Below are 57,671 nucleotides of genomic sequence, written 5' to 3'. Positions count from 1 at the left end.
TGGCTGCTGCCGGCCTACTTCGAGCTGCGCAACAAGTACCCGATGGTCGTGGCCTTCGATGCCGACGGCACGCCGCGCTGGCTGAGCCGCATCGGCCGCTCGACGACCGCGCTGCAGCCGGCACTGCTGCCGGTGTCGCGCACCGAGCTGCGCGCGCTGATGCGCGACATCGGCCCGTCGCACCGCGTGCAGCAGGCGGTGAGCCACGACGCCGGGCGACACTGGGAAGACCTGCCGCCGCTCGACATCCCGAACCGCGACGACTCGGTCGCCGCGCTGCGGCTGGCCAACGGCGGCTACGTGATGCTGCACAACGACATGCTGCCCGGCGGTTCGCCACGCCAGTGGCTGCGGCTGTCGACCTCGGCCGACGCGCTGGCCTGGACGCCGGCGCTCGACGTGCAGCGCGGCCAGGCCGGCGACGAGTTCTCGTACCCGAGCGTGCAGCAGCTCGGCCGGCAGCTGCACGTCACCTACACCGCGCAGCGGCAGGCGATCGGCCACCAGGTCTATGACATCGACGATGCGGAGGGCGTGAAGTGACGTTGCCCGAACTTGGCGACCAGATCGTGTGGGCGCGGCTGGCCTGGGGCGTGGTCGCCGCGGCATTGATGCTGTCGCTGCTGCCGCTGCGCGGGATGAAGCGGCGCGCCGCGGTTGCGCTGCTGGCCTTCGCCGCGATGTGGCTGCCCGGCCCCGCGTCGCCCGCGTGGTGGCTCGGCCTCGCATTCCAGCAACCGAGCGGATTGTTCGCTGCGCTGTGCGGCGTCTCGGTCTGGAAGCGCTTCGCCGCGCGCCCCGACCAGCAGACGCTGCCGGTGGCGCTGGCCGCGGCGCTGGTGGCTGGCGGCCTGGTGCTGTATGCCGATGCGGTCGGCGCACTGTCGCTCGGCCTGTACCCCTGGGGCTTCGACGCGGTCCAGGCTCCGGTGGCCGGCGTCGTGCTGTCGGTGCTCGCGCTCGCGGCGAGCGTGCGCGGCCGGCAGCCGGCTGCTGCGTGGGCCGTGCTGCTCGCGCTGACCTTCCATGCCGTGACGCACCTGCCGACCGGCAACCTCTTCGATGCGCTGCTCGACCCGCTGCTGTGGCTGTGGGCGCTGGCGCGCTGCGTGGCGTCCGCCGTCGCGTCGGCACGGCCGCGTGGCCGCGCCGCCGACGCGCCCATTCCCTGATCGAGTCCCGCCATGTCCTTGTTGCGCCCGCATCTTCGCCTCGCCCTCGCGATGGCCGCCGTGCTCGTCGTCGTCGGCAGCGTGAGCCGCGCCGCCTTCGGTCTCTGGTTCGTGCCGCCCGACGCGGCGCTGGCTATGGGCGACTGGGCCGCCGCGCTGTGGCTGGGCGCGCGCTTCGACCTGCGCGTCGCGCTCGACAGCGTGCTGCTCGCGTGGCTGCTGGCCACGCTGCCGTGGGTCGGCCGCTGGCTGCGCCCGCCGCGCGCCCGGGCCTTCTGGTGGACGTACTGGATGCTCGTGGCGCTGGTCTGGGCGCTCGGCGTGGTGCTCGATGCAGGGCACTTCGCGTACCTCGCACAGCGGCTGACGGCCGTCGTGATCTCGCTGGCACGCGATGTCGGCGAAGCGACCGGCATGGTCATGCAGACCTACCCGGTCGGTCGCATCGCGCTCGCCGTCGTCGCGTGGCTGCTGCTGTGCCACGTCATCTTCGGCTGGCTGTGGCGGCGCATTGCGGTTCCTGTTCAGCAAGCGCCGCGCAAACGCTGGCAGGTGGGCATCGCCGAGACCGCCGTCGTGCTGCTCGCGGTGTTCGGCATCCACGGCAAGTTCTCGCAGTACCCGCTGCGCTGGAGCGATTCGATCGAGCTGCAGAACGCGTTCGCGCAGCAGCTGTCGCTGAACCCGCTGCACAACCTGTACGACACCTGGACCTTCCGGGCGCAGAGCCTGGGCGACGCCGAGATGCGCCCCGATGCCGATGCGATCCGCGCGTTCGTCGGGCTGCCGGCATTGAAGCCGGGCGAGCCGATCTCGTTCCTGCGCACGGTGCCGCCCAAGCCCGAGCGGGCCGGCCAGCCGCCGATGAACGTGGTGCTGGTGCTGCTGGAGAGCTTCGCGGCGCACAAGGTCGGCGCGATCGGCAGCCCGCTGGGCGCGACGCCGAACTACGACGCGCTCGCGAAAGACGGCCTGCTGTTCACCCGCATGATGAGCGCGCACGGCCACACCGCGCGCGGCGTGTTCACCACCGTCACCGGCATGCCCGACGTGTCGGTCGAATCGACCGCGTCGCGCAACCCGGCGGCCAGCAACCAGCAGTCGATCATCAACGAGTTCGCCGGCTACAAGAAGTTCTACTTCATCGGCGGCAGCACCTCGTGGGCCAACGTGCGCGGCGTGCTGACGGCCAGCATCGACGACGTCGACATCGTCGAGCAGACGCGGCTGAAGTCGCCGGTGGTCGACGTGTGGGGCGTCTCCGACAAGAACCTCTTCCTGGAGGCGAACGAGATGTTCCGCGCCCAGCAGAAGCCGTTCTTCGCGATGATCCAGACCAGCGGCAACCACCGGCCGTACACGATCCCCGACGAAGACAAGGCCGCGTTCCAGCCGCCGACGCCGACCGATGCGCAGCTGGAGGACAACGGCTTCATCTCGGTCGACGAGTACCGCGCGTTCGCCTACCTCGACTGGTGCATCGGCCGCTTCATGGAACAGGCGAAGAAGGAGGCGTACTTCAAGAACACCCTCTTCGCGTTCATCGGCGACCACGGCATCATCGGCGTGACCGGCCCGCACCTGCCGAAGTCATGGCACGACCTCGCGATCACGCAGGGCCACACGCCGTTCCTCGTCTACTCGCCGGGCCATGTGGCACCGCGCCGCATCGACCACTGGGCGCAGCAGGTCGACGTGCTGCCGACGCTCGCGTCGCTGGCCGGCATCGGCTACCGCAACACCACGCTCGGCCGCGACCTGCTCGATCCGCAGTTCGATGCGAGCCGCGTCGCGTTCGAATTCCAGTTCACCGGGCCGCGCCAGCAGGGCGTGCTGGTCGGCACGCACCTGCTGGTCGACCGGCAACCGCCGGCGCTGTTCGACATCCTGTCGGACAAGCCGTCGACCAACCTGCTGCAGCAGCAGCCGGTGGCGCCGGAGATCGCGGCGCTGCAGCAGCAGTGGGGGCACTTCCCGGCGGCGTATGGGAATGCGGCTCTGTATTTGCAGACCCACAACCACAAGCTGCCGAAGCCTCAGTGACGTCTCGCTTCTCCGGCCGCTTCGGCGCGGCCGGTGTCGGCCGGCTTCGCCTGGTGCTCGTCGAGGCCGCCCGGCGCGGTATCGAGCGGCAGCGGCGACGAGTCGAACGGCGCCAGGTCGCTGTCGCCGTTGTCGGGAATCGCGGCATCGAGCTCGGGCAGCAGGATGTCGATGTCGGCGGCCAGTCGCGCCGCGCGCTCGGCGCGGCTCGCAGCCAGCGCGGCCCGTGCGGCTTTCACACGGCGCAGCGCATGGCGCGATTCGCGTTCGGCCAGGTCGATCTCGCGCTTCGGGCCGCACAGGAAGCCGCCGCCCTTGAACCAGACGTAGACCTCGGTGCCGGCCAGCATCGGCTGCTGGTTCGGCGCGACCAGCATCTCGATGACGCCAAAGGGAAGGGTGATGCGAACGGCCTGCTTGTCGCCCACCACCGCGACATGGCGGGTGCGCGCGACTTGCTCGAGGTGCTGCGCGAGGATCGGCAGCACAGGCCATGAGAGCACTCGATTCATGGGTTTGATCTCCCTGTCGTTGTGCGCAAACGATAGCGAAGGACCCGCAAATCCGGACGATGGGGTTACCCGGCGTTACCCCTCTTTCGTCGAATCGTCTCGAAGCACCAACCAATGGTTGTCCAGTTGCAGACCAGTGGGCAGACCAACCTGTGACCGATTGTCGATTGATGCGTCAGATATCTGCGCTTGCGATCGCTGCGCGTCCGGCCGGCCACCGGCCCACAGTGCGTGCGATGCCTCAGTTGCAACAGCACATGCCTCTTTCAATGGCGCGAACTGCTGCCAGCGGCCGTCGGCATGCCAGCGTGCAAGGCCGTGCGCGCGCGGGCAACCGACCGCGAAGCCTTGTGCATCGGCGGCGATGTCGCCGCCATAGCCGGCCAGCGACGCCGGCGATGCCGCCGTGTGCAGCGCGTGGCCGTCGAAGCGCGCCAGCACCGGCGCGGCGGCGCGCAGCGTGGCATCGCCGTGCTCGGCCTGCATCGCGATGCCGAGCACCGCGTCGCTGCCGTGCCCATGCCACGCGAGGTGGCGCAGGCTCAGGCGCGCATCGTCGAGCTGCCAGCGGCCCTGCAGTTCGCCGTGGGCTGCATCGAGTCGCACCAGCGACGAATCCATGCGGTCGAGATCGAGCTTCATGCGGCCGGTCTCGGGCCGGATCTCGATGCCGCCGTTCGCGACCACCAGCCGCGTGAACGGCGCGGCGTGCGCGTCCCACAGCAGCATGTGCGGGTCGCGGCCCTGCGTCGGCCATTCGGCGCGCTTGTCGAGCGTGCGCGCATCGCGCACGCCGACCAGGCCGGCGCCGCTGTCGAGGTCGGTCTCGCTGGTGTACAGCGTGTCGCCCGACGCATCGGCGATCACGTGGCCGTTGTACGCGCGGTTCGGTTCGATCCACGCGAGCGCGATCACGCGGCCGTCGCGATCCCAGCGCATCAGCCAGTCGCCGGGCCGGCGTGCCACCGCGAGCAGCGTGCCGCCGGGTTCCTGCAGCAGCCCGTGCGCACGCGTCGGCACGGCGATCGACCGGTGCACGCGCAGCTGCCGGCCTTGCTGGCGCAGCACGCCGACCCAGGCGCCGTCGCGGCCTTGCCATGCTGCGGCCAGCGCGGTGGCAGGGCGGGAGGAGAGCGCTGCAGTCGCAGCGCCGGCAGCGCCCGCGAGCGCCGCGGCACCCGACGCTTGCAGCCAGCGCCGCCGCGTCCAGCGCTCGTCGCCGTTCACAGCGATTCCACGAAGCGCACCAGCGCTGCGCGCTCGGCCGCCGTCATCTTCAGCACCTGCCGGCGGCTGGTGTCGGCTTCGCCGCCGTGCCACAGCACCGCTTCGAGCACGCCGCGCGCGCGGCCGTCGTGCAGCAGCTGCTGGTGGTCGTTGACGTCGCGGATCAGCCCGACGCCCCACAGCGGCGGTGTGCGCCAGTGGCGGCCGCTGGCCCCGAAATCGGGTCGCCCGTCGGCCAGGCCGTCGCCCATGTCGTGCAGCAGCAGGTCGGTGTACGGCCAGATCGTCTGGCCCTTCAGCGCCGGGCTCGCGAAGGCCGGCAGCGGGCTGTCGCCGGTCACGTAGCTCGGCCGGTGGCAGGCCGCGCACTGCGCCTGCTCGAACAGCGCACGGCCGCGCAGCACCTGCGCATCGCCCGGCTGGCGGCGCGCCGGCGGCGCGAGGCTCGCCTGGTAGAACACCACGTCGCCGAGCGTGCGGTCGTCGATCTCGGGCGCCTCGCCCTTCGCGCCGCGCGGCGCGGCGCGGCAGTCGTCCTGCGTGAAGGTGCAGGACTCGTCCGGGAAGCGGCTCGACGTGATGCCGATGTCGCCGACGAAGGCCGCGGCGGTCTGGTGCGCCAGCGTCGCGACGTTCGCCTTCCAGCCGAAGCGGCCGAGCATCATGCGCTGCTCGAACGCGTCCCACACCCGGTTCGGCTGGCCCTTCACCGGACCGGGCGCGGCGGCCTGCCGCGCCGCGTTGCCGAGGATCTCCTGCTCGGGAATCGCTTCGAGCAGCCCCATGCCGATCAACTGCGATGCGAGCCGCGGGCTGACCTGCAGGTCGTTCGAGGCCGGACCGTAGGCCAGCCCGGCGATGCCGAAGCGGGGCTGGCGCAGCGTGTAGCGCGTGCCGTCGGCGAAGGTCCCGCGCAGCGTGCGCACCTGCAGCGCGATGCGGCCTTCGACGCGCACGCCCGGCACCGCCAGCGTGCGCAGCTGGTCGCCGTAGATCGGGTCGGGCCGCGGGCCGCCGTGCGGACCCTCGCCGGGGATCGACAGGCGCAGCAGCAGCGCGACCGGCGGCTCGCCGCGCGCATCGAGCGGCTTCGCGTAGTCGGGCGGCGCGCCGCGTCCGCTCTGCACATGGCAGCCGCCGCACGAGCGCGCGATGAAGTGCGGCCCGAGCCCGTCGCGCGCCGCGGTCGACGACGGCGCCTCGACCCAGTTGCGACGGAAGAACGAGTTGCCGACCGCGAAGCGGGTGCGCTCGTCGTCGTTCAGGTTCGCGGCGGCGAACGAGAACGCATTGCGGCCGGTCGCGGCCACGGTGGTCGCGCCGCCGGTCTGCTCGTCGGGCGCCAGCGCGTCGTCGGCGGATGCGGCCTGCAGCAGCGCGGCATTCGCACCGACGAGCAGCGCGAGCAGGCCGTGTCGCAGTCGCTTCACGGCTTCACCATGTTCAAGCGCGTGATGCCGATCGCATTCGCGGCGGCGCCGAGCTCGCGCGACTGGGCGAGCACGCTGTCGATGGTCGCGCGCACGCGCATCGGCCCCGGCGCGCTGCGGCTGCCGCGGATCTCGTGGTCGAACGGCGGCTGGATCGCCTGCGCGGCAGCGATCGACGTCGCGATCTGCCGCGTGGTGCGCTCGGCCTGCGCCGCGTCCTGGGCCGCCACCAGCTCGCGCAGCGACGGGCCTTGCAGCAGGCTGCCGTCGCGCCGCTTGAAGCGGCCCAGCCAGACGTTCTCGATGCCGAGCGCGTTGTTGACGATGTCGCGGTGGGTGTTGTCGGAGAAGCAGGACTGCTCGTCCTCCTGGTCCTGGGTGTTCAGCGCGACCTCCATGCGCTCGCCGGCCAGCTCGGCCCGCGACAGCGCGCCGATGCCGATCACGATGCGGCGCACCGATTCGACGCCGCCGCGCTCGAACTTCGCGCGGTAGTTCGCCTTCGCGGCAGGGGCCCACGCGGCGATCAGGTAACGCAGGTCGTCGAGCAGCAGCTCGGTGACGGCCGCGAGGTACTGGCGGCGGCGGTCGGCGTGCGGGCCGCGGCCGTCGACGTAGTCCTCGAACGGCCGCTCGCCGGGGCCGGTCTCGCTGAGGTCCTGGCCCCACAGCAGGAACTCGATCGCATGCCAGCCGGTCGAGACGTTCTCGAGCCCGCCGCGGATGTTGGCCGCGGCCAGCGCTACCTTCGTCAGCACGGCTTTCGGGTTGTTGACGAGGCCGCTGTCGGGGCGGTCGCGCACGTAGTCGATGTACGACTCGTCGACCGGCCAGGTGTTCATGCGCTGCTCCGGTCCCTTGCCGTCGTCGACCGGGCCGGCGTAGAAGCGGAAGGCCTCGGTCTGGGCGTACCACTCGCGGGCGTCGAGCCACGCGGTGCGCGCGGCCTTCAGGCGGTCGGCCGAGGGCTGCACCAGAAAGGTGGTGATGGCCTGCTGCATCGCGAGCGCGGCGGCCAGGCTGTCGCTGTAGCAGGCGTGGACGAGCACCGCGTAGTGCCGCACCACCGCATCGATCGCGGCCGCCTCCGGTGCGGCGGCACGGGCCCGCGCGGCGCACAGCAGCGATCCCAGGCCCGCGGCCATCGCGTGCAGCATCTCGCGCTTGTTCATCGGTCGGCTCTCGGGGACCTGGGCGTTGCAATATAGATCAAGCCACCGGCGCTGCACACGCTTCATGTCGGGGGATGTCGCCGTGTGAAAGACCCTGCGCGAGCGCATGTTCGGCAAGCGCTGTCTGATGGTGGCCTTCGGTGCCTTGCTGCATCGGTTCCCTCTTCCGATTCCATGAACAAGACTTCCCACCGGCCTGTCAGGGCAGCGCCGGCCGCCGCGCATCCGGTCGATGCCGACGCCGCGCTGGCGCAGGGCCGCGCCCTGCACGCCCAGGGGCGGCTGACCGAGGCCTTCTCGCTGTACCAGGCCGCGCTGTCCGCCCAGCCCGAGAACCCCGAGGCCTTGCACCTGCTCGGCGTGGCCTACCTCGGGCTGCGGCAGCCGGCGCTCGGCATCGCCTTCGTGCGGCGTGCGATCGCACGCCGGCCCGAGGCGCCCGACTACCGGCTCAACCTGGCGACCGCGTTGCTGCAGCTCGGCCAGGCGCCCGAAGCGCTGGCCGAGATGCAGGTCGCCTGCGAGCTGCGGCCGGACGATGCGCCAAGCCTCGCGATGCTCGGCGGGTTGTGCGTGCAGCTGCAGCGCTTCGACGAGGCCGAGCGCCGCTATGCCGCGGCGCTGGCCCTGCAGCCCGACCAGGCCCACTGGCACGAGGCGCTCGCCCGGCTGCGCTACCTGCGCTGGGCGATGCCGGAGGCCGTGCCGCATGCGCAGCAGGCGCTGGCGCTGGCGCCGCGGCTGGCCGACCGGCTGAACATGGGCTTCGCGCGCGCCACGTCGCCGTCGCCGCAGGCCTCGCCGGCGCTGCTGCTGAATGCGTCGGCCACCCTCGACGCGGCCGCGCTGGAGCGGGCCTGCACCGAGCGCGACCTGCTCGCCGTCGACGACTTCCTGCCCGATCCGCAGGCCTTTCGCGCCGAGGCGCTGCGGCTGTGCGCGACGCAGGCGCAGCGCTCGCCGAACGGCAACTTCCCCGGCGTGCAGACGCCGCCGCTGCCGGCCGGCGCGACGATGCAGCGCATCGCCGACATGCTGGGCCGCTCGATCAAGTGGGATTCGCCGGACAACGGCGCGCTGCGCGTCAGCCTGGCCGCCGACGATGCGCGGGCCGACGTGCACGTCGACAACCCGACGCTGCCGCACATCTTCGGCGGCGTGCTGTACCTGAGCCGGCCGGAAGACTGCCGCGGCGGCACGCGCTTCTACCGCCACCGCGCCACCGGCTGGGACCGCCGGCCGGACGATGCCGCGCTGGCCGGCATGGGGCATGCGTCGTTCCTCGATTTCCAGAAGCGCCACCTGCCGATCAACCGGCGGCTGCCGTTCGCCGAATGGCAGCAGCAGCGCGATGCGACCTGGGAGTTCCTGTTCGAGGTGCCGATGCGCTTCAACCGGCTGATCGTCTTCCGCAGCGATTTCTTCCATGCGATCACCGAGCTGTTCGGCGACCGCCCGGAGTCGGGCCGGCTGGTGCAGCTGTTCCACTTCGAATCGGAACGCTGAGGGCAGAGCGCAGGGCCACGGTTCGCCCTGCGCTTGCCCTTCGACAAGCTCGGGACGATCGGAATACACACCGTTCGGGCTGAGCCTGTCGAAGCCCTGTCGGCAGTACGCCGTCAGTCCAGGCGCAGCCCGTCCAGCGACACCCCGCACAAGCCGGCCAGCGCCTCGACCGCCATCGCGTGATCCTCGCGCTGCGGCAGGCCCGAGACCGTCACCGCGCCGATGCAGCCGCTGCCTTCCACGGCGATCGGGAAGCTGCCGCCGTGGTCCGCGTAGTCGCGCATCGGCAGGCCCATCTTCGACTCCAGCGTGCCGCCATTGAGCGCGTGGTCGAGGCCCACGCGGTACGAACTGTGGTGCAGCAACTCGACCGTGTTGCGCTTGCGGCGCGCCCAGTCGGCATTCGACGGCGAGGTGCCCTGCATCGCGAAAAAGAACACCGTTTCCTTCGCCAGCCGCACCTCGATCGTGATCGCGACACCGCGCGCTTCGGCCATTTCCTTCAGTCGCACGCCCAAGACCCACGCGGTGTCGGCATTGAAGTGTTTCAGTCGAAAACAATCTTCTTGCCGGGCAATCGTTTTCAGATCTTTTTCGAGGTCCATGGGGGGTGAAAGCCAGGGTTGATGCGGAGGCGGAGCGGCGGATTTGGGCCTGACTGTATCGGCAAGCCCTCAAAAGTATGCATTCACCGCATGCGTCAGCATAGGTGAATAGGGCGGTGGAACACACTGCAGGTATTCGACGCGGCCGGCCTTTGACACCCGGGGGCTTTCTGGTCCGACGTCTTCGATCTCTCCGATCCGTTCCGACGAACCCCTTTTCTTGCAAAGGATGGGCGCATGCCGTCCCCCACCGACACCTCATTCGTTTCCGATACCGTGCCCGACGCCGTCGCAGGCACCTTCACGATCCCCGAGACCTGGACCAGCGCCCCCGTGCTGCTGGCGCTCGGGGCGATCGCCCTGCTCGTGGGGGCGTCGTTCGCGCTCGGCGTGCTGAGCCGAATGCCGCGCGCGACGCGCCGCCGACGCATCGGGTTCGTGCTGGCGCTGATGGCGCTGGCGGCGGCCCACGGGCTCGGCTGGCTCGCACTCGACGCGGTGCGGCACCGGGCTGCCGAAGCCCGGCTGCAAGCCGCCAACGATGCGATGGTGGCCGACGCGCTGGCCTACCTGGCGCGCCGCTGCGACAGCGACCGCCGGCTGACGGCCGCCAGCGACGCGGACCGCGTGCTCCCCAATCAGGGCGTGCTGCTCGACATCGATCCGCTGCGCCGGCCGTCGGCCGACGACCTGCCGCCGGTCGAGTGGTTCGATGCGCCGGCGGCGCCCCAGGTGCTCGCGTCGTCGCAATTCGATTTCGTCGAGCAGGACCGGCGCATGACCTCGCGCGGCGCGATCACGGTGACGGCGCACCGGCTGTGGTGGGAATCCGCCGGGCGCACGTTGCTGCAGCCGGCGAAAGCCGAGGAGTTCCTCGCGCGCCTGGCGCACTACGACCTGCTGCAGTGGGTCGAAGGGCCGGTGCGCGAGAGCACCGCGCGCTACCTGCTGACGGTGCAGGATGCCTCGACGCCGGAAGACCGCAGCCACTGGGTCGCGCGGGTCCATCTGCGGCTGTTCGACCGGCGCGGCGGCTCGCTGGTGGCCGAGTACCTCGGCTTCGGTGCGAACCTGCTGCCGGCCTATCCGCCGCGCCACGGTGTCGCGTGGCGATCGGTGCGGCTGTGCGAGGGACCGGAGCAGGAGTTCTCGAAGGGCGGCACCGGCTTCGACGTGACCGGCTTCTTCCTGCGGCGCGCGGTGCGCGTCGCGAAGGAGCGGCCGAGGTTGACGACGTGACGTTGGCACGCCGTCCGCATCATGAGAAGGTCTTGAATTCGAGTTGGAATCTATCGCTGTTTCGAATCATCAAGAAAAGGGCTTTACACGCCGTTGGCCGACGGTAGACTGCGACGAAGCCTGTTCTGCAAGGACGGGCACCGGATTCAACAAAGAAGCGCGCACGAGCGCGGCTCATCGATCGGCACGAGGCCGCCCACATCTGCGTACCGCGCAGGCTGCGGGTGGGCCACCGGACTGTCCGGTGGCAGGGAGGCGACGTCGCGAGACCTGCGTCCAGACCTTGGCGTGTCCGGGTGAGACGAGCACCCGCAGGCTTCGCAGGACGCGACATGATCACTGTGACGACACCTCGGGCAGGGCGGGGCCCTCTTCGCCGGCTTTTCGCACTGCTTGCGAGTTTGATTCTGCTGCCGGCGGCTGTCGACAGCCGCGCACAGGCTCTCTCCGTCTCCGATGGCGGCGCGCCGGTCTACAGCATGCCGATTGCCGTTCCTCCAGGTATCGCGGGCATGAGTCCGAACCTGTCGCTGACGTATTCGGGTGCAGGGCTCAACGGACCGGTCGGCAATGGCTGGTCGCTGCAGGGCGTGTCGATCATCACGCGCTGCCCGACCACTCGTTCGGTGGACGGTGTGGTGCGCAACGTGAATTACACCGCGGCCGACAAGCTGTGCCTCGATGGCCAGCGCCTCGTCCAGACTGATGCCGGTGGCGCGGTGTCGGCCTTCCCGCAAGGCAGCGACAGCCTCGGGCTGGCCTCCGGCAGCGTGCGCGAATACCGCACCGAGAAAGACACCTTCGTGCGCGTGCGCGCCTATGGTTCCGCAGGGGGCGTTGCCGACAACGGTCCAGCCTTCTTCAAGGTGTGGACGAAGGCGGGCCAGATCTACGAGTACGGCAACAACGCGAACGCTGCGGCGAACGCGGCGATCGCCGTGCAGGGCAAGCCGGTGGTGGCCGCGTGGACGGTGAGCCGCATCAGCGACACGCTCGGCAACTATGTCGACTTCTTCTACGGCCAGCGCGACGTGGCATGGGGCTCGACACCGTTCAACGGCACGGCGCCCGGGCATGAATGGAACCTGGTGGAAGTGCAATACACCGGGCGGCTCGCGCAACCGCCGGTCAACAAGGTCGTGCTCGAATACGAGGATCGTTCAAGTCCGGTCAACGGGGCTCAGGACGCTTCGGAGACCTACCATCTCGGCAGCAAAAATGTCGGCATCCAGCGCCTGAAGGCGATTCGCACTTACGTGGGGACGCTGAAAGTGCGCACGACGCAGCTGACTTATGACAACGGCCCGGTGACGAACCGCAGCCGGCTCGTGCAGATCGTCGAATGCGCAGGTACTGCCGAGGCCCAGTGCCTGCCACCGGTGCGCTTCGGCTATTCGGCAGGCGGCGGATTCGCTTTCCAGCCGAGTGCCAACTTTCCGGCCGGGCTCGCGACGGCGGCGCTGATCGATCTGGTGGACGGCACGCGCGGCGTGATCACCGGCGACTTCTTCGGGCAAGGACGCCAGGACATCCTGCGCTGGGCCGACAACCCTGCCGAGAACCAGCTCTGGCGCAACACCGGCGATGGCGGCTTCTCGCTGGTTCCGGCGGGCAGCGGTCCTGGCGCATTCAATCTTGCCGACCGCAACCTCTTCAAGAGCGACAACTGCTTCTTCTCGGTGGTGGCCGATCTGAACGGCGACGGCCTCACCGACTTGTTTCGCTACAGCGCCGCCGCCGGACTCGGCGGCGCGACCTGCAACTTCGGCAGCGGACAGCCGGACGCCGGCCAGGCGGTGCTGTACTTCAGCAACGGCGACGGCAGTTTCACCCGCGTACCGTACAACGGTCCGGCATTGACCCGCTCGAAGGGCGTCACGCTGACGCCGACCGCGGCCCAGATCAAGGAAGGCGGTCACACCGGCTGGACCAGCGCGCGCAACTTCCTGTTGTTCGACGTCGATGGCGACGGCCGGCTGGACGTCGTCACGACACTGCGACCCGGCTACAACGTGATGGCCGACGCGGTCGACGCCTGCGGCACGCAGGTCTGTACCCAGGTCTGGTTGGGCGACGGAAACGGCAATTTCACGAACGCGGTGTCGAACCTTGCCAACCACTCGCTGTACACCGAGCCGACCGTCGGGTCCGGCGTCGGCCAACCGAGGAACGTGGCAGACGCCAACGGCGATGGCCTGGCCGACGTGGTGCGAATCAATGACCCGTTCCACGGTCCGAGCGTGTTCCTGTCCAACGGCGACGGAAATTTCACGCCGAGCAGCGGTGGTTCATGCGACTACCCGCTCGATTTCAACGGCGATGGTCGCGCCGATTGCCTGGGGCCGTCATATGACGGAACGGCGGCCAACAATGGCCTTGCAGTCTCGACGGGCGCCGGCTACGCGGGTGTCGCCGGGTTCAACTTGAAGAACGCGTCGGAGGAGCTCTCCAGCGCCTTCGGCCAACCCGTCACGGTCGGGATCAGCATCGCCGACTTCAACGGCGACGGCCGCAGCGACATCCTGCGCTGGAAGGACTCGTATGTCGACAACGCCATTTACCTGAGCAACGGCGACGGCACCTTCAAGCGGAGCAGTCTCGTCATCGGCAGCGAGGTCTACGCGCCACTGAAGAAGGCCGACGGCACGGCAGACTACCAGCTGGGCGACTTCACCGGCCACGGTGCCACCGAGATTCTGTCGATGGTGAGCAACCCGTCGGGCGGTGCGATCAACCGCCTGCTGGTCCGCGCCGATGCATTGCCGCCCGACCAGCTGCTGACGGTCACTTCGCCGACCGGGCTCGTGACACGCGTGACCTATGTGCCGCTGGCCAATCCGACCAGCGGGACCGGTGGCGTCAATTACCCGTTCCCTCGCTACGCGAGCGCTCGCGTCCCCGGCGGTGCTTCGACCTATCCCAAGATGGACGTCGCGCCGCCGATGCAGCTGGTGGCGACGCTGGAGAGCGATACCGGCGTTACCGTGGGCGGCGTGGCGAGCACCGTCAAGACCGAATACGCCTACCAGGGCTTGCGTGTCGACCTGCAAGGTCGCGGCCTGCTCGGCTTCACGCAGATGAGCCAGCAGCAGCCGGCACCGAACGGCGAGCCGTTGACGGTCGTCACCTCGTACCTGCAGGACCATCCTTACACCGGATTGGCAAGCACCACCGCGACCTACCGCGGCGCGCTGGGGCAGGCGGGTACGCTGCTGAGCCGCACCAGCAACGCCTATTGCGACAAGACGTCGTCGGTGACTTCGCCGGCCGGCATCGTGACGCCGGGCGCGCCGCCTGCCCCGTGCGCGACCAGCGCCAAGTTGCAGAAGCCCTACCTGCTGGAGTCCTTCGAAGAGGGCTGGGATGTGGGCCAGGGTATGACGCTACCGACGGTGCGCACCGGCAACACGTACGATTCGTCCGGCAACACGCTGACCGTGCTCACGAGAACCGATGGCACGGTTGCCGGCAGCCTCCAGCAGACCGTCACCAAGCTGGTCACCAACAGCTACTTCCCCGACGACACCGCCGGTGACCGCTGGATCCTCGGCCGGCTGCAATCGGCCACGGTGCGCAATCAGGTCCCCAACAGCCTTGCGCAGGTTACGGTATCGGCCGGGTCGGCACCGAACGCGCAAAGCACGACCCTGCCGGTGACCCGGCTGTCGGCCAACCCCGCGTCGGTGTCGGTCGCGAGCACCGCGCCGGCAGCGGCCAGCGCGTCGGTCGCCATCACCAACGGCAGCGGCGCCGCGCAGACCGTGAGCTTGTCCCTGACCGGCGGCGGCGGCCTTTCGGTCGCGAGCCTCGCTTGTCCGGCCAGCGGTGCCTGCGGCAGCGTGGTGATCACCTCGCCCACCGCCGTGGGAAATTACAGCGGCGACCTGGTCGTCACGCCAGCCGGTAGCACGCCGCTGCTGGTGCCAGTGTCGTTGACAGTGCGAACTGCTACCAACGTCGTCGCCCTTCCGACCGCGCTGTCGGCGAGCACCATCACCCCGACACCGGCGAGCGGCACGGTGCTGCTGCGCAACACCGGCCAGACGCCGACGACGCTGAACTTGTCCGTCAGCGGCGGCGCCAGCGTGTCGCCAGCCTCGCTGACTGCCCTGCCAACGACGACTGCGGCACCGTGCAGATTACGACCCCCACGGCCGCAGGCGTCTACAACGGCAGCCTGATCCTCGCATCGTCGGCCGGCGGCTCAGCGGCTTCCGTGCCGCTCGCATTGACGGTGCTGACGGCGCCGAGCATCAGCGCAGCGCCCGGCGCGGTCACCACCTCGTCGACGGCACCGCTGGCCGCAACCGGCACCGTCAGCTTCAGCAACAGCGGGCAGACCCCGACCACGCTGGCTCTCACGGCGAGCGGCGGCAGCAGCCTGTCCGTCACCACGCTGTCATGCCCGGCCAACGGGTCATGCGGCAGCGTCGCCATCAGCAGCCCGACGGCGGCAGGCACGTACAACGGCAGCCTGACAGCAACCTCCTCCTACAACGGCAGCACCACGTCGGTCCCGCTGAACCTGTCGGTGCTGACGCCGGTCGGCCTGTTCGCGACGCCGTCGCCGAACCCGCTGACCGTGACGACCACGACGCCGGCGGTCGCAAGCGGCACGGTGACGTTCGGCAATGCAGGGCAGACACCAACCACGCTGACGCTGTCGGTCACCGGGGGCGCGAGCCTTTCGACCACGAGCCTGAGCTGCCCGGGCGCCGGCACCTGCGGCGCCGTCACCGTGTCGTCGCCGAGCGCTGCCGGCAACTACAGCGGCACCCTGACGGCCAGCTCGTCGGCCGGTGGATCGCCGGTGGCAGTGCCGGTGGCGCTGGTCGTGCTCACCCAGCCGAGCATCGCGGCGAGCACGGCACCCAGCCCGTTGTCGGTGACCACCACCGCGCCGACCGCCGCTGCCGGAACGGTCACGCTGACCAACAGCGGGCAGACGCCGACGACACTCAGCCTCGCGCTGACTGGCGGAGGCAGCTTGTCGACCAGCAGCCTGAGTTGTCCGGCGGGTGGATCGTGCGGCACGGTCAGCATCACGTCACCGGTCGCTGCCGGCAATTACTCGGGCACGCTGACGATGGTGTCGTCCGCAGGCGGCAGCGTCACCTCTGTTCCGGTGTCGCTGGTGGTGCTGACGGCGCCGAGCATCGGCGCGGTGAGTTCGCCGAGCCCGTTGTCGCTGACGGTGTCGCAGCCGGCGGTCGCCAGTGGTTCGGTCAGCTTCACGAACAGTGGCCAGACACCGACGACCTTGTCGCTCAGCGTGACCGGCGGCTTGAGCCTGTCGAGCACCAGCCTGAATTGCCCGGCCTCCGGCAGTTGCGGATCGGTCATCGTCAGTTCGGGTTCGGCCGCCGGTGCTTATTCGGGAACGCTCGGGATGAGCTCGTCGGCAGGCGGATCTGTGACCTCGGTGCCCGTCAATTTCACGGTGCTGACTCCACCCAACGTGAATCCGTCGACGAGCCAGCTGTCGTTTGCAAGCACCTCGCCGACACCGGCCTCGGGCTCAGTGTCGTTCAGCAACAGCGGCCAGACGCCGACCACGCTGAGCCTGTCGGTGAGCGGCGGCAACAGCCTGTCGGCATCCTCGCTCAATTGCCCGGCGAGCGGCTCTTGCGGCAGTGTCACGGTGACCTCGCCCACGGCGCCGGGCACCTACAACGGAACGCTGTCCGTCGCGTCGTCCGCGGGGGGCTCGGTGGGCAGTGTCGGCATCGCCTTCAGCGTGGCGCAGCCGCCATCGATCAGCATCGCGTCGACCTCGCAGGCCTTCGGGCTGGTCTATGACTCCCAGACCTCGGTGCGGACGCTGACGGTCACGAACAGCGGTGGCGCGGGAACGATGTCGGTCGTCTTCTCGACAGGCAACCCCAGTCAGTACAGCGTGCAGTCCGGAGGGACCTGCACGCCGGGCGGGCAGATGGCGGCCAATTCGAGCTGCACGCTGATGGTCGTGCAGACCGGCATCCTGATCTGCGGCAGTGCGGTCGGCTCGGTGCCGCTGTCAACCACGCTCAGGGTGACGGTTGGAACCTCCAGCGCGACTTCTGCCTTGTCCGGAAGCAACAACCGTGGCAAGACCGGCATGGGTGTGTGCGGCTGAGTCCAGCACTGCTGAGCGAAAGACAACGATGAAAACTCAGACCTTCCTGGCGCTGGCCATCGCGATGGCGCCGCTGTGCACGCAGGCCCAGGGCACGCCCGTTGCGAACCCGTACGACCAGACGCGCACGACGGCGTTCACCTATCGCAGCGACGGCCTGCTGGAGACCGAGCGGATCGAGCCGGACAACGCGCAACTGTGCGTGGTGACGACGCACAGCTACGACGACGCCGGCAACAAGCAGGGCGTGACCACCGCCAATTGCGCAGGTGCGACAGGACGCGCGATCTTCGATTCGCGCAGCAGCACCACGACCTATGCGGCGCAGACGCTGACCGTGGCCGGCGTCACGCTGACCACGCCGGCCGGCACGTTCGCGACGAGCGCCGCCAACGCGCTCGGCCATGGCGAGCAACGGATCCATGACCCGAGGTTCGGCACCGCGGTGAGCATCACCGGACCCAACAACCTGACCACGCGCTGGACACTGGACGACTTCGGACGGCCGGTGCGGGAACTGCGGGCAGACGGCACCAGCACCGTCACGTTCTACTGCACCTTGCAGGGCAGGGGCCTGGATTCCTACCTGTCGGCCAACAGTGCAGCGTGTGCCACGCTGGCCTTTGCCAACGGTGAGGTGCCCGCGGATGCGGTGACCCTGGTTCACAGCGAGACGCACGGCAGCACGGATGCCAGGAACGGGCCGTTCTCGCGTGTGTACACCGACCGCGCGGGGCGCAAGCTGCGCAGCGTGAGCGAAGCCTTCGACGGCGCGAACCAGCCTGGCGGGGCTGCACGGCTGGTCGTGCAGGACGTCGACTACAACGCGTTCGGTACGCAGGTGCTGAGCACGCAGCCGTACTTCCTCGACAGCGGATCGTCGACCGCGGCGGGCACGGCGGGCTATGGCATGAGTGCGACCGAGGTCGACGTGCTCGGTCGCGTGACGGCCAGCTTCACGGTCGACGTGCAAGGCACGGGCAACCAGGGGGGGAGCACCACCCATGCGTTCGCCGGCCGCGGGACCTGGCAGTCGGCGCGCACCGTCATCGAGTACGCCGGGCTGACCACGACGACGACGAACGACAAGGGCGAGTCGCGGAAGGAGGAGAAGGACATCGAAGGCAAGCCGCTGCGGGTGACCGATGCGCTGGGTGCGCAATCCGCCTACCAGCACGATGCCTTCGGCAACCTGATCGCCACGAAGGATGCGCTGCAGAACACGGTGCTCGTGCAGTTCGATGCGCGTGGCCGCAAGGTGGCGCTGAGCGATCCGGACACCGGCCTGTGGACCTACGACTACGACGCGCTGGGCCAACTGGTGTGGCAGCAGAGCCCGAACCAGCGGGCGACCACGCAGGCGGATGCGCGGCAGACCACGATGGTCTACGACAAGCTCGGGCGCATGACGAAGCGTGTCGAGCCGGACCTCGAGAGCACCTGGGTGTTCGACACGTATGGCACGGGCGGCGCCACCTGCGTTTCGGGCCTGGGCAAGCTGTGCGAGAGCTCGACCACGACGGGCATCCACAAGCAGTATTTCTATGACGGCCTGGGCCGTCCGACCGGCACCCGCACCGACACGCCGGCGGGGCCGAGCTTTGCATCGGCGGTCGCGTACGACGCGACCAATGGCCGGCTGAGCAAGCAGACCTACCCGACCGGCTTGACCGTCAGCTATGCCTACACGGCCAAAGGCTATGTCGAGGCGCTGAACCTGGACACGGCGGCGACGGTGAATCCGCTGCCCGGCACGGTGGGCGGAACCCCCGCCGCCGGCAAGACGCTGCCAGTGGGCAGCACGCTGTGGCGAGCGCTGGCCTACAACGCGTGGGGCAAGGCCGAGCAGCAGCGCTACGGCAACGACGTGGTCAACCGGGCGATCTTCGACGGGCAGACAGGGCGGCTGGCTGCACTGAGCGCGGGGCCAGGCACGGCCAGCGACGTGGTGGACCAAGCCTACACCTGGGACAGTGCCGGCCGCCTGATCCAGCGCAACGATGCACGGGGCGATGGCAACACCGGTGCGGTGACGGAAGGCTTTGGCTACGACGGCCTCGGCCGCCTGCAGAACTACACGGTGGCGGCGCCGGCGATTCCGGGGCTCGCACGAACCGTTTCGCTGCAATACAACGCGTTGGGCCTGCTGCTCTACAAGAGCGATGTCGGCGTGTACAGCTATGCGGCGCAAGGCGCGGGCGCAGTGCGTCCGCATGCGCTGCAGAGCGTGACGGGGGGCGAGGCCACCAGCTACGGATACGACGCCAACGGCAACCTGATCAGCGCGAGCGCCGGCAAGTACCGCGGCATCGCGTACACCAGCTTCAACCTGCCGGACAGCCAGACCGGCATCCAGGGGCCGGGCGGCACGACGGGCTACAAGTGGGTCTACGACGAGAACCACGCCCGCATGCAGGAGGTGCGCACGATCGTCGGCGGCACGGCCGCCGGATCGCGTACGACGTGGAACCTGCATCCGGACAACGCCGGCGGGCTCGGCTTCGAGAGCGAACTCGACGAGCCGACCAGCGCGAGTACCGCGAATCCCGCAGGGAGGAGTCATCGGCACTACCTGAGCGTGGGCGGGGTGAGCATCGGCGTGCTGGTGTCGACCGGGGCATTGCCTGTGCTGGGCAGTGCACAAGCCGCGCCGCCGTTGCCCAGCATCGTGCTGGTGAAGGTGGAGTACTGGCACAAGGACCAGTTGGGCAGCCTGGTCGCAACGACCGACCACAACGCGGCGGTGACGGGGCGCTACGCCTACGACGCGTTCGGCAAGCGGCGCTACACGAACGGCAGCTACGATAGCCTGGGCAACCTGGTGGTGGACTGGAGCAGCGCGACCAGCGGCGGCACCGACCGCGGCTTCACCGGGCACGAGCACCTGGACGACGTCGGCATCGTGCACATGAACGGCCGTTTGTTCGACCCGACGCTCGGCCGCTTCATGCAAGGCGATCCGTTCATCCAGGATCCCTACAACCTGCAGAACTACGATCGCTACGGGTATTGCTACAACAACCCGCTGAGTTGCACCGACCCGAGCGGGCAGCGGTTCTTCCTGACGAGCATCTGGAAGGGGTTGTGGCACAACCAGACCATTCGGTTGGTGGCATCCATCGCGGTGGCGTACTACCTGGGGCCTGCAGGGGGTGCGCTGAACGGGATCACGACGAACGTGGTGGCGCAATCGGCGATCGCAGGGTTCGCGTCAGGTGCGATCGCATCGGGCACGCTGAAGGGGGCGATCCAGGGATCGTTCACTGCGGCGATGTTTGCTGGCGCGGGGAATGTGATCGGTGGGGGCAACTTCTTCACGGCGGGTACGGGGCAGGCATGGGGAAGCGCGTCTGGCATTGCGCTGCATGGCGTGGTCGGGTGCGTCACCAGCGTGGCAGGGGGCGGCAAGTGTGGGCCTGGGGCCTTGAGTGCCGCATTCACGAAGGCGGTGAGTCCCGCGATTGCCGGTGCTACGAAAGACGACGCGTTGCTTGGAACATTTGCAGCGGCGGTAACCGGCGGGACTGCCTCGGTCATCGGCGGGGGAAAATTTGCCAACGGCGCGCAGTCAGGCGCATATAGCTATCTTTTCAACCACATCACCCACTTGGACGATGGAAATAACGCGCACAAGACAATCCAGACATGGGCCAAGCGGCAAGGGCTGTCCGCCGAGGTTACGCTGTATGGTACTGATGGCTTGCCTATTGGGCGCGCCGATATTGTGGATAGAGCAAGCGATGTGCTTTGGGAAGTGAAGCCGGGAAATCTGCGCGGTGTTGTGGCCGGCAACTTGCAGCTTGATCGATATACTGATGGAACGGGCTATTCTCGGGGGGGTGACATGGCGTCATTTAATGCCGGGTCATCGATGGAATTGAGTGGTGTCTACGGCGATCGAAACTCCTACGTTTACACAAACTTGGGTGGGGGATTGGTGACATATCAGATCATTAAACCGCCCGCAACATGGCAGATAATTCTTGAGCAATTGGGGCAGGCTCTCCGGAATGCCCCGCCACTATTTCCACCAATAGGGCCGCGCCCGCCCGCGCTTCGGCCTGCTGATTAGGAGAGGTCCTTGACTAAAATTATTATGTCTGCTGAGAATCTTGCTGAGCAGATAAAGGATACTGAAACTTGGCAATGCCAAGTCTTTGAAAAGTTCGGACTTTGGAGGTCAATGCTCTCAGATATTGCTTCATTGGAGAGGAGCGACGAGGATGACCTGCCTCCATTGCAATTTTTTTTCCTTGAATCTGCAAAGGAAAGATTATGTGCGGCCCCTGGCGCCAAATGGACTTGGCGAACCCGGGAGACCGTGGTCGGGGGTAAATCACTTTATTTGGAATGGCTCAAGAACCAGTGGGCTATGGGGCGTTGGGAAAATGATGAATCGATTCACAGTAGTGCTCGTCAGTTTCTCGATCCGCGTTTTTCTCGATTCGAGAGTCTCAAGTATAAGGGTGGCAATAAAATCGGGGGGAGGCAGTGGTCAGAAATTGTGGGCGGTTATCGTGAGTTGGTTGGTCAAGAGGCTAGGCGACATTTATCTGATGTGCCGCTCGCTGCGACCAAAATCTCGAAATCGGGGGTCGAGGCGTTCGTTCTGGAATACTTTGGTAAACAAGGATGGCATTGCAGATCCTCTGCATCTGCGGTTGGAAATATCCTCGCGATTGAGTTGCCAATAGATGAGTTTGAATATGTTTTTAGAATATCTTTGTCGATCGCTGGAAAGAGTCTGTTGGATCATTTCGATGGCTGGATAAGTATCACCAAAGCAGACGTTGATCAGAGGATTTTGAATGGAGGGTCAGCTGCGTTGTTGGCGGTGCCATTGGCGGATTTATTCATTCCTATTTCAATATATTATTTGACTCATGAGAAGGAGCGGGCGCGTATCGCAAGTGCCATCTTTTTTATTGATGCTATTGCGAAGGCGGTGACACAAATAGCCCCAAGCAAAGCTTGAGTTGTGCTGCAAGTGATTGCCGCCAATAGCGGCCGGACTTGACCGTGAGACGTGGCATCCTTTTTTTCACTTCAGATTACCTCACGGATACGCGTGGCGCGCCGGCAGCGGTGCAGTTCAGCGATGTCCAAGGCATCGGACGGACGGACGAACTGCAATGTCTGGTCGGGTGGATGTCAGAATCCGCCCGTTCTCAACCAGGAGCATGAACGTGGCAATGGACGTGGTGGACTACGAGATCAAGGGCTCGGAGATGCAGTTCGTCGAGGTCGAGCTCGACCCGGGCGAGGCGGCGGTCGGCGAGGCCGGCAGCATGATGTACATGGATGCCGGCATCGGCATGGACACCGTCTTCGGCGACGGCTCGGCCAGCCAGGGCGGCATCTTCGGCAAGCTGCTCGGCGCCGGCAAGCGGCTGATCACCGGCGAGTCGCTGTTCACCACCGTCTACACCAACCAGGGCCAGGGCAAGCGCAAGGTCGCGTTCGCGGCGCCGTACCCCGGCAAGATCCTGCCGATGGACCTGCGCCAGCTCGGCGGCACGCTGATCTGCCAGAAGGATGCCTTCCTGTGCGCCGCCAAGGGCGTGTCGCTGGGCATCTTCTTCCAGCAGAAGCTGTCGGTGGGCTTCTTCGGCGGCGAGGGCTTCGTGATGCAGAAGCTCGAGGGCGATGGCCTCGCCTTCGTGCATGCCGGCGGCACCGTGATGAAGCGCGAGCTGCAGCCCGGCCAGACGCTGCTGATCGACACCGGCTGCATCGTCGCGCTGACGCCCAACGTCAACTTCGAGATCCAGTACGTCGGCAAGATCAAGACCGCGCTGTTCGGCGGCGAAGGCCTGTTCTTCGCGAAGGTCACCGGCCCCGGCACGGTGTGGCTGCAGAGCCTGCCGTTCTCGCGCCTGGCATCGCGCGTGTTCGCGGCCGCGCCGCAGAACGGCGGGCGCCGTGAAGAAGGCTCGGTGCTCGGCGGTTTCGCCGGTGGCGGCCTGCTCGGCAGCATCCTCGGCGGGGATGACGACTGAGCCTGGCTTGACGAAACGCAGAACAGAAAGACGCTCGCAGGCCAATTTGAAGGTGGGCGCACGCTGCGCCCGCCTAAAATGCCGGTTTCTCTTGCTGGTATCCGGTCTTGAAACTGCTGTCTGCGTTGCCCCGCCTCCCGTCGCTCGTCCTGTCGGCCTTGTGTCTGGCCACCGCCCTCCACGGGGCGCAGGCCGCGGGCGCCGCCGCCAAGCCGCCGATCTTCGTGCTGAACTCGCTCGATGCATCGATCAGCGTGATCGACCCGACGACATTCGCCGAGGTCCGCCGGATCCCGACCGGCAAGGAACCGCACCACCTCTACCTGACGCCCGACGAGAAATCGCTGATCGTCGCCAATGCGCTCAGCGATTCGCTGACGATGGTCGACCCGGTCACCGCCGAGGTGCAGCGCACGATCACGAAGATCTCCGACCCGTACCACCTGCGTTTCTCGCCCGACATGAAGTGGTTCGTCACCGCCGCGAACCGGCTGAACCACATCGACATCTACCGCTGGGAGCCGGCCGACGCCGCCAACCCGATGAAGCTCGCCGGCCGCGTGGCCGCGTCGCGCACGCCCAGCCATTTGTCGATCGACAGCAAGAGCACGGTGATCTATTCGTCGATGCAGGACAGCGACGAGCTGATGGCGATCGACATCGCGACCCAGAAGCAGCGCTGGAAGATCACCGTCGGCAAGCTGCCGGCCGACGTCTACCTGACGCCCGACGACAAGCTGCTGCTGGTCGGCCTGACCGGCGACGAATTCGTCGAGGTCTACGACGTGAGCCAGCCGCAGCCCAGGCTCGTCAAGCGCATCCCGACCGGCGCCGGCGCGCACGCGTTCCGCAGCCGCGGCGACGGCCAGCATGTGTTCGTCAGCAACCGCGTGGCCAACACCATCAGCATGATCGACACCCGCACGCTGAGCGTGGTCGACACCTACCCGGCGCCCGGCGGTCCGGACTGCATCGACGTGCTGGCCGACGGCAAGACGCTGCTGGTCAGCTCGCGCTGGGCGCGCAAGCTCACGCTGATCGACATCGAGAAGAAGCAGGTGATCCGCCAGGTGGCGGTGGGCCGCTCGCCGCACGGCGTGTGGACGCTCGACCATGCGTCGCGCCGCTAGCGTCGTCGTCGTCGCGGCGCTGCTCGCCGGCCCGGTCCAGGCTGCCGGCTGCGACAAGCCGGTGTACCTGACGCTGGACACCGGCCACATGGGCGTGGCCCCGCTGGTGGCCGAGGTGCTGAACCGCGAACAGGTGAAGGTCACGTTCTTCCTCGCGAACGAGAAGACGCTGACCGGCGGCGCGAGCCTCGACGACCAGTGGGCGCCGTGGTGGAAGGCGCGGGCGGCCGAAGGGCACCTGTTCGGTTCGCACACCTTCGACCACGTCTACTGGGTGGCCGACGTGAAGGACCCGGCCGACCCGAAGGGCACGCGCTTCAAGCTTCGCCCGAGCGCGGGCCCCGATGCCGGTCGCCTGCAGACCTGGACCGCGGCGCAGTACTGCGCCGAACTGCAGCGTCCCGCCGACCGCTTCCACGCGATGACCGGCCAGGCGATGCCGCGCCTGTTCCGCGCGCCGGGCGGCAAGACCTCGCCGGCGCTGCTGGCCGCCGCGAAGGCCTGCGGCTGGACGCATGTGCCGTGGAGCGCCGCCGGCTTCCTCGGCGACGAACTGCCGAGCGACCGCTACCCGAATGCGCAACTTTTGCAGCGCGCGCTGGATCACATCCGTCCGGGCGACGTGATGCTGGCCCACCTGGGCATCTGGTCGCGCCAGGATCCGTGGGCGCCGGCGGTGCTCGAGCCGCTGATCCAGGGGCTCAAGCAGCGCGGCTTCTGCTTCGCGACGCTGCGCGACCACCCCGCCTACCGGGACGCCGCGCTCCGCTGAGGCGCATTCTTTCGACAACGCCAAGATGATCGATTCGCTGCTGCTCGCCTTCACCGACGCCTTCGGCCGCGTGCAGCAGGCCTTGTTCGAGGGCGTCGTGCAGCCGCTCGCATTCCGGCTCGGGCTCGGCAACGTCGTCGAGGATGCGTTCGACGCGACCGGCTGGCTGCTGGTCGGCCTGCTGCAGATCGTCGTGCTGCTGGTGGTGATCGGCACGCTGGAGCGCTGGCGCCCGGTCGAGCCGGTGACGGACAGGCGCGCGGTGCGCACCGACGTGCTGTACACGCTGATCCACCGGCTGGGGCTGTTCCGCGTCGGGCTGTTCTTCGCGGTCGATCCGCTGTTCGACGAGGCCTTCGGTGCCGCGCGGCTGGCGGGTCTGCCGACCTGGCAGTTCGACGAATGGTTCGCGCCGTGGTGGCCGGGCGTCACCGACAGCGCCTGGTTCAGCTTCGTCGCCTACCTGCTGGTGTTCGACTTGGTCGACTACTGGATCCACCGTGGCCAGCACCAGTTCCGCTGGTGGTGGGGCCTGCATTCGCTGCACCACAGCCAGCGGCAGATGACGATGTGGAGCGACAACCGCAACCACCTGCTCGACGACCTGATCCGCGACAGCGTGATCGTGATCGTCGCGCGGCTGATCGGCATCCCGCCGGGGCAGTTCATCGCGGTGGTGGCCTGCACGCAGCTGCTCGAAAGCCTGTCGCACGCGAACCTGCGGACCGGCTTCGGCCTGGTGTTCGAGCGCGTGTTCGTCAGCCCGCGCTTCCACCGGCTGCACCACAGCATCGGGCTCGGGCACGAGACCGCGGGGCAGGGCACGCTCGGCGGGCACAACTTCGCGGTGCTGTTCCCGGTGTGGGACGTGCTGTTCCGCACCGGCAACTTCGAGGACCGCTACGACCCGACGGGGATCCGCGACCAGTTGCCCGAATCGGGCGGGCGCGAGTATGGGCAGGGGTTCTGGCAGCAGCAGTGGCTGGGGCTGAAGAGGGCGTTCGGGCGGTCGTAGGGCTGGGGTTGCGGCTGCGGCTGCGCGAGCAAAGGCGCGGGCGGGGGGTGTGGGGCTCGCCGGCCGGTGCGGTCAGCATCCCTTGCGGGATGCTGACTCCCCTCCGCTGTGCAATTTGAAGACCTGTCGCCGAAACTCCCGCCACTCACTTCGTTCGTTGTGGTCAAACAGTCGGCGACAGTCAGTTCACGATCGCGCTGCGCACGGGGCCATCGAACTGCACAGCTCCGGCGCCCCGTCCTGATTGGCGCTCCCCACACCCCCCGCCCGCGCCTTTGTGCCACCGCCCTGGTCCTTCGAGGATGACAAGCGAACAAGTGGGAATTGATTCCCGCTTGTCACCCGATTTGCGTGACTGACCAGGCCCAGAGGCCGCGAACGATCAAGCAACGCCCCGGGATCCGGCTTTGCCGGGCCCAGGGGTGGCGCCCCATGGGGGCAGGAGCGAAGCGACTGGGGGGCTAAGTTATTCTCCGCAACCATGCTCAGACCCCTGTTCGATTCCTTCTGGCGCGCCGCCGCCTACTGCCTGCACCCGCGCGTCATCGTGCTGTCATTGCTGCCGCTCGCGCTGCTCGTCGGCCTGAGCTTCGGGCTCGGCTACTTCTTCTGGGAAGACGCGATCGATGGCGTGCGCAGCCTGCTCGATTCGTGGGACCTGCTGCATGCCCTGTTCAGCTGGCTCGAAAGCATCGGCGCCGGCAACCTGAAGTCGGTGCTCGGCCCGCTGGTCGTGATCTTCCTCGCGACGCCGGTGCTGGTGCTGCTGTCGCTGCTCGTCGTCGCGACGCTGATGACGCCGGCGATGCTGAACCTGGTGGCGCAACGCCGCTTCCCGCTGCTGGAGCGCCGCCGCGGCGGCACCTTCGTCGGCAGCATCGTCGTGAGCCTTGGTTCGACCGCGGTCGCCGTCGTCGCGCTGGTCGCGTCGATCCCGCTGTGGTTCGTGCCGCTGATGGTGCTGGTCGTGCCGCCGCTGATCTGGGGCTGGCTGACCTACCGCGTGATGGTCTACGACACGCTGTCCGAGCATGCGAGCAAGGACGAGCGCCGCGAACTGATCCGCCGCCACCGCACCAGCTTCCTCGGACTCGGCATCGCCACCGGCTACCTCGGCGCCGCGCCGTCGCTGGTGTGGGCCTCGGGCCTGATGTTCCTCGCACTCGCGCCGATCCTGGTGCCGGTCGCGATCTGGATCTACACGCTGGTGTTCGCGTTCTCGTCGCTGTGGTTCGCGCACTTCGCGCTGGCGGCGCTGGCCGAGCTGCGCGCCGAGCAGCAACTCGCCGCTGCCGTGGTGCTGCCGCCGCCCGGCGACCCGACCCCGCTTCCCAGGCCTTCCGCTTCAGAGGACATCGCATGAACTTCGGCGTCATCATCATCGGCGACGAGATCCTGTCGGGCAAACGCGAGGACAAGCACCTGCCCAAGGTGATCGCGCTGCTGAACGAGCGCGGCATCCCGCTGTCGTGGGCCCGGTACGTCGGCGACGACCCCGAGCGCATCACCGCGCACCTGCGCGAGGCCTTCGCCAGCGGCGACGTGGTCTTCTCGTGCGGCGGCATCGGCGCGACGCCCGACGACCACACGCGCCAGTGCGCCGCCCGTGCGCTGGGCGTGCCGCTCGCGCTCCATCCGCAGGCGCGCGAACTGATCCTCGAACGCATGCGCGACGTCGCCGCCGAGCAGGGCGTGCCGTTCGAACCCGAGCGCGCCGACAACCTGCATCGCCTCAACATGGGCATGTTCCCGGCCGGCGCGCAGATCATCCCGAACCCCTACAACAAGATCCCCGGCTTCTCGGTCGGCCATGTGCACTTCGTGCCCGGCTTCCCGGTGATGGCCTGGCCGATGCTGCAGTCGGTGCTCGACGAACGCTACGCCGGCGAGCACCGCGCCGAGCGGCCGCGCGAGCAGTCGGTGATCGTGTTCGGCGCGATGGAGTCGACCCTTACGCCGCTGATGGAAGCCATCGAGGCCCGCTTCGACGGCGTCAAGGTGTTCAGCCTGCCGAGCGTCGACCATCCGCAGTGGGGGCGGCACATCGAGCTCGGCGTGAAGGGCGCGGCCGGGCCGGTGGCCGAGGCCTTCGCCGAACTGCTGGCCGGGCTGCGTGGCCATGGTGCGCAACTGGGCCCCGAGTTGGTGCGATGAGCCCCGCATCGCCCGTCCAGCCTGGTGCCGGGTCGTGCACCAAAGTGGCGTCGCCGACCCGCCGCCAGCGCGTGTTTTGGGTCGTCGCTCACCCGGTGGAGCGCATGCCGGCTGGGGCTGCGCCGTCATCGGGCGCGGGCATGCTTTCTGCTACATTCCTGTGCGCATTTCCAGGCCCCTCCCGGCACTGAATCTGTCGTCTCTACCCACCCACTCACCCCACAAGCCTCTCGCTAGGAGAACCTGATGGCAAAGACCGTCGCCGACGTGATGAAGATGGTGAAGGAAAGCGAGGTCAAGTTCGTTGACTTCCGCTTCACCGATACCCGCGGCAAAGAGCAACACGTTTCGGTGCCCCTGTCTGCGTTCGACGAAGACAAGTTCATCTCGGGCCACGCCTTCGACGGTTCGTCGATCGCCGGCTGGAAGGGCATCGAAGCGTCCGACATGCTGTTGATGCCGGACCCGAACACGGCCAACATCGACCCGTTCTTCGAAGAGCCGACGCTGATCCTCACCTGCGACGTGATCGAGCCGACCGATGGCAAGCCCTACGAGCGCGATCCGCGTTCGCTGGCCAAGCGCGCCGAGGCCTACCTGAAGTCGTCGGGCATCGGCGACACCGCCTTCTTCGGTCCGGAACCCGAGTTCTTCATCTTCGACAGCGTGCGCTGGAACGTGGACATGTCCGGTTCGTTCTCGAAGATCGAATCCGAGGAAGCCGCCTGGAACACCGGCAAGGAATACGACCACGGCAACTCGGGCTACCGTCCGGCCGTCAAGGGCGGCTACTTCCCGGTGCCGCCGGTCGACAGCGCGCAGGACCTGCGCTCCGAGATGTGCCTGATCCTCGAATCGCTGGGCATCCCGGTCGAAGTGCATCACCACGAAGTGGCGAACGCCGGCCAGATGGAAATCGGCACCAAGTTCAGCTCGCTGGTGCAGCGCGCCGACTGGCTGCAACTGCAGAAGTACGTGATCCACAACGTGGCCCACGCCTACGGCAAGACTGCGACCTTCATGCCGAAGCCGATCGTCGGCGACAACGGCTCGGGCATGCACGTGCACCAGTCGGTCTGGAAGGACGGCAAGAACCTGTTCGCCGGCGACGGCTATGCGGGCCTGTCGGAATTCGCGCTGTTCTACATCGGCGGCATCATCAAGCACGCCCGCGCGCTGAACGCGATCACGAACCCCGGCACCAACAGCTACAAGCGCCTGGTCCCGGGCTTCGAAGCCCCGGTCAAGCTGGCCTACTCGGCCAAGAACCGCTCGGCCTCGATCCGCATTCCGTACGTTGCCAACCCGAAGGGCCGCCGCATCGAAGCGCGCTTCCCGGACCCGCTGGCGAACCCGTACCTGGCGTTCTCGGCGCTGCTGATGGCCGGCCTGGACGGCGTGGAAAACAAGATCCATCCGGGCGAAGCCGCCACGAAGGACCTGTACCACCTGCCGCCGGAAGAAGACGCGAAGATCCCGACCGTCTGCCACAGCCTCGACCAGGCGCTCGATTACCTGGACAAGGACCGTGCGTTCCTGACCAAGGGCGGTGTCTTCACCGACGCCTACCTCGACGCCTACATCGAGCTGAAGATGCAGGAAGTCACGCGTTTCCGCATGACGACCCATCCGGTCGAGTTCGACATGTATTACAGCGCCTGATCCAGGCACGCGGAACCCGGCCCGGGGGCGCAGGCTCTCACCGCCAGCGGTTCCGCGATTCCGGCATCACGAAGGGACGGCACAAGCCGTCCCTTTTTACATGGTGGGACCCCTCGCGGGATCGGCCACAATCCACCAGATCCCACGGCCCGAGGTACTTTCCCATGCGCTCTCACCGAACCACGACCCGTTGCGCGCTCGCGGTGGCTGCCGTTGCCACGCTGATCGCCCTGCCGGCACGGGCTGCCGAAGAAAAGACCGTCTACCGCTGCCCCGGCAACCCGGTGCTCTACACCGACACGCTGTCGGCCAAGGAGGCCAGGGACAAGGGCTGCAAGACCCTCGAGGGCGCGCCGATCACCGTGGTGCAGGGCCTGCGCCCGGCCAAGGGGTCGTCCTCGAGCGCGGCGGCGGGGAAGTCGGGCGAGAACCGGGTCGACCCGAACGAGCAGCGCGCTCGCGACAGCGATGCGCGCCGCATCCTCGAGGCCGAGCTGAAGAAGGAAGAAGACCAGCTGGCCGAGTTGCAGAAGGCCTACAACAACGGCGAACCCGAGCGCCAGGGCGACGAGAAGAATTACCAGAAGTACGTGGACCGTGTCGCCGAGATGAAGGCCAATATCCTGCGCAAGGAAAGCGACATCGCCGCGCTGCGGCGCGAACTCGCGAAGCTGCAGTGACCACCCCGGTGAACCGGCCGGTCGGCGAGCCGAAGCCCGTGCGCGCGGCGCAGGCGGGCAAGCTGCCCGAGCGCTACCAGGCCTTCGACCACCTGGCGACGATGGTCGCGGTGGTGCGCGACGACGGCAGCTGCCTGTTCGCCAATGCCGCGTTCGAGAACGTGCTGGGCCTGCCGCGGCGCAGCGTGCTGGGCGGCTCGCTGTTCGACTGGTTCATCGATGCCAATTCGGTGCGCGACACCGTGGCCGCGGTCGTGCGCAACGATTTCTCCACAAGCCGCTTCGAGGCCCTGCTGCGCCGGCCGGTGTCGGCGCATGGCGATGCGCTGCCGGTGCACGTGATCGTCAACCAGCTCGACCGGCCGAACGAGGCGATCATCGAGCTGGTGGAGATCGAGCAGCAGACGCGCCAGGACCGCGAGGAGCGCGCGCTCGGCCAGGCGCGCGCCAACAAGGAACTGATCCGCAACCTCGCGCACGAGATCAAGAACCCGCTCGGCGGCATCCGCGGCGCGGCGCAGTTGCTCGAGATGGAGGTCGAGTCGCGCGCGCTGACCGAGTACACCCAGGTCATCATCCAGGAGGCCGACCGGCTGCAGGCGCTGGTCGACCGGCTGCTCGCGCCGCACCGCAAGCCGCACGTGGTGAGCGACGTCAACATCCACGAGGTCTGCGAACGGGTGCGCTCGCTGATCATTGCCGAGTTCCCGCGCGGGCTGGCGGTGATGCGCGACTACGACATCTCCATCCCCGATTTCCGCGGCGACCGCGAGCAGCTGATCCAGGCGGTGCTCAACATCGCGCACAACGCGGCGCAGGCGCTGTCCGAGCGCATCGCGCAGGGCGACGCCTGCATCACGCTGCGCACGCGGATCGCGCGGCAGGTCACGCTCGGCAAGCAGCGCTATCGATTGGCACTGGACTTGCATATTGAAGACAACGGCCCGGGGATCCCGGAGTCGATCCGGGATCGCATTTTTTACCCGCTGGTATCGGGGCGCGATGGCGGGTCGGGCTTGGGACTCACGCTGGCGCAAACGTTCGTGCAGCAACACCAGGGCATGATCGAATGCGAGAGCAAACCGGGCCAGACCCTTTTCAAGATCGTGATCCCGTTGCCCTGAGCCAGAAGCCGGGGCGGGCGGGACCGGAACCACAGGCAGGGCATGAAACCCATCTGGATCGTTGACGACGACCAATCCATCCGCTTCGTGCTGGAGAAGGCGCTGGCGCGTGAAGACCTCGCGGTGCGCAGCTTCACCAACCCGCGCGACGTGCTGATCGCGCTCGAAGACGACGAGCCGCAGGTTCTCGTATCCGACATCCGGATGCCAGGCGGCTCGGGCATCGAGCTGCTGAGCAAGGTCAAGGAGCGGCACCCCGGCCTGCCGGTGATCATCATGACGGCCTACTCCGACCTGGACAGCGCGGTCAGTGCGTTCCAGGGCGGCGCTTTCGAGTACCTGCCGAAGCCGTTCGACGTGCCGAAGGCCGTCGAGCTGATCCGCCGCGCGCTCGACGAGAGCATGCGCGAGGAGGTGCGCGACGAGCGCATGGCGCAGATGCCCGAGATGCTGGGCCAGGCGCCGGCGATGCAGGACGTGTTCCGCGCGATCGGGCGCTTGAGCCAGAGCGTGGTCACGGTGCTGATCACCGGCGAGTCGGGCTCGGGCAAGGAACTCGTCGCGCAGGCGCTGCACAAGCACAGCCCGCGGGCGAGCGGGCCGTTCGTCGCGATCAACACCGCGGCGATCCCGAAGGACCTGCTCGAGAGCGAGCTGTTCGGCCATGAGCGCGGCGCGTTCACCGGTGCGCAGACGACGCGGCGCGGGCGCTTCGAGCAGGCCGACGGCGGCACGCTGTTCCTCGACGAGATCGGCGACATGCCGTTCGACCTGCAGACGCGGCTGCTGCGCGTGCTGAGCGACGGGCAGTTCTACCGTGTCGGCGGGCACAACCCGCTGCGCAGCAACGTGCGCGTGATCGCGGCGACGCACCAGAACCTGGAAGAGCGGGTCAAGCTCGGGGCCTTTCGCGAGGACTTGTTTCACCGGCTGAACGTGATCCGGCTGCGGCTGCCGGCGCTGCGCGAGCGGCGCGAGGACGTGCCGGCGCTGGCGCGCTTCTTCCTGCAGAAGAGCGCGAAGGAGCTGGGCGTCGAGGCCAAGCGCATCACCGAAGCGGCGCTCGCGCGGCTGATGCAGTTCGATTTCCCCGGCAACGTGCGGCAGCTGGAGAACATCTGCCACTGGCTGACGGTGATGGCGCCGGCGCAGGTGGTCGAGGCCAAGGACCTGCCGCCGGAATTCCAGGGCGACCTCGTCGCGATGCCGGCGCGTGTGCCGGGCGCGGGCGAGGCCGCCGAGCTGCCATCGATCGTCAGCGTGTCGGCGGCTCACGCCGCCGCGCCGGTGGCTGCGCCGCTGCCGGATGCGGTGGCCGCGGTGGCGACCAGCACGCACTGGCTGGCCGACCTGGAGCGCGAATCGCGCGCGATGCTGCAAGCCGGGCTGCCGGAGGTGTGGGACACGCTGACGCGCAAGTTCGAGGCGCAGCTGATCCACACCGCGCTCGAGATCACGCGCGGGCGGCGCATCGAGGCGGCGCAGAAGCTCGGGATCGGGCGGAACACGATCACGCGGAAGATCCAGGAGCTCGGGCTCGACGACTGACATGCCCCCGTTTGCCCCGAGCAGTGACTGAGCTTGTCGAAGGCACGTGGCGAAGGGTTGGTGCCGAAGCGCGTCGAGCGTCGCGGTGCACCGCCGGCGGGGCTTCGACAGGCTCAGCCCGAACGGGGCGGTGTGCGCATCCCTGTGTCCTGCCAGTTTCGATGGCCGGCTACGAGAACTCCGCAATCACCGGCGCGTGGTCGCTGGGCCGCTCGTTCTTGCGCGTCGGCTTGTCGATCGCGCACGCCGTCACCTGGCCCTTCAGCGCGTCGCTCACCAGGATGTGGTCGATGCGCAGCCCCTGGTTCTTGCGGAAGGCCAGGTTGCGGTAGTCCCACCAGCTCCAGCTCTTCGGCGGCTGCTCGAACAGCCGGAACGAATCGTGCAGCCCGAGCCCGAGCAGGCTCTGGAAGTGCGCCCGCTCCTCGGGCGTGCACAGCACCTGCCCGGCCCATGCCACCGGGTCGTGCACGTCGCGGTCTTCGGGGGCGATGTTGTAATCGCCCATCAGCACCAAGTGCGTGTGGCGGGTCAGCTCGTCGGCCAGCCAGGTGCGCAGCGCCGTCAGCCACTTCAGCTTGTACTGGAACTTGTCGCTGTCGACCGACTGCCCGTTCGGGATGTACGCGCCGACGATGCGGATGCCGTTGACGGTGCCGGCGATCACGCGCGCCTGCTCGTCGTCATGGCCGGGGATGTTCTTGACGATGTCGGCGGCCACCGTGCGCGACAGCAGCGCGACGCCGTTGTACGTCTTCTGCCCGAACCACTGCACCTGGTAGCCGGCGGCCTCGATCTCGGCGTGCGGGAACTTGTCGTCGGTGAGCTTGGTTTCCTGCAGCACGATCGCGTCGGGCTGGTGCAGCGCAAGCCAGTCGATCAGCTGCGGCAGGCGCACCGCAAGGGAGTTGACGTTCCAGGTGGCGAGTTTCACGGGCGGACCTTTCGGGCGGAGGCGCGCATCGTACCCGCTGCCGCGCGCACCACGATCAACGCAGCACCGCCCAGGCCTCGTCGGCGATCGTGCGTTCCTCGTCCGTGGCCATCACGAACAACGCCACGCGGCCGGACCGGTCGATGCGCAGCGCATGGCGCGCGTTCGCATCGGCGTCGAGCGCGACGCCGAGCCAGCCCAGCCGTTCGCACACCGCGGCACGCAGCGCCGCATCGTGCTCGCCGATGCCGGCGGTGAACACCAGCGCGTCGAGCCCGCCGAGCGTGGTCGCGATGCGCGCCGCTTCGCCGGCACAACGCAGTGCGAACAACGCCAGCGCCTCGCGTGCTGCCGGCAGGTCGCTGTCGCGCAAGGTGCGCGCATCGGCGCTGAGGCCCGACACGCCGAGCAGCCCCGAGCGGTGGTACAGCAGGTCCTCGATCTCGTCGTGGGACAGGCCGCGCTGCTGCATCAGGTACAGCGGCACGCCGGCATCGAGCGCGCCGCAGCGCGTGCCCATCGGCACGCCGTCCAGTGCCGAGAAGCCCATGCTGGTGTCGACGCTGCGGCCGGCCTGCAGCCCGCACAGGCTCGCGCCGCTGCCCAGGTGCGCGACGACGACGCGACCGGCCGCTTCGTGCGGTGCCACCCGCGCAAGTTCGCGCGCGATGAAGGCATACGACAGGCCGTGGAAGCCGTAGCGCTGCACCCCCGCGTCATGCAGCGCCCGGGGCAGCGCGAAGCGGCGGGCAAGGGGGTCCTGCGTCTGGTGGAAGGCGGTATCGAACGACGCGGTCTGCACGAGCCCGGGTCGCAGCTGCTGCAGCGCCCGGATCAGCCGCAGGCTGTGCGGCTGGTGCAGCGGCGCGAGCGGCGTCAGCGCGTCGAGCTCCGCCAGCGTCGCGTCGTCGACGCGCACCGGCCCATGGTGCTGCGGGCCGCCGTGCACCACGCGGTGTGCCGCGGCGTGCAGGCCCGCCAGCGCGCCGTCGCGCTCGAGCACACCGAGCATCGCGTCGACCACCTCGTGCAGCGATTCGGTCAGCGGCGCCTGCAGCGGCCATTCGACCCGGCGGCCTTCGCAGTCGAGCGACAGCGCCAGCGGCGCCCGCTGCAGGTCGAGGCGGCCGCGCCCGACCGACTCCGGCCCGGCGTCGCCGAGGCGGAACAGGCCGATCTTGATCGACGACGAACCGGCGTTCAGCGTCAGCAGCAGGGGGCGCATCGATTCGTTTCCGGCAGCGTGGGATTTGATCTGCAGCATACTCAGTCGACACCGGAGCGGCCATCATCGGCGCGACAAGGAGGATCCTCTCGTGAACCACCCCACCGAGCATCCGCACGGCCCGCTGTCGCCCGGCCAGCTGCAGCGCATCGACGCCTGGTGGCGCGCTGCCAACTACCTGTCGGTCGGGCAGATCTACCTGCGCGACAACCCGCTGCTCGACGAGCCGCTGACGCAGGCCCACGTGAAGCCGCGCCTGCTCGGCCACTGGGGCACGACGCCCGGGCTGAACCTGCTGTATGCGCACCTGAACCGCGTGATCGCCGCACACGGGCTCGACATGATCTACGTGATCGGACCCGGCCATGGCGGCCCGGGGCTGGTCGCCAGCGCCTGGCTCGAAGGCTCGTACACCGAGCGCTATCCGGCCGTCACGCAAGACCGCGACGGCATGCGCCGGCTGTTCCGCCAGTTCTCGTGGCCCTACGGCATCCCGAGCCACGTGGCGCCCGAGACGCCCGGCTCGATCCACGAAGGCGGCGAGCTCGGCTACTCGCTTGCCCATGCCTACGGCGCCGCATTCGACAACCCCGGGCTGATCGTCGCCTGCGTGATCGGCGACGGCGAGGCCGAGACCGGGCCGCTGGCCGCGAGCTGGCATTCGAACAAGTTCCTGAGCCCGGCCACCGATGGCGCCGTGCTGCCGATCCTGCACCTGAACGGCTACAAGATCGCGAACCCGACGCTGCTCGCGCGCATCGGGCGCGACGAACTCGAGCAGCTGATGCGCGGCTGCGGCCACGAGCCGCATTTCGTGACCGGCAGCGACCCGGCGCTGGTGCACCAGCAGCTCGCGGCGACGCTCGACCGTGTGGTGGCCGACATCCACGCGATCCAGCAGCGCGCGCGCTCCGGCGGCCCGGTCGAACGCCCGCGCTGGCCGATGATCGTGCTCGACACGCCGAAGGGCTGGACCGGGCCGAAGACCGTCGACGGCCAGCCGGTCGAAGGCACCTGGCGGGCCCACCAGGTGCCGCTGGCCGACGTGAAGACCCCCGAGCACCTCGCGCAGCTCGACGCCTGGCTGCGCAGCTACCGGCCGCACGAGCTGTTCGATGCCGACGGCCGGCTGCGCGACGACCTGGCGTCGCTCGGCCCCACCGGCGCGCGCCGCATGAGCGCGAACCCGCATGCCAACGGCGGCGAACTGCTGCAGCCGCTCGCGATGCCGCCGTTCCGCGAGCATGCGGTGGCGGTGGCGCAGCCCGGCGCGGCGCAGGTCGAATCGACCCGCGTGCTCGGCGGGTTCCTGCGCGAGCTGGTGCGGCTCAACCTCGCGGCCCGCAATTTCCGGCTGTTCGGCCCGGACGAAACCGCGTCGAACCGGCTCGATGCGGTGTACGAGGTCTCCGGCAAGCAATGGCTCGCGCGCATCGACGAGGTCGACCCGAACCTCGGCACCGACGGTCGCGTGATGGAGGTGCTCAGCGAGCACCTGTGCGAGGGCTGGCTCGAGGGCTACCTGCTGACCGGCCGGCACGGCATGTTCTCGTGCTACGAAGCCTTCATCCACATCATCGACTCGATGTTCAACCAGCACGCCAAGTGGTTGAAGTCCTGCCGGCAGATCCCGTGGCGGCAGCCGATCGCGTCGCTGAACTACCTGCTCACCTCGCACGTCTGGCGCCAGGACCACAACGGCTTCTCGCACCAGGACCCGGGCTTCATCGACCATGTCGCGAACAAGAAGTCCGACGTGGTGCGCATCTACCTGCCGCCCGACGCGAACTGCCTGCTGTCGGTGGCCGACCACTGCCTGCGCAGCCGCAACTACGTCAACGTGATCGTCGCCGGCAAGCAGCCGGCCTGGCAATGGCTCGACATCGACGCGGCGCAGCGGCATTGCCGCGCCGGCCTGGGCACCTGGGAGTGGGCCGGCAGCGGCGGCGAGCCGGAGGTGGTGATGGCCTGCGCCGGCGATGTCCCGACGCTGGAGACGCTGGCCGCCGTGACCCTGCTGCGCGACCACGTGCCCGACCTGCGCGTGCGGGTCGTCAACGTCGTCGACCTGTTCGCGCTGCAGCCGCCGCTGGAGCATCCGCACGGCCTGTCCGACGAGGACTTCGACGCGATCTTCACCGCCGACCGGCCGGTGGTGTTCGCCTTCCACGGCTACCCGTCGCTGGTGCACAAGCTGACCTACCGGCGCCGCAACCACGCGAACATCCATGTGCGCGGCTATCTCGAGGAAGGCACGACGACGACGCCGTTCGACATGGTGGTGCTCAACCAGCTCGACCGCTACCAGCTGGCGTTCGACGCGATCCGCCGCGTGCCGCGCCTGGCCGGGCGGGTACCGGCCGAGGCCGAGCGGCTGGCGGCAACGCTGCGCCGGCACCGGGAATGGGTGTGCGAGCACGGCGACGACCTGCCCGAGGTGAAGGAATGGCGCTGGTCGCCGCGCTGACACCTTCGCATCCGCGCACGCGGTTGCGCCTGCGGCGCGAGTGCTGCGGGCGCAGGCTGCCACCATCCCCGCATGACGATCCCCTCGCTTCGCGACGTTCCCGACAGCTTCGACAGCGCGCGCCTGACGATCCGCTGCCCGCGCGCCGGCGAAGGGCCGCTGCTGCATGACGCGGTGGTCGCGTCGCTGGACGCGTTGCGCGAATTCCCGGCCTCGCTGCCGTGGGCCCTGGCCGAGCCGAGCGTCGAGACCTCGGAGCAGTTCTGCCGCGAAGGCCGCGCGCACTACCTGATGCGCTCGATGATGCCGATGCTGCTGTTCCTGAAGGACGGCGGCGCGCTGGTCGGCGCCGGCAGCCTGCATGCGTTCGACTGGGCGGTGCCCAAGTGCGAGATCGGCTACTGGGCGCATTCGGCGTTCACCGGCCGCGGCCTCGTCACCGAGGCGGTGCAGGCGATCACGGAACTCGCCTTCGACACGCTCGGCATGCGCCGCATCGAAGCGCTGCCGGATGCCGGCAACACCGCCAGCTGGCGCGTCTGCGAGCGCGCCGGTTATGCGCTCGAAGGCACGCGCCGCAACGACCGCATCACGCCGGACGGCAGCTTGCGAGACTCAAGGGTCTACGCACGGATTCGCTGAACGACGGCGCTTCCTCGAAGTGGATGCAGCCGCGCTGCACGCAGGCCTGGTACTCGCGCAGCGACACGGTGGCCGCCTCGCGGGCGCCATCGGCCTGCCAGAGCAGCTTGACCCACAGGGCGCCCTCGATGACCCAGCACGCGCCCGGCGGAACCTGCCGCAAGCCCTCGTCGGTGTGCACCTCGAACCCTGCAATGACCATCCCTCTTTTCATCGCGACCTCCGGTAGTGGGTGCCATCCGGGACTCTGCGGTCCCGGCGCGGCTTCACTGTAGAGGGCCGCTCCGGCGCGTCCCGTGGGCGCATGTCCGACGCATTTGTAGGACATCGCCGCGACATGCGCGCAGGCGCGCCGTTTGCCCGTCGCGCGCGCCTGGAATCGCGCAGCGCTGCGCTACGATCCCGCGCGCTTCCGAGCCCCTTCGCATGCCGCCGCGTGCCGTCTCTTCTTTGAATCACAGGATCGCGCCGATGGCCCCGCTTTCGATGAAGTTCGCCCCGGTCCGCAGCGCACGCAGCGGCCTGCCGCTGCCGCCGGGTCCGCTGATCGGCTTCGGCCTGGCGGTGCTGGCGGTCGTGCTGATCGCGTTCTTCTCGTACCGCTCGCTGCAGACCCGCGCCAGCACCGCCGAGCTGGTGACGCACACGATCGAGGTCGGCCAGCAGCTTCAGACGCTGCTGTCGGCGGTGAAGGACGCCGAGACCGGCCAGCGCGGCTTCCTGCTGACCGGCAACGAGCTCTACCTCGACCCGTACACCACCGCGCGCGCGGCGCTGCCGGGCCTGGTGCGCCGGGTTCGCGAACTGACCGTCGACAACCCGCGCCAGACGCAGCGCATCGACACGATCGACCGGCTGACCACCGAGAAGCTGGCCGAACTGGCCGAGACGGTGGAGCTGCGCCGCGCCGGCAACGTCGAGCAGGCGCTCGCGGTGGTGCGCACCGACCGCGGCCGCGCGACGATGAACCGCATCCGCACCCTCGTCGCCGACATGGACGACGAAGAGCGCGGTCTGCTGGCCGGGCGACAGGGCGACTGGCAGGACGCGGTGAACCTGTCGTCCAACATCACCTGGATCGGCTCGGCGCTGCTGCTGTTCCTGATCGCGGTGGCGATGGCGATGAGCTCGCGCGAGCACCTGGCCCGCGAGGCGCGGGCCTGGGTGCGCAGCGGCCAGATGGGGATCGGCGAACGCGTGCAGGGCGAGCACCGGCTCGATGCGCTCGGCGAGCGCGTGCTGTCGTACCTGGCGCAGTACATGGGGGCGCGCGTCGGCGCCCTTTACATCGCCGAGAGCGACGGCCGCTTCCGCCGCTTCGCCGCGCACGGGCTCGACGGCGGCAGCGTGGCCGCCGAGCTGCATCCCGGCGACGGCCTGCTCGGCCAGGTGCTGAAGGACGCCAGGCCGGTGCGCGTGACCGACGTGCCGGCCGGCTACCTGCCGGTGACCTCGTCGCTCGGCCGTGCCGATCCCACCGAGCTGCTGCTGGCGCCGGCGCTGGTCGACGGCGTCGTGCAGGCGGTGGTCGAACTCGGCTTCCTGCACCGCACGCACGAGGCCGAGCAGGAGCTGTTGCTGCGCGTCTCCGAAGCACTCGCCATCGCGGTGCGCACTGCGAAGGACCGCACGCGCCTCGAGGAGCTGCTCGAGGAGACGCAGCGCCAGGCCGAGGAGCTGCAGGCCCAGCAGGAGGAACTGCGGGTCAGCAACGAAGAGCTCGAGGAGCAGGGCCGCGTGCTGAAGGAATCGCAGGCCCAGCTGGAGGCCCAGCATGCCGAGATGGAGCAGACCAATGCGCAGCTCGAGGAGCAGACCCAGCTGCTGGAGCACCAGAAGGACAACCTCGCCGCGGCCCAGGTCGCGCTGACCGAGAAGGCCGGCGAACTGGAGCGCGCCAACCAGTACAAGAGCGAGTTCCTGGCCAACATGAGCCACGAGCTGCGCACGCCGCTGAACTCGACGCTGATCCTCGCGAAGCTGCTGGCCGACAACAAGGCGGGCAACCTGAACGCCGAGCAGGTGAAGTTCGCGCAGACCATCGCCGATGCCGGCAACGACCTGCTGGCGCTGATCAACGACATCCTCGACCTGTCGAAGATCGAGGCCGGCAAGGTCGAGGTGCAGATCGAGCCGGTGCTGGTCAGCCGCATCGTCGAATCGCTGAACGCGAACTTCCAGCCGGCGGCGCAGCAGAAAGGTATCGCGTTCAGCACCGCGATCGAGCCGGGCACGCCGCAGCGCATCGAATCCGACGCCCAGCGCGTCGGGCAGATCATGAACAACCTGCTGTCGAATGCGCTGAAGTTCACCGCGGCCGGCGAGGTCTCGGTGCAGGTCGCGCCCGATGGCGACGGCATGCTGTCGTTCGCGGTGCGCGACAGCGGCATCGGCATCGCCGAGCACCAGCAGGAGATCATCTTCGAGGCCTTCCGCCAGGCCGACGGCAGCACGCACCGCAAGTACGGCGGCACCGGGCTCGGGCTGTCGATCTCGCGCGACCTGGCGCGGCTGCTGGGCGGCGACATCACGGTGCGCAGCACGCCGGGCGAGGGCAGCGTGTTCACGCTGACGCTGCCGGTGGCGCGGGCCGAAGGCGCCGCGGCCACGCAGCCGCCCGCGGCGCCCGGGGCCGAACCGGCGGCGGCCGCCCACCCGACCGGCCCGCAGCGCGGCATGCAGCACGACATGCAGCATGAGATGCCGCCCCCGCCGAAGACGCTGCAGCCGCGCGTGCTCGACGACGACCGCGAGCAGCTGGCGCCCGGCAAGCGGCTGATCCTGGTCGTCGAGGACGACATGCGCTTCGCGGCGATCCTGCGCGACCTGATCCACGAGGCCGGCTTCCAGTGCCTGCTCGCACACACCGCCGGCGACGGCATCCGCGCGGCGCTCGACTTCAAGCCGAGCGCGATCCTGCTCGACATGAACCTGCCCGACCACTCCGGCCTCGGCGTGCTCGACCAGCTGAAGCGCAGCCCGCAGACGCGGCACGTTCCGGTGCACGTGATCTCGGTGGCCGACTACAGCCAGGAGGCCCTGCAGCGCGGCGCGATCGGCTATGCGCTGAAGCCGGTCAAGCGCGAGCAGCTGGTCGAGGCGCTGCGGCGGCTCGAGGCCAAGTTCATGCAGAGCGTGCGCCGCGTGCTGGTGGTGGAAGACGATGCGCGCCAGCGCGAGAGCATCCGCCACCTGCTCGGCACCGACGACGTGCAGATCACCGACGTGGCGAACGCCGGCGAGGCGCTGGCCGCGCTGCAGTCGACCACCTTCGATTGCATGGTGATGGACCTGAACCTGCCCGACCTGAGCGGCTACGAGCTGCTCGAGAAGATGTCCGGCCAGGACGACGTGGCCTTCCCGCCGGTGATCGTCTACACCGGCCGCTCGCTGACGCGCGACGAGGAGCAGGGCCTGCGCCGCTTCTCGCGCTCGATCATCGTGAAGGACGCGCGCTCGCCGGAGCGGCTGCTCGACGAGGTGACGCTGTTCCTGCACCAGGTCGAATCGCACCTGCCGGCCGAGAGCCAGCGCATGCTGAAGGCGGCGCGCGACCGCGACGCGACGCTCGAAGGCCGGCGCATCCTGGTGGTCGAGGACGACGTGCGCAACATCTTCGCGCTGTCCAGCGTTCTCGAACCGAAGGGCGTCAAGATCGAGATCGCGCGCAACGGGCGCGAGGCGCTGGAGGTGCTGGCCCGCCTCGGGGTCGGGCCGGGCCTGGTCGACCTGGTGCTGATGGACATCATGATGCCGGAGATGGACGGTTTCACCGCGATGCGCGAGATCCGCAAGCGCGGCGACTGGCGGAAGCTGCCGATCATCGCGCTGACCGCCAAGGCGATGAAGGACGACCAGGAGAAGTGCCTGGCCGCCGGCGCCAACGACTACATCGCGAAGCCGCTCGACGTCGAGAAGCTGCTGTCGCTGGTGCGCGTGTGGATGCCCAAATGAAGACGCTGCCCGAGGCCCGCGAAGCCCGCCAGGCACCCGAGCCGCAGCCGGCGTCCGCGGCGTCGGGCGTCGACATCGAGCTGCGCCTGCTGATCGACGCGATCTACCTGAAGTACCACTACGACTTCCGCGGCTACGCCGGCGCGTCGCTGAAGCGGCGCCTGGGCAGCGCGATGACGCGCTTCGGCTGCCGCACGCTGAGCCAGCTGCAGGACAAGGTGCTGCACGAGCCGTCGACCTTCCCGGCGCTGCTCGACTACCTGACGGTGCAGGTCAGCGAGATGTTCCGCGACCCGGCGTACTTCAAGTCGCTGCGCGACCAGGTGGTGCCGCTGCTGCGCACCTGGCCTTCGCTGAAGGTCTGGGTGGCCGGCTGCAGCGCCGGCGAAGAGGTGTATTCGCTCGCGATCCTGCTGCGCGAGGAAGGCCTGCTGGAGCGCACGCTGATCTACGCGACCGACATCAACGCGCATGCGCTGCAGCGCGCCGAGGCCGGCGTCTACGAGCTCGACCGCATCGCCGGCTTCTCCGACAACCACCGGCGCAGCGGGGGGCACGGTTCGCTGTCGGATTTCTACACCGCGGCCTACGGGCGCGCGGTGTTCGACAAGTCGCTGAAGAAGCACATCGTGTTCTCCGACCACAGCCTGGCCACCGACAGCGTGTTCGCCGAGGTGCAGCTCGTCTCGTGCCGCAACGTGCTGATCTACTTCAACCGCGAACTGCAGGACCGCGCGCTCGGGCTGTTCCGCGAGGCGCTGTGCAGCCAGGGTTTCCTCGGGCTCGGCTCGAAGGAGTCGCTGCGCTTTTCCAGCCATGCCGACGCGTTCGGCGAGCTGGTGCGCGACGACCGGATCTTCCAGAAGCGGGGGGAGGCATGAGCGGCAGCGTGACGGCCATCGGTCGCCCGATCGACGCGGTGGTCATCGGCACCTCGGCCGGCGGCGTCGAGGCACTGATGACGCTGCTGCCGGCGCTGCCCGCCGCGCTGAGGGCCGCGGTGCTGGTGGTGATCCACCTGCCGCGCGAGCGGCCGAGCCTGCTGGTCGAGATCTTCGCGCCGCGCTGCGTGCGCCCGGTGCGCGAGGCGCAGGACAAGGAGGCGGTCGAGCCCGGCTGCGTGTACTTCGCGCCGCCCGACTACCACCTGCTGGTGGACGACGGGCCGCGGTTGGCGCTGTCGGTCGATCCGCTGGTGAACTTTTCGCGGCCGTCGATCGACGTGCTGTTCGAATCGGCGGCCGACGTGTACGGTCCGCGGCTGCTGGGCATGGTGCTCACCGGCGGCAACCAGGACGGTGCCGCCGGGCTGGTCTCGGTGGCGCGGCGCGGCGGGTTGACGGCGGTGCAGCAGCCCGACACGGCCCTGGTGTCGTGGATGCCGGCATCGGCGCTGAAGGCGGTGACCCCCGATCATCTGTTGCCGCTGGACGGCCTGGCCGCGCTGTTGCGCGGGTTGTGAAGAAAGGATGCAACGCATGCTTGCACCGGTGAAATGCCTGCTGGTCGACGACCTGGAGGAGAACCTGCTGGCGCTGTCGGCGCTGTTGCGCGGCGAAGGCGTCGAGCTGCTGCAGGCGCGCTCGGGCGCGCAGGCGCTGGAACTGCTGCTGGTGCACGACGTGGCGCTGGCGCTGCTCGACGTGCAGATGCCCGAGATGGACGGCTTCCAGCTGGCCGAGCTGATGCGCGGCAGCGAACGCACGCGCCATGTGCCGATCATCTTCGTGACGGCCGGCGGGCGCGACCAGCAGCGCATCTTCAAGGGCTACGAGAGCGGGGCGGTCGATTTCCTGTTCAAGCCGATCGAGGCGCACATCCTGCGCAACAAGGCCGAGGTGTTCTTCCAGCTGTACCGGCAGAAGCAGCAGCTGGCGCACGAGCTGCGAGAGCGCACCGAGACGCTGCGCCTGAACGAGATGTTCGTCGCGATGCTCGGCCACGACCTGCGCAACCCGTTGAACGCGATCATGACCTCGGCCACGCTGCTGCAGCGGCGCGCGCCCGACGACGTCACCGGCAAGACCGCCGGGCGCATCCTGCAGGGCGGGCGGCGCATGAGCGCGATGATCGAGAACATGCTCGACCTGGCGCGCGGCCGGCTGGCCGGCGGCATCGCGGTGCAGCGCGAGCCGGCCGACCTGGGGCCGATCGTCGAGCGGGTGCTGCAGGAGCTGCAGGCCGCGTTGCCCGAGGCGCGAATCGTCACCCGGCGCAGCGGCGACCTGACGGGCGAGTGGGATGCCGAGCGGCTGTCGCAGGTGGTCGCGAACCTGGTCGGCAATGCGCTGCAGCACGGCGAGCCGGGCGAGGCGGTCGACCTGGTGCTCGACGGCGACGACCCGGCGCAGCTGACGCTGGTGGTCGCGAACGCAGGCTGCATCGCACCGGAGCTGCTGCCGTCGCTGTTCGACCCGTTCCGCGGCGGCGAACGCCCGCGCGGGCGCAGCGAAGGGCTGGGCCTGGGGCTCTACATCGTGCAGCAGATCGTGCTGGCGCACGGCGGGCGGGTCGACGTGGAGCCGTGCGGCGACAGCAACCGCACGGTGTTCACGGTGGTGCTGCCGCGCCGGATTGCGGACGGAGGAACTCTCCGCTCCCGTTCGTCCTGAGCTTGCCGAAGGGCTTGCTCGCAGGGGGGCAGGGCTTCGACAGGCTCAGCCCGAACGGGTGCATCCTCCCCCGTTCGCCCTGAGCTTGTCGAAGGGCTTGCTCGCAGGGAGGCAGGGCTTCGACAGGCTCAGCCCGCACGGGTGCATCCCCCCTTTCGCCCTGAGCTTGTCGAAGGGCCTGTTCGCAGGGAGCCAAGGCCACGACGGGCTCAGCCCGAACGGGTGTGTCGCCTCCGCCCGGACCTTGTCGAAGGGGCGGTCACGCGACCAGCGTCGCCTCGAGCGAGATGTCCGCCTTCAGCAGCTTCGACACCGGGCAGCCGGCCTTCGCCTTCGCGGCCAGTTCCTGGAAGGTCGCGTTGTCGGCGCCCGGCACCTGGGCGGTCAGCGTCAGATGGACCGCGCTGATCGCGAAGCCGCCTTCGACCTGCTCCAGCGTGACCTTCGCGGTGGTGTCCATCTTCTCGGCCCGCAGCTTGGCTTCACCGAGGATCAGCGACAAGGCCATCGTGAAGCAGGCCGCATGCGCCGCGCCCAGCAGCTCTTCGGGGTTGCTGCCCGGCATGCCCTCGAAGCGGCTGGCGAAGCCGTAGGGGTAGTCCTTCAGCGCGCCGCTCTCGGTCGAGATCGAGCCCTTGCCGTCCTTGATGCCGCCCGACCACTGGGCCGAACCTTTGCGGTTGATCTTCATGCGCGCGCTCCTGGTTGTGGAGCACGCAGCGTAGCGCGGCGAGGCATGCCCCCGCCAGCGTCGCGGGGACGACCCTCAGGTCAGTAATGCAGCCAGGCCGCGACACCGAGCGTGAGGCCGAGCGCGCTGAGCCCGTACACCGCGTACTCCGTCCAGCGCCGCTTGGTCAGCAGCGCGATCGCCGCCATCGCGATCGAGATCGACAGCGCGGTGGTCGCCTGCGCCCAGCGGTGGTGCTGGTGCATCTGCTCTTCGCTCTGCTTGTCGAACGCGGTCGATTCGTCTTCGAGCTTCTTCGCGGCCGTCATGATCTCGGCCTTCTCGGTCTTGTAGCGCTTGATCTCTTCGGTGTAGAACGCGCGCCGGCCTTCGGGCGCCAGCTCGACCGCCAGCTCGGCCAGGTTCTGCTTGCTGCTCTTGGCCTGGTAGTAGTTCCACTGGTTCGACGCTTCGGTCTTCTTGATCGCGGCGTCGTTCTTGAACAGCCCGGCATTGGCCTGCGTCGCGCCGCCCATGTACGAGAAGATCGCGCCGACCGTCGCGAGGATCGCGGTGATCACCGCCAGCTGGCCGGCGTGGCCGTCGGGGTTGTGCTGGGCGGCGTGCTCCAGCTCGTGGTCGTGCGGGCCGTGGACGTGGAAACCGTGTTCGGACATGGGGTCCTCCTCGTTGTTGTGGAAACTTCGGTTGAAACTGCGCTGATCAGGCTTGGCGCCTGTAGATGACCCAGCGGTAGCGGATGCCATCCGGGCTGGTCTGGAACTCGCCGGGCTCCGCGCTGAATTGCGAGCGATCCCAGGCGGGGAAGAACACGTCGGCCTCGAACTCGGCATCGAGCTCGGTGATCACCAGCTCGTCGACCAGCGGCAGCGCCTCGCGGTAGATCTCGGCGCCGCCGATCACGAAGGCCTTCGGCACCTCGCCGGCCAGCGCGACGGCCTCGGCCAGCGAGCCGGCGCGCTCGGCGCCGTCGGCGTGCCAGTCCGGCTGGCGGGTGATCACGATGTTGCGCCGCCCCGGCAGCGGCCGGCCGATCGAATCCCAGGTCTTGCGGCCCATCAGCACCGGCGCGCCGAGCGTGGTCCGCTTGAAGAACTTCAGGTCTTCGGAGATGTGGCAGAGCAGGGCGTTGCCCTTGCCGATGGCGCCATTGCGGGCCACGGCGGCGATCAGGCTGATCAGCGGTCGGGAGCGTGTCATGGGCAGGATTGTCGCCTCGGGCGAGGCCGGGTTTCGTGTCAGCCGGGCATGGCGGCATCCCGTCCGTTCGTCAGGTGCTGCTGCATCAGCTGCTGCACCTTCGCGCCGTCGCGCGCCTTCAGCGCGGCCATGATCCGGCGGTGCTCCTTCAGCGAGGCGTCGAGCCGGCCCTGCTTGAACAGCGAGTGGTGGCGGTTCAGCTTCATCACCTTGCGCAGGTCGGTCACCAGCTGGTGGCGCCAGCGGTTGTCGGCGATCTCCAGCAGCCGCATGTGGAACTGCTCGTTCGCACGGAAGAACGCGTCGCGGTCGGCCACGCTGTCTTCGAGCGCCTGGTGCAGCGCCTGCAGCTCGGCCAGCTGCGCGTCGCTCGCCAGCCGGGCGGCGGCCGCGGCGGCATCGCTCTCGAGCAGCGCCAGCAGGTGGAACACCTCGGCGAGGTCGCGCTCGGAGACCTCGGTGACGTAGGCGCCACGGCGCAGCTTCATCGTCACCAGCCCTTCGGCGGCCAGCACCTTCAGCGCCTCGCGCAGCGGCGTGCGGCTGATGCCGTACTCCGCCGTCAGGGCTTGCTCGTCGATCCAGCTGCCGGGCGCCAGCGTGTGCGCCATGATGCGCGCACGCAGGCGCTCGGCGACCTGCACATAGAGCGCCTGGGTGGCCGGCAGCGTCGCAGGGCCGGCGAGGGAGGCCGCCTTCGCGGTGGAAACCTTGGACATATAATTCAATTTTGAATTATGGACGACGCCTGCCGGGTCGTCCAGCGGAGCAGGCCCATGTCCGACCCGAAGATGTCTGGCGACCCAGACGGCGCGTTGTTGAATTCCGATGCCCTGCCGGCATGGCAGAAGGCGGCCGCGAAATCCGCGCCGGGCGGGCAGGTCGACGCGCTCGACTGGGTGACGCCCGAGGGCATCCGCGTGAAGCCGCTCTACACCGCCGCCGACACCCGCGAACTGCCCTACACCGACACGCTGCCCGGCTTCGCGCCGTTCGTGCGCGGCCCGCAGGCGACGATGTACGCGGTGCGGCCGTGGACGATCCGCCAGTACGCCGGCTTCTCGACCGCCGAGGCGTCGAACGCGTTCTACCGCAAGGCGCTCGACGCCGGCGCGCAGGGCGTCAGCGTCGCGTTCGACCTGGCCACCCACCGCGGCTACGACAGCGACCACCCGCGCGTGACCGGCGACGTCGGCAAGGCCGGCGTCGCGATCGACAGCGTCGAGGACATGAAGATCCTGTTCGACGGCATCCCGCTCGACAAGGTGTCGGTGTCGATGACGATGAACGGCGCGGTGCTGCCGGTGCTGGCCGGCTACGTGGTGGCGGCCGAGGAGCAGGGCGTGCCGCAGGCGCAGCTGAGCGGGACCATCCAGAACGACATCCTCAAGGAGTTCATGGTCCGCAACACCTACATCTTCCCGCCCGAGCCGAGCATGCGGGTGATCGGCGACATCATCGCGTACACCGCGAAGCAGATGCCGAAGTTCAACTCGATCAGCATCAGCGGCTACCACATGCAGGAGGCCGGCGCGAACCAGGCGCTGGAGCTGGCCTTCACGCTGGCCGACGGCAAGGAGTACGTGAAGACGGCGCTGGCCAAGGGGCTGGACGTGGACGAGTTCGCCGGCCGCCTGAGCTTCTTCTGGGCGATCGGGATGAACTTCTACCTCGAGGTGGCCAAGATGCGCGCGGCGCGGCTGCTGTGGTGGCGGATCATGAGCGGCTTCGGCGCGAAGAACCCGAAGAGCCTGATGCTGCGCACGCACTGCCAGACCTCGGGCTGGAGCCTGACCGAGCAGGACCCGTACAACAACGTGGTGCGCACGACGGTCGAGGCGATGGCGGCGGTGTTCGGCGGCACGCAGAGCCTGCACACCAACGCGCTCGACGAGGCGATCGCGCTGCCGACCGACTTCAGCGCCCGCATCGCGCGCAACACGCAGCTGATCATCCAGGAAGAGACGCACATCACCAGCGTGGTCGACCCGTGGGCCGGCAGCTACATGATGGAGAAGCTGACGCAGGACATGGCCGATGCCGCGTGGAAGCTGATCGAGGAGGTCGACGCGATGGGCGGCATGGTGAAGGCCGTCGACAGCGGCTGGGCCAAGCTGAAGATCGAGGCGAGCGCGGCCGAGAAGCAGGCGCGCATCGATTCGGGCAGGGACGTGATCGTCGGCGTCAACAAGTACAAGCTGAAGCAGGAAGACCTGATCGAGATCCTCGACATCGACAACCATGCGGTGCGCGAGAACCAGCTGAAGCGGCTGGCGCAGGTGCGTGCGTCGCGCGATGCGGCGGCCGTGCAAGCGGCGCTGAACGCGCTGACGGCCTGCGCCGAGGGCGGCGAGGGCAACCTGCTGGCGCTGTCGATCGACGCGGTGCGCGCGCGCGCGACGGTGGGCGAGGTCAGCGATGCGCTGGAGAAGGTGTGGGGGCGCCATCGCGCCGATACGCAGAAGGTGACCGGTGTGTATGCAGCCGCTTACGACAGTGCCGAGGGCTGGGCGAAGCTCCAGCAGGAGATCGCCGAGTTCGCGCAGGAACAGGGCCGGCGCCCGCGGGTGATGATCGCCAAGCTCGGGCAGGACGGGCACGACCGCGGCGCGAAGGTGGTGGCCACCGCGTTCGCCGACCTGGGCTTCGACGTGGACATGGGACCGCTGTTCCAGACCGCCGAAGAGTGCGCGCGGCAGGCGATCGAGAACGACGTGCACGCGGTCGGCGTCAGCACGCTGGCGGCCGGCCACAAGACGCTGGTGCCGGCGATCATCGAATCGCTGAAGGCGCAGGGCGCCGACGACATCATCGTGTTCGTCGGCGGCGTGATCCCGCGCCAGGACTACGATTTCCTGTATGCGGCCGGCGTGAAGGGCATCTACGGGCCGGGCACGCCGATCCCGGCGAGCGCGAAGGACGTGCTGGAGCAGATCCGCAAGGCGTTGGCGGGCTGAGCGGACGGACGACCGCGTGAAGCCGTTCTTCGTCTACATGCTGCGCTGTGCGGATGGCAGCTTCTACGTGGGGCACACCGACGAGCTGGAGCGCCGGGTGGCGCAGCACACGGCCGGGGAGATTCCTGGGTACACGCATGAGCGACGACCGGTGCAGCTGGTGTGGGCGCAGGAAACCGCGACACGCGAAGAGGCGCTGGCCGGGGAGCTTCGGGTGAAGGGGTGGAGCCGGGCGAAGAAGCAGGCGCTGGTCGCGGGGGATTGGGACAAGGTCTCTGCGTTGGCGCGTTCGCGACAGGCCGCTCCGCCCCCCGTTCGCCCTGAGCTTGTCGAAGGGCCTGCGCGCATGGCACCAGGGCTTCGACAAGCTCAGCCCGAACGGGACGAGGGCCTGGCTCCACTGGCCCGTGCTGAATCCACTCGCCCCCCCGTTCGCCCTGAGCCTGTCGAAGGGCCTGCGCGCACGGCACCCGGGCTTCGACAAGCTCAGCCCGAACGGGGCGGGGTGGCCGACGAACTTCTCGAAGGCGTCCTTGCCCGCCAGCGCCGGGCCGTCGCCAAGACCATCACGCTGCTCGAATCCACCCGCCCCGACCACCGCGTGCGGGCCGACGCGCTGCTCGATGCGCTGCTGCCCCACACCGGTCGATCGCTGCGCCTGGGGATCTCCGGCGTGCCCGGCGTCGGCAAGTCCACCTTCATCGAAGCCTTCGGCCTGCACCTGATCGCCCAGGGGCATCGCGTCGCGGTGCTGACCGTCGACCCGTCGTCCACCGTGTCCGGCGGCTCCATCCTCGGCGACAAGACGCGCATGGAGCAGTTGTCCGTCAACGACGCCGCCTACATCCGCCCGAGCCCGTCGTCCGGCACGCTCGGCGGCGTGGCCGAGAAGACCCGCGAGGCGATGCTGGTCTGCGAGGCCGCCGGCCACGACGTGGTGCTGGTCGAGACCGTCGGCGTCGGCCAGAGCGAAACCGCGGTCGCCCGCATGACCGACATGTTCGTGCTGCTGCAGCTGCCCAATGCCGGCGACGACCTGCAGGCGATCAAGAAGGGCGTGATGGAACTCGCCGACCTGGTCGTCATCAACAAGGCCGACCTCGACCCGGTGGCCGCGACCCGCGCCGAAGCGCAGATCACCAGCGCGCTGCGCGTCTTCAGCTTCCACGGCCGCCCCGACCATGTGCCGCCGGCACGCGTGATGCAGATCAGCGCGCTCAAGTCGCAGGGCATCGGCGAGTTCTGGCAGCGCGTTCAGCAGTTCGCCGCCGAACGCCGCGCGAGCGGCGAGTTCGAGCGCCGCCGCCAGCGCCAGGCCGAGGCCTGGATGTGGGACCTGATCCACGCCCGGCTGCACGCCGACTTCAAGCACCATCCGCGCGTGCACGCCGCACTCGCCGGCGTCACGCAGGACGTCGCGGCCGCACGCATCGCCCCCTCATCGGCCGCGCACACGCTGCTGCGCCTCTTTGCATCCGACGTACCACCCGGAGTGAGCTGACATGCACGACATCCTCGAACAACTCGAAGCCAAGCGCGCGCTCGCGCGACTGGGCGGCGGCGAAAAACGCATCGCGGCCCAGCACGGCAAGGGCAAGCTGACCGCACGCGAACGCATCGAACTGCTGCTCGACGAAGGCACCTTCGAGGAGTGGGACATGTTCGTCGAGCACCGCTGCCACGACTTCGGCATGGCCGACAACAAGGTCCCGGGCGATGGCGTCGTCACCGGCTACGGCATGATCAACGGCCGCCTGGTGTTCGTGTTCAGCCAGGACTTCACCGTGTTCGGCGGCGCGCTCAGCGAAGCGCACGCCGAGAAGATCTGCAAGGTGATGGACCAGGCGATGAAGGTCGGTGCGCCGGTGATCGGGCTGAACGATTCGGGCGGCGCGCGCATCCAGGAGGGCGTGGCCTCGCTCGGCGGCTATGCCGAGGTGTTCCAGCGCAACGTGATGGCCTCGGGCGTGGTGCCGCAGATCAGCATGATCATGGGGCCGTGTGCCGGCGGCGCTGTCTACTCGCCGGCGATGACCGACTTCATCTTCATGGTGAAGGACAGCTCGTACATGTTCGTCACCGGCCCCGAGGTCGTGAAGACCGTGACGCATGAAGAGGTGACGGCCGAGGAGCTCGGCGGCGCGGCCACGCACACCAGCCGCAGCGGCGTGGCCGACCTGGCGTTCGAGAACGACGTGGACGCGCTGGCGATGCTGCGCCGGCTCTACAACTACCTGCCGCTGAACAACCGCGAGAAGGCGCCGGTGCGGCCGAGCAACGATCCGGCCGAGCGCATCGACCTGTCGCTCGACACGCTGGTGCCCGACAACCCGAACAAGCCCTACGACATGAAGGAGCTGATCGTGAAGACCGCCGACGACGGCGACTTCTTCGAGCTGCAGCCGGAATACGCGAAGAACATCATCATCGGCTTCTGCCGCATGGAGGGCCAGACGGTCGGCGTGGTCGCGAACCAGCCGCTGGTGCTGGCCGGCTGCCTCGACATCAAGAGCAGCATCAAGGCGGCGCGCTTCGTGCGCTTCTGCGATGCGTTCAACATCCCGGTCGTCACCTTCGTCGACGTGCCCGGGTTCATGCCGGGCACGAGCCAGGAGTACGGCGGCATCATCAAGCACGGCGCCAAGCTGCTGTATGCGTATGCCGAGTGCACGGTGCCGAAGATCACGGTGATCACGCGCAAGGCCTACGGCGGCGCCTACGACGTGATGAGCTCCAAGCACCTGCGCGGCGACGTGAACTTCGCGTGGCCGAACGCCGAGATCGCGGTGATGGGCGCGAAGGGCGCGGTCGAGATCATCTTCCGCGACGAGAAGAGCGACCCGGCGAAGCTGGCCGCGCGCGAGGCCGAGTACAAGGCCAAGTTCGCGAACCCGTTCGTGGCCGGCGCGCGCGGCTTCATCGACGACGTGATCCAGCCCCACGAGACGCGCCGGCGCATCTGCCGCTCGCTGGTGATGCTGAGGAACAAAAAAGTCGAGAACCCGTGGCGCAAGCACGGCAACATTCCTCTGTGAAGGGCGCCACGATGTTCACCAAGATCCTGATCGCCAACCGCGGCGAAATCGCCTGCCGCGTGATCCACACCGCGAAGAAGATGGGCATCCAGACGGTTGCCGTCTATTCCGATGCCGACCGCGATGCGCGCCATGTCGAGCTCGCCGACGAGGCGGTGCACATCGGTCCGGCCGCATCGCGCGAGTCCTACCTGGTGATGGACAAGATCATCGCGGCCTGCAAGCAGACCGGCGCGCAGGCGGTGCACCCGGGCTACGGCTTCCTCAGCGAGAACGAGGAGTTCGCGCGCCGCGTCGAGGAGGAAGGCATCGTCTTCATCGGGCCCAAGCATTCGTCGATCGCGGCGATGGGCGACAAGATCGCATCGAAGAAGCTGGCGGCGGCCGCGAAGGTCAACACCATCCCCGGCCACAACGCGGCCATCGACACCGCGCAGCATGCGGTCGAGATCGCCAAGGGCATCGGCTACCCGGTGATGATCAAGGCGAGCGCCGGCGGCGGCGGCAAGGGCCTGCGCGTCGCGTTCAACGACAAGGAAGCCTTCGAAGGCTTCACCGCGTGCCAGAACGAGGCCCGCAACAGCTTCGGCGACGACCGGGTGTTCATCGAGAAGTTCGTCGAGGAGCCGCGCCACATCGAGATCCAGGTGCTAGGCGATGCGCACGGCAACACGGTGTACCTGTGGGAGCGCGAGTGCTCGATCCAGCGCCGCCACCAGAAGGTGATCGAAGAGGCGCCGAGCCCGTTCCTCGACGAGGCCACCCGCCAGGCGATGGGCGAGCAGGCGGTGGCGCTCGCGAAGGCGGTGGCCTACCAGTCGGCCGGCACGGTGGAGTTCGTGGTCGGCAAGGACAAGCGCTTCTACTTCCTCGAGATGAACACCCGGCTGCAGGTGGAGCATCCGGTGACCGAAGGCATCACCGGGCTCGACCTGGTGGAGCTGATGATCCGCGTCGCGGCCGGCGAGACGCTGCCGTTCACGCAGCGCGAGATCAAGCGCGACGGCTGGGCGATGGAATGCCGCATCAACGCCGAAGATCCGTTCCGCAACTTCCTGCCGTCGACCGGCCGGCTGGTGCGCTACCTGCCCCCGGCGCAGCAGGGCGGCGTGCGGGTCGACACCGGCGTCTACGAGGGCGGCGAGATCCCGATGTTCTACGACTCGATGATCGCGAAGCTGATCGTGCACGGCCGCGACCGCGCCGATGCAATCGCGAAGATGCGCGACGCGCTGAACGGCTTCGCGATCCGCGGCATCAATTCGAACATCCCGTTCCAGGCGGCACTGCTGGCACACCCGAAGTTCGTCGCCGGCGACTTCAACACCGGCTTCATCGCCGAGCATTTCCCGAAGGGCTTCTCGGCCGAGCTGGTGACGCCGGCCGACCCGCTGTTCCTGCGCGCGCTGGCGGCGGTGGCGAACCGGCAGCACCTGGAGCGCGCGGCCGGCATCAGCGGGCAGATGCCGGGGCACGAGTTCCAGGTCGGCGAGGACTTCGTCGTCGTCGTGCCGCTGGGCGAGGGGCGCAGCGAGCGCACCGCGTTGACGGTGCGGCCGCAGGGCGGCGGCTACGAGGTGCGGGTGGGCGAGGCCCGCTACCTGGTCGAGTTCGATTCGAACCTGCGCGACCTGGTGATCCGCGGGCATTGCAACGGCAAGCCCTTCGTCGCACAGATCGAGCGGCTGGGGCTGGCGTATCGGGTCTCGCACGACGGCGCGCAGATCGATGCGCGGGTGTTGTCGCCGCGCGTGGCCGAGTTGCAGAAGCTGATGCCGTTCAAGGCACCGCCCGACCTGTCGAAGTTCCTGCTGTCGCCGATGCCGGGCTTGCTGGTCGATGTGGCGGTGGCGCCGGGGCAGCAGGTGCGCGCCGGCGAGCGGCTCGCGACCATCGAGGCGATGAAGATGGAGAACATCCTGGTGGCGACACAGGACGGCGTGGTCGCGGAGGTGTCGGCCGCCAAGGGCGAGAGCCTGGCGGTCGACCAAGTGATCATCCGGTTCCAGTGAGATGCGGGCAGGGCTTCGACAGGCTCAGCCCGAACGGAAAATCCCGCTCGCCCTGAGCTTGTCGAAGTGCCGTTCACCCAGCACCGTTCGCGCTGAGCCTGTCGAAGCGCAGCGCAACGAGAGGAACTTTCCATGACCCAACGTCCCTTCAAGGTCCTCGGCATCCAGCAGGTCGCGATCGGCGGCCCGAGCAAGGACCGCCTGCGCACCCTCTGGGTCGACAAGCTCGGCCTCGAGGTCACCGGCAACTTCGTCAGCGAACGCGAGAACGTCGATGAAGACATCTGCGCGATGGGCCGCGGCGCGTTCAAGGTCGAGGTCGACCTGATGCAACCGCTCGACCCCGACAGGAAGCCGGCCGTCCACACCACGCCGCTGAACCACATCGGCCTGTGGATCGACGACCTGCCGCGCGCGGTCGAATGGCTCACCGCGAACGGTGTGCGCTTCGCCCCCGGCGGCATCCGCAAGGGCGCCGCCGGCCACGACATCTGCTTCGTGCACCCGAAGCACAACGACGAGTTCCCGGTCGCCGGCGAAGGCGTGCTGATCGAGCTGGTGCAGGCGCCGCCGGAGATCGTCGCGGCGCTCGGCTGACGCGCTCCGTCATGGTTTGTTCATCCGATGTTCATGACGGCCGGCGCACCGGCCGGTCCAATTTCGCGATGACGATGAACACCGATGAACTCCTGGCGGCGGCAGACGTGCTGGTCACGGCCAGCACCCGTTTCGCGGACCTGCCGCTGGCCGACGACGATGCCGCGGCCGGGGCGCTGCACTGCATGCTCGCGGGCCTGATCCTCACCAAGCTGACCCGTCACCTGCTGGCCGGTGCCGAGCCGGTGACGGCGCTGCGCCTGGCGGTGCTGGGCACCGGCGGCGCGACGGCGCCGCAGCGGGCGGCCATCGTGGCCATGCTGGCCCAGTTGATGCGCGACGCCCAGCACTGAGCGGGTCAGCGGTGATGGTCGAAGCCGGATTCGATGCCGGCCGTGCGCGCCGCGGACAGGCGCGCGAAGCGCCTTCGCCGCGTCGCCGCGAGCGCTGCGCCGAAGGGGACGTCTGGACTCCCTCGAATGCGTGGCCGACGGGCGTTCCCACGCCCGCGATCGCTCCTTACATTGCGATTTCTTGACCGCAACGAGGAGTTGATGATGGCGAATCGGCAATGTCGGGATGGAATGGGGCTGGCCGCCGTGGTGGCCGCGTTCTGGCTGATCGGGGCGCCGCTGCCGGCACAGGCCGTCCCGCTGGCGCCGGTGTGGTGCAACGTGGCGGGCCGCGCGCAATCGAACTTTGCGCGCATGAACCTGTCGGAGCAGCAGGCGTTCGCGGCGAGCCGCAGCGACTTCCGCTTCCGGCTGGTGCAGTACGACACCCAGGCCACCGGCCCGACCGTGCCGCCCTCGCTGCCGAATGCCGCGCAGGCCTACCAGCAGTGCATCGACGGCGTCGATTCGCTCGGGCAGCCGGTGCTCGATGCGACCGGTGCCGCCTATGGCGCGGCGAAGCTGCTGTTCGAGGCCACCAGTTCGACCCGCGCCGCCTGGGTCGCCGCGGCGCTCGCGCACCCCGAGATCCAGTTCCTGGTCTACCGCAGCCCCGCGCCGGCCACGCTGTTCCCGCAGAACAATGCCCACTGGTACCTGCCGCAGGAATACCGCGGCTGGTATGCCAAGGGCGTGGTGGCCGGGCTCGCGACACGGTCGAACACCGTCGGGCTGTTGATGAACTTCGATGGGCCGGCGGCCGGGCAGGCCGCGCCGGTGCAGGACGCCACCAATGCGAACGCCTTCCTGCTCGGTGCGCGTTCGGTGAACCCGGACGTCCAGGTGGTGACCGTCGCGAACCAGACCTTCGCCGCCACCGTGCAGCCGCCGAACAACCCGTGGCCGGGCTTCAGCAGTTCCACGCCGTGGGTGATCCCGACCTACCTGAACTGCCGGGCGACCGAACAGACGCCGGCAGGGCTGCTCACCGGCAGGGACATCTTCGACCCGGCGAAGAACCCCGATGCCACCGCCGATCCGGTGACGGGCCGGCTGCGCAACGGCCCGCCGATCGATTGCCTGGCCATCGACAGGCTGATGGCCGCGTATCCCGCGATCGACGTGCTGGCGGGCATCCGGGCCAGCTTCCTGCCGCAGGTCTACACGCTGACGGCCAGCGGCAACCCGAACCCGCCGCTGTTCATCGAGAGCGCGATGAGCAACACGATGGCGGCCGGCGACATCGACGGCTTTCTCGGCGACCCGCGCGTGCTGACCGCGTCGGTGTTCGACTTCCAGGCCTTCCTGCACCAGTCGGCCGACCGCTTCCTCGGCGGGCAGCTGGCGACCGACCCGGTGCAGCAGGTGCTGCCGCAGCGGATCCCGGGCTATTCGCACGGCGTCTCCGGCATCGAGATGGCGCGGCTCAGCGACCGGCTCGATGCGGTCCAGCGCGCGCTCATCAATGCGAACACGGTCACGGTGTTGCTGGGGGTGCACGACCCGCTGTGCGGCGCGCAGGCCATGCAGTACCTGGGTGCCGGCGGCGCCGGCTACACCTTCGATGCCGGCGGCTGCATGGACCCGAACGAGCGCTACACCGGCATCGCGGGGGCGGCCAACGCGGCGCCGCTCGCCCCGCAATTCACCGCGCACCTGCGCTGCATTCCGGTGCCCGCTGCCGACCCGGTCACGCAGTACCCGTGGCGCTGCGCGCCTTGAGCCGCCGCGTCAGAACGCGTGGCGGATGCCCGCGGTGAACTCGGTGATGTCGCGGTCGTCGGCGGTGGTCAGGCCGGCCGGGACGGCGCTGGCCCAGCGGTTGGCGTAGCCGTCGCCTTCGTTCTT

Annotated in this window: 44 protein-coding genes and 1 pseudogene (1 of these 45 running past the window's edge); 33 read left to right on the top strand and 12 right to left on the bottom strand. The window is 68.7% G+C overall.

What is annotated here, in order from left to right:
- The 3 genes in view from FHT26_RS24570 to FHT26_RS24560 are tightly spaced (at most 12 nt apart) and all read left to right on the top strand, a layout consistent with a single transcriptional unit that may run on beyond the window.
- A protein-coding gene (locus FHT26_RS24570) for a sialidase family protein (protein ID WP_246868090.1) crosses the window boundary here: on the top strand, positions 1-543 show its 3' portion. It extends 591 nt beyond the left edge of the window; only the last 543 of its 1,134 coding nucleotides appear in the window; the start codon falls outside the window, past its left edge; its stop codon occupies positions 541-543.
- Positions 540-1,172: a hypothetical protein gene (locus tag FHT26_RS24565; RefSeq protein ID WP_168562724.1), complete on the top strand. Its 633-nt coding sequence runs from the start codon at positions 540-542 to the stop codon at positions 1,170-1,172. Before FHT26_RS24570 ends, FHT26_RS24565 begins: the two co-directional genes overlap by 4 nt.
- A 12-nt stretch (positions 1,173-1,184) precedes the next feature.
- On the top strand, positions 1,185-3,215 hold the full coding sequence (locus FHT26_RS24560; RefSeq protein ID WP_168562723.1) for an LTA synthase family protein: 2,031 nt from the start codon (positions 1,185-1,187) through the stop codon (positions 3,213-3,215).
- Here FHT26_RS24560 and FHT26_RS24555 read toward each other — a convergent pair.
- The 4 genes from FHT26_RS24555 to FHT26_RS24540 form a co-directional block, all read right to left on the bottom strand.
- Positions 3,209-3,727, bottom strand: a complete 519-nt coding sequence (locus FHT26_RS24555) for a hypothetical protein (RefSeq protein ID WP_168562722.1) — start codon at positions 3,725-3,727, stop codon at positions 3,209-3,211. The two genes, FHT26_RS24560 and FHT26_RS24555, sit on opposite strands and share 7 nt — an antisense overlap.
- A 75-nt stretch (positions 3,728-3,802) precedes the next feature.
- On the bottom strand, positions 3,803-4,954 hold the full coding sequence (locus FHT26_RS24550) for a DUF1513 domain-containing protein (RefSeq protein ID WP_349238217.1): 1,152 nt from the start codon (positions 4,952-4,954) through the stop codon (positions 3,803-3,805).
- A complete protein-coding gene (locus tag FHT26_RS24545; protein ID WP_168562721.1) occupies positions 4,951-6,384 on the bottom strand; it encodes a di-heme oxidoredictase family protein in 1,434 nt (477 codons plus the stop codon). Before FHT26_RS24545 ends, FHT26_RS24550 begins: the two co-directional genes overlap by 4 nt.
- Positions 6,381-7,556 carry an imelysin family protein gene (locus FHT26_RS24540; RefSeq protein ID WP_168562720.1) on the bottom strand — a complete coding sequence of 392 codons (1,176 nt, stop codon included), beginning with the start codon at positions 7,554-7,556 and terminating at the stop codon, positions 6,381-6,383. Before FHT26_RS24540 ends, FHT26_RS24545 begins: the two co-directional genes overlap by 4 nt.
- 174 nt (positions 7,557-7,730) lie before the next feature.
- On the opposite strand from FHT26_RS24540, the gene FHT26_RS24535 reads away from it, so the two are divergent.
- On the top strand, positions 7,731-9,062 hold the full coding sequence (locus FHT26_RS24535; protein ID WP_168562719.1) for a DUF6445 family protein: 1,332 nt from the start codon (positions 7,731-7,733) through the stop codon (positions 9,060-9,062).
- Positions 9,063-9,175: 113 nt separating this feature from the next.
- Here FHT26_RS24535 and FHT26_RS24530 read toward each other — a convergent pair whose 3' ends face one another.
- Entirely contained in the window at positions 9,176-9,667 is a 492-nt protein-coding gene (locus FHT26_RS24530) for a heme-degrading domain-containing protein (RefSeq protein ID WP_168562718.1), read from the bottom strand.
- Positions 9,668-9,904: 237 nt separating this feature from the next.
- Between FHT26_RS24530 and FHT26_RS24525 the strand changes: the two genes are divergently transcribed.
- The 15 genes from FHT26_RS24525 to ntrC all read left to right on the top strand — a co-directional run bounded on the left by FHT26_RS24525 (position 9,905) and on the right by ntrC (position 33,105).
- Positions 9,905-10,906: a hypothetical protein gene (locus FHT26_RS24525; protein WP_168562717.1), complete on the top strand. Its 1,002-nt coding sequence runs from the start codon at positions 9,905-9,907 to the stop codon at positions 10,904-10,906.
- Positions 10,907-11,238: 332 nt separating this feature from the next.
- Entirely contained in the window at positions 11,239-15,087 is a 3,849-nt protein-coding gene (locus FHT26_RS24520; protein WP_168562716.1) for an FG-GAP-like repeat-containing protein, read from the top strand.
- A complete protein-coding gene (locus FHT26_RS24515) occupies positions 15,039-17,021 on the top strand; it encodes a hypothetical protein (protein ID WP_168562715.1) in 1,983 nt (660 codons plus the stop codon). The genes FHT26_RS24520 and FHT26_RS24515 overlap by 49 nt, the downstream gene beginning before the upstream one ends.
- Before the next feature lie 28 nt (positions 17,022-17,049).
- Complete coding sequence (locus FHT26_RS24510; RefSeq protein WP_168562714.1) at positions 17,050-21,093, top strand: RHS repeat-associated core domain-containing protein; 4,044 nt, start codon at positions 17,050-17,052, stop codon at positions 21,091-21,093.
- Between the two features lie 9 nt (positions 21,094-21,102).
- Entirely contained in the window at positions 21,103-21,996 is an 894-nt protein-coding gene (locus FHT26_RS24505) for a hypothetical protein (protein ID WP_168562713.1), read from the top strand.
- A 211-nt stretch (positions 21,997-22,207) separates the two neighbouring features.
- The gene (locus tag FHT26_RS24500; RefSeq protein WP_168562848.1) at positions 22,208-23,020 is read left to right on the top strand and encodes a TIGR00266 family protein; all 813 of its coding nucleotides are present in this window, start codon (positions 22,208-22,210) and stop codon (positions 23,018-23,020) included.
- Between the two features lie 149 nt (positions 23,021-23,169).
- Positions 23,170-24,150 (top strand): YncE family protein, encoded by a 981-nt coding sequence (locus tag FHT26_RS24495; RefSeq protein WP_490362811.1) that lies wholly within the window; start codon positions 23,170-23,172, stop codon positions 24,148-24,150.
- A complete protein-coding gene (locus FHT26_RS24490; RefSeq protein ID WP_168562712.1) occupies positions 24,134-24,922 on the top strand; it encodes a polysaccharide deacetylase family protein in 789 nt (262 codons plus the stop codon). The genes FHT26_RS24495 and FHT26_RS24490 overlap by 17 nt, the downstream gene beginning before the upstream one ends.
- Before the next feature lie 25 nt (positions 24,923-24,947).
- Positions 24,948-25,937, top strand: a complete 990-nt coding sequence (locus tag FHT26_RS24485; RefSeq protein WP_168562711.1) for a sterol desaturase family protein — start codon at positions 24,948-24,950, stop codon at positions 25,935-25,937.
- A gap of 481 nt (positions 25,938-26,418) precedes the next feature.
- Positions 26,419-27,300 carry an EI24 domain-containing protein gene (locus tag FHT26_RS24480; protein ID WP_168562710.1) on the top strand — a complete coding sequence of 294 codons (882 nt, stop codon included), beginning with the start codon at positions 26,419-26,421 and terminating at the stop codon, positions 27,298-27,300.
- Complete coding sequence (locus tag FHT26_RS24475; RefSeq protein ID WP_168562709.1) at positions 27,297-28,091, top strand: competence/damage-inducible protein A; 795 nt, start codon at positions 27,297-27,299, stop codon at positions 28,089-28,091. The genes FHT26_RS24480 and FHT26_RS24475 overlap by 4 nt, the downstream gene beginning before the upstream one ends.
- A gap of 246 nt (positions 28,092-28,337) precedes the next feature.
- A complete protein-coding gene (glnA, locus tag FHT26_RS24470; protein ID WP_047513059.1) occupies positions 28,338-29,753 on the top strand; it encodes a type I glutamate--ammonia ligase in 1,416 nt (471 codons plus the stop codon).
- A 164-nt stretch (positions 29,754-29,917) separates the two neighbouring features.
- Positions 29,918-30,433 (top strand): hypothetical protein, encoded by a 516-nt coding sequence (locus FHT26_RS24465; RefSeq protein ID WP_168562708.1) that lies wholly within the window; start codon positions 29,918-29,920, stop codon positions 30,431-30,433.
- A gap of 101 nt (positions 30,434-30,534) precedes the next feature.
- Positions 30,535-31,557: a nitrogen regulation protein NR(II) gene (gene glnL, locus FHT26_RS24460; RefSeq protein ID WP_210427585.1), complete on the top strand. Its 1,023-nt coding sequence runs from the start codon at positions 30,535-30,537 to the stop codon at positions 31,555-31,557.
- Between the two features lie 42 nt (positions 31,558-31,599).
- Complete coding sequence (gene ntrC, locus FHT26_RS24455; RefSeq protein WP_168562706.1) at positions 31,600-33,105, top strand: nitrogen regulation protein NR(I); 1,506 nt, start codon at positions 31,600-31,602, stop codon at positions 33,103-33,105.
- Positions 33,106-33,274: 169 nt separating this feature from the next.
- Here the strand turns inward: ntrC and xth are convergent, their stop codons facing one another.
- Both xth and FHT26_RS24445 read right to left on the bottom strand, forming a co-directional pair.
- Positions 33,275-34,039 carry an exodeoxyribonuclease III gene (gene xth / locus FHT26_RS24450; RefSeq protein WP_168562705.1) on the bottom strand — a complete coding sequence of 255 codons (765 nt, stop codon included), beginning with the start codon at positions 34,037-34,039 and terminating at the stop codon, positions 33,275-33,277.
- Positions 34,040-34,094: 55 nt separating this feature from the next.
- A complete protein-coding gene (locus FHT26_RS24445) occupies positions 34,095-35,264 on the bottom strand; it encodes an acetate/propionate family kinase (protein WP_168562704.1) in 1,170 nt (389 codons plus the stop codon).
- A 91-nt stretch (positions 35,265-35,355) separates the two neighbouring features.
- Between FHT26_RS24445 and FHT26_RS24440 the strand changes: the two genes are divergently transcribed.
- Positions 35,356-37,731, top strand: a complete 2,376-nt coding sequence (locus tag FHT26_RS24440) for a phosphoketolase family protein (RefSeq protein WP_349238216.1) — start codon at positions 35,356-35,358, stop codon at positions 37,729-37,731.
- A 72-nt stretch (positions 37,732-37,803) separates the two neighbouring features.
- Complete coding sequence (locus FHT26_RS24435) at positions 37,804-38,373, top strand: GNAT family N-acetyltransferase (RefSeq protein ID WP_168562703.1); 570 nt, start codon at positions 37,804-37,806, stop codon at positions 38,371-38,373.
- Here the strand turns inward: FHT26_RS24435 and FHT26_RS24430 are convergent.
- On the bottom strand, positions 38,321-38,587 hold the full coding sequence (locus FHT26_RS24430; RefSeq protein WP_168562702.1) for a hypothetical protein: 267 nt from the start codon (positions 38,585-38,587) through the stop codon (positions 38,321-38,323). The genes FHT26_RS24435 and FHT26_RS24430 overlap by 53 nt on opposite strands.
- A gap of 257 nt (positions 38,588-38,844) precedes the next feature.
- Between FHT26_RS24430 and FHT26_RS24425 the strand changes: the two genes are divergently transcribed.
- The 4 genes from FHT26_RS24425 to FHT26_RS24410 are packed head-to-tail and all read left to right on the top strand — an operon-like array spanning position 38,845 to position 44,939.
- Positions 38,845-42,327, top strand: coding sequence for a response regulator (locus tag FHT26_RS24425; RefSeq protein ID WP_168562701.1), 3,483 nt, complete (start codon positions 38,845-38,847; stop codon positions 42,325-42,327).
- Positions 42,324-43,208, top strand: a complete 885-nt coding sequence (locus FHT26_RS24420) for a CheR family methyltransferase (RefSeq protein WP_168562700.1) — start codon at positions 42,324-42,326, stop codon at positions 43,206-43,208. Before FHT26_RS24425 ends, FHT26_RS24420 begins: the two co-directional genes overlap by 4 nt.
- On the top strand, positions 43,205-43,789 hold the full coding sequence (locus tag FHT26_RS24415; RefSeq protein ID WP_168562699.1) for a chemotaxis protein CheB: 585 nt from the start codon (positions 43,205-43,207) through the stop codon (positions 43,787-43,789). The genes FHT26_RS24420 and FHT26_RS24415 overlap by 4 nt, the downstream gene beginning before the upstream one ends.
- A 16-nt stretch (positions 43,790-43,805) precedes the next feature.
- Positions 43,806-44,939, top strand: a complete 1,134-nt coding sequence (locus FHT26_RS24410) for a hybrid sensor histidine kinase/response regulator (RefSeq protein ID WP_168562698.1) — start codon at positions 43,806-43,808, stop codon at positions 44,937-44,939.
- A gap of 259 nt (positions 44,940-45,198) precedes the next feature.
- Here FHT26_RS24410 and FHT26_RS24405 read toward each other — a convergent pair whose 3' ends face one another.
- The 4 genes from FHT26_RS24405 to FHT26_RS24390 all read right to left on the bottom strand — a co-directional run bounded on the left by FHT26_RS24405 (position 45,199) and on the right by FHT26_RS24390 (position 47,549).
- Positions 45,199-45,624 (bottom strand): OsmC family protein, encoded by a 426-nt coding sequence (locus FHT26_RS24405; protein WP_490362810.1) that lies wholly within the window; start codon positions 45,622-45,624, stop codon positions 45,199-45,201.
- An 86-nt stretch (positions 45,625-45,710) separates the two neighbouring features.
- Positions 45,711-46,286, bottom strand: a complete 576-nt coding sequence (locus tag FHT26_RS24400; protein ID WP_168562696.1) for a DUF4337 domain-containing protein — start codon at positions 46,284-46,286, stop codon at positions 45,711-45,713.
- Between the two features lie 46 nt (positions 46,287-46,332).
- Positions 46,333-46,830, bottom strand: a complete 498-nt coding sequence (locus FHT26_RS24395; RefSeq protein ID WP_168562695.1) for a dihydrofolate reductase — start codon at positions 46,828-46,830, stop codon at positions 46,333-46,335.
- Between the two features lie 38 nt (positions 46,831-46,868).
- Positions 46,869-47,549, bottom strand: coding sequence for a GntR family transcriptional regulator (locus FHT26_RS24390; RefSeq protein ID WP_168562694.1), 681 nt, complete (start codon positions 47,547-47,549; stop codon positions 46,869-46,871).
- Between the two features lie 72 nt (positions 47,550-47,621).
- Between FHT26_RS24390 and scpA the strand changes: the two genes are divergently transcribed.
- From scpA to FHT26_RS24350, 8 genes and pseudogenes are all read left to right on the top strand, one after another.
- A complete protein-coding gene (scpA, locus tag FHT26_RS24385; RefSeq protein ID WP_168562845.1) occupies positions 47,622-49,787 on the top strand; it encodes a methylmalonyl-CoA mutase in 2,166 nt (721 codons plus the stop codon).
- A 37-nt stretch (positions 49,788-49,824) separates the two neighbouring features.
- A pseudogene (locus FHT26_RS30640) lies at positions 49,825-50,016 on the top strand (GIY-YIG nuclease family protein); the annotation flags it as partial.
- Between the two features lie 276 nt (positions 50,017-50,292).
- Entirely contained in the window at positions 50,293-51,288 is a 996-nt protein-coding gene (gene meaB / locus FHT26_RS24375) for a methylmalonyl Co-A mutase-associated GTPase MeaB (RefSeq protein ID WP_349238215.1), read from the top strand.
- 1 nt (position 51,289) lies between these two features.
- Positions 51,290-52,822: an acyl-CoA carboxylase subunit beta gene (locus FHT26_RS24370; protein ID WP_168562693.1), complete on the top strand. Its 1,533-nt coding sequence runs from the start codon at positions 51,290-51,292 to the stop codon at positions 52,820-52,822.
- Positions 52,823-52,833: 11 nt separating this feature from the next.
- Complete coding sequence (gene accC, locus FHT26_RS24365; RefSeq protein ID WP_168562692.1) at positions 52,834-54,834, top strand: acetyl-CoA carboxylase biotin carboxylase subunit; 2,001 nt, start codon at positions 52,834-52,836, stop codon at positions 54,832-54,834.
- A gap of 132 nt (positions 54,835-54,966) precedes the next feature.
- Positions 54,967-55,431 (top strand): VOC family protein, encoded by a 465-nt coding sequence (locus tag FHT26_RS24360; RefSeq protein ID WP_168562691.1) that lies wholly within the window; start codon positions 54,967-54,969, stop codon positions 55,429-55,431.
- A 68-nt stretch (positions 55,432-55,499) separates the two neighbouring features.
- Complete coding sequence (locus FHT26_RS24355; protein ID WP_168562690.1) at positions 55,500-55,784, top strand: hypothetical protein; 285 nt, start codon at positions 55,500-55,502, stop codon at positions 55,782-55,784.
- Positions 55,785-55,988: 204 nt separating this feature from the next.
- Positions 55,989-57,545 (top strand): type 1 periplasmic-binding domain-containing protein, encoded by a 1,557-nt coding sequence (locus FHT26_RS24350; RefSeq protein WP_168562689.1) that lies wholly within the window; start codon positions 55,989-55,991, stop codon positions 57,543-57,545.
- Positions 57,546-57,671 lie beyond the last annotated feature (126 nt).

Origin of the sequence: Rhizobacter sp. SG703 (assembly GCF_012275445.1) — a bacterium.
Classification (GTDB): Bacteria; Pseudomonadota; Gammaproteobacteria; order Burkholderiales; family Burkholderiaceae_C; genus Rhizobacter.
The sequence above is the reverse complement of the archived record's forward strand: the minus strand, read 5'-3'. Positions and strand labels throughout refer to the sequence as shown.

Bases quoted from the DNA above. Each gene is read 5' to 3' on its own strand.
- FHT26_RS24560 (WP_168562723.1), top strand. From the start codon at position 1,185: ATGTCCTTGTTGCGCCCGCATCTTCGCCTCGCCCTCGCGATGGCCGCC.
- FHT26_RS24555 (WP_168562722.1), bottom strand. From the start codon at position 3,727: ATGAATCGAGTGCTCTCATGGCCTGTGCTGCCGATCCTCGCGCAGCAC.
- FHT26_RS24540 (WP_168562720.1), bottom strand. From the start codon at position 7,556: ATGAACAAGCGCGAGATGCTGCACGCGATGGCCGCGGGCCTGGGATCG.
- FHT26_RS24535 (WP_168562719.1), top strand. From the start codon at position 7,731: ATGAACAAGACTTCCCACCGGCCTGTCAGGGCAGCGCCGGCCGCCGCG.
- FHT26_RS24530 (WP_168562718.1), bottom strand. From the start codon at position 9,667: ATGGACCTCGAAAAAGATCTGAAAACGATTGCCCGGCAAGAAGATTGT.
- FHT26_RS24525 (WP_168562717.1), top strand. From the start codon at position 9,905: ATGCCGTCCCCCACCGACACCTCATTCGTTTCCGATACCGTGCCCGAC.
- FHT26_RS24520 (WP_168562716.1), top strand. From the start codon at position 11,239: ATGATCACTGTGACGACACCTCGGGCAGGGCGGGGCCCTCTTCGCCGG.
- FHT26_RS24510 (WP_168562714.1), top strand. From the start codon at position 17,050: ATGAAAACTCAGACCTTCCTGGCGCTGGCCATCGCGATGGCGCCGCTG.
- FHT26_RS24490 (WP_168562712.1), top strand. From the start codon at position 24,134: ATGCGTCGCGCCGCTAGCGTCGTCGTCGTCGCGGCGCTGCTCGCCGGC.
- FHT26_RS24485 (WP_168562711.1), top strand. From the start codon at position 24,948: ATGATCGATTCGCTGCTGCTCGCCTTCACCGACGCCTTCGGCCGCGTG.
- FHT26_RS24480 (WP_168562710.1), top strand. From the start codon at position 26,419: ATGCTCAGACCCCTGTTCGATTCCTTCTGGCGCGCCGCCGCCTACTGC.
- FHT26_RS24475 (WP_168562709.1), top strand. From the start codon at position 27,297: ATGAACTTCGGCGTCATCATCATCGGCGACGAGATCCTGTCGGGCAAA.
- glnA (WP_047513059.1), top strand. From the start codon at position 28,338: ATGGCAAAGACCGTCGCCGACGTGATGAAGATGGTGAAGGAAAGCGAG.
- FHT26_RS24465 (WP_168562708.1), top strand. From the start codon at position 29,918: ATGCGCTCTCACCGAACCACGACCCGTTGCGCGCTCGCGGTGGCTGCC.
- glnL (WP_210427585.1), top strand. From the start codon at position 30,535: ATGGTCGCGGTGGTGCGCGACGACGGCAGCTGCCTGTTCGCCAATGCC.
- ntrC (WP_168562706.1), top strand. From the start codon at position 31,600: ATGAAACCCATCTGGATCGTTGACGACGACCAATCCATCCGCTTCGTG.
- FHT26_RS24445 (WP_168562704.1), bottom strand. From the start codon at position 35,264: ATGCGCCCCCTGCTGCTGACGCTGAACGCCGGTTCGTCGTCGATCAAG.
- FHT26_RS24435 (WP_168562703.1), top strand. From the start codon at position 37,804: ATGACGATCCCCTCGCTTCGCGACGTTCCCGACAGCTTCGACAGCGCG.
- FHT26_RS24430 (WP_168562702.1), bottom strand. From the start codon at position 38,587: ATGAAAAGAGGGATGGTCATTGCAGGGTTCGAGGTGCACACCGACGAG.
- FHT26_RS24425 (WP_168562701.1), top strand. From the start codon at position 38,845: ATGGCCCCGCTTTCGATGAAGTTCGCCCCGGTCCGCAGCGCACGCAGC.
- FHT26_RS24420 (WP_168562700.1), top strand. From the start codon at position 42,324: ATGAAGACGCTGCCCGAGGCCCGCGAAGCCCGCCAGGCACCCGAGCCG.
- FHT26_RS24415 (WP_168562699.1), top strand. From the start codon at position 43,205: ATGAGCGGCAGCGTGACGGCCATCGGTCGCCCGATCGACGCGGTGGTC.
- FHT26_RS24410 (WP_168562698.1), top strand. From the start codon at position 43,806: ATGCTTGCACCGGTGAAATGCCTGCTGGTCGACGACCTGGAGGAGAAC.
- FHT26_RS24400 (WP_168562696.1), bottom strand. From the start codon at position 46,286: ATGTCCGAACACGGTTTCCACGTCCACGGCCCGCACGACCACGAGCTG.
- FHT26_RS24395 (WP_168562695.1), bottom strand. From the start codon at position 46,830: ATGACACGCTCCCGACCGCTGATCAGCCTGATCGCCGCCGTGGCCCGC.
- FHT26_RS24390 (WP_168562694.1), bottom strand. From the start codon at position 47,549: ATGTCCAAGGTTTCCACCGCGAAGGCGGCCTCCCTCGCCGGCCCTGCG.
- scpA (WP_168562845.1), top strand. From the start codon at position 47,622: ATGTCTGGCGACCCAGACGGCGCGTTGTTGAATTCCGATGCCCTGCCG.
- FHT26_RS24370 (WP_168562693.1), top strand. From the start codon at position 51,290: ATGCACGACATCCTCGAACAACTCGAAGCCAAGCGCGCGCTCGCGCGA.
- accC (WP_168562692.1), top strand. From the start codon at position 52,834: ATGTTCACCAAGATCCTGATCGCCAACCGCGGCGAAATCGCCTGCCGC.
- FHT26_RS24360 (WP_168562691.1), top strand. From the start codon at position 54,967: ATGACCCAACGTCCCTTCAAGGTCCTCGGCATCCAGCAGGTCGCGATC.
- FHT26_RS24355 (WP_168562690.1), top strand. From the start codon at position 55,500: ATGACGATGAACACCGATGAACTCCTGGCGGCGGCAGACGTGCTGGTC.
- FHT26_RS24350 (WP_168562689.1), top strand. From the start codon at position 55,989: ATGGCGAATCGGCAATGTCGGGATGGAATGGGGCTGGCCGCCGTGGTG.